Below are 54985 nucleotides of genomic sequence, written 5' to 3'. Positions count from 1 at the left end.
CCCGCTCTGATCAACGCCATCAGCTCATGCGCTTCTGCTGTGGTAAACCACAGTGAGCCGATGTAATGAAGCTGGGTACACATGAACGGGTGAGGATCGATCGGAATAGGTCCGCTTACGCCGCCGATCTGTACGATCTTTCCTCCCGACGTGACGGCGTTCATAGCCGAAACAGAAAGCTCTGCTGGAGCTTTCGCGCCAAGCGTATCAACTACCGCGTGAACTCCTCCCGGAGCCATGTCACGAATGCTTGCGTGCAAGTCGGTACTCGTGATCTGTAGGGAGCGAATGCGTTTTGGGGCCAATTGGCGAAGTCGTTCGAGTGCAGTCCTATCTCGCGCTGCCACGATGATATCCGTCACGCCCATCGCTAATGCGGCAAGCGTGGCTCCGATACCCAAGGTTCCTGAAGCCCCCAGTACTAGCAAGCTCTGACCGGGCGTGAGTTCAAGCTTTTTCAACGCAGAGTAAGCTGTGCCCAAGTATCCAAGGCGTGTGGCAACCTCGAATGGCAGTTCGTCAGCCAAGGTGATCAGGTTACGCGCAGGCGCTCGAAGATACTGGGCGTACCCGGCATGGCGATACTCGCGAAATACCTCACTCGAAGATGGGCTGAATCCGAAATAGCCCATGAAGGTGTAGCTAGCGCACCGCGTCGGAAGGCCAGCCAGACACTGCTTACAGTTGCCGCAACTCAGTCCTGGATTGATATACACCCGGTCACCTTCTTTGAAATCTTTCACAGAGCGGCCAACCGATACCACAGTACCTGCGGCATCCAACCCGAACACAGCAGGCAGCTCCGGCAGAGGTAGGAACGGGTACCACTCAGGAAAATTTGTGACGACGTTACGCAGATTTGGGATAACACCGCAGGCGGCAGTTTTGATCAGGACATCATGCTCACCAACATCTGGAAGCGGAATTTCGTCCACGGTAAATTTGCCACCAACTTCGTGTAGGCGAGCAGCCAACATCGTACCTGGCATGAAGCAAACCCTCTTTTTTTCGTTGTCAGGGCTGTGAGGCTCTTGAAAGCCGTTGAGGTATGACCGGCACATCGGCCACAGCTCCAATTATCCGCTCGGCTTCGAACGTGGCTATCCAGGCCCAGTAGCCGCTATCCAGATAGCGAAATTATTTGGTATCGCTCGATGAGGCTTGTGGTGCGGCCGGACTTTGAGCCAACTGACGCAGCCAGAGAATAGCCGCGTCAGCATCATCCCTCGGATGCCAAGCCATCATGAGTTGGAGAGGCTCGCTTTCAAATGGCAACTCAAACGTCTCGATGGCATCGTTCTGGGACTGAGTGAGCATGCGAGGCATCGTACAGACCAAGTCCGTCGACATCAGAATCCCTGGAACCATCCCAGCGGTCGGCACGGTAAGGTAGATCTTTCGGCTCATGCCAGCGGAGCGCAAATACTCATCCATATACCCCCTAAAGCTCTCCCGCTCAGGCGATACGACAAGATGATTGAGTTCACAGTACCCATCCAGGGTAAGAGGCTCACTTCCACGAGGGTGCCCTTTGCGCTGCGCCATGACGAACTCATCGGTCCTAAGTGCCGTGCATCTCATCCCCAGAGGAACGCCGCGGCTAGAGTCGATCAGCAGATCGAAAACACCTTCCTCCATCTGCCTTCCTATGAGCCCAGGATCAACGGCATTGAGAGACACCTGAATTTGGGTACCAGCGTGCTTGGCGATCGATGCAATCAACGGCTCACAAATGGTGCTTAAGGCGGTATCACAGGCGGCTATCCGGAAGACTCTCTTGTCGTTCCAAGGATCGAATCCCAACTCACTTTGAATGACTGAACCGAGAGTCATCAGGGCTGCACGTAGAGGTCCCCGCAGCGCCAATGCCCGGGCGGTGGGTGTCATGCTCCGGCCTTTTTGAATCGGGACCAACAGCGGATCGCCCATCAGCTCGCGCAAGCGCGAAAGCTGTGCAGACATCGCGGGCTGGCTGATCGCCGCAGCCTTGAACTCTGTATTCCAGGCCTTATCGAAGCCATGGGTGGTTTAGATGTGCTCATCAACAACGCCGGTGTATCGGGCCCCACCGCTCCCGTTGAGCAACTTGACCCCGATGAGTGGGACAAGGTCATGCAGATAAATTTGAATGGTACCTTCAACGTTACGCGCCTGGCCGTTCCTGCGCTCAAGCGTTCATCTCACCCCTCCATCATTAACATGTCTTCTGTCGCTGGACGACTTGGCTACCCAGATCGCTCCCCTTACTCGACCAGCAAATGGGGATTGATTGGTTTCACCAAGAGCCTTTCACGTGAACTCGGCGGGTATGGGATTCGTGTTAACGCCATTCTGCCCGGAGCTGTCGAAGGGGAACGCTTTGAGAACGTGCTCAAAGGCAGGGCCAATCTCAGCGGCAACTCCGTGGAGGAAGAACGTAGCAAGGCGCTTTCTGTTCAATCCCTCCAACGCCTGGTGGACCCGAAGGACATTGCAGAACTAGCAGCCTTCCTAGCATCGGACGCAGGCAAGTCCATCTCTGGACAGCTGTTGCCAATCGACAACGACATGCAGCAGACGATGTGAGGTACGACCATGAGCATGCGTGAAAAACTGATTGGAACATGGGTTCTCGAAACCTACACAGAATACCCAGTGGACGGATCTGCCCCTGTATATCCCTTCGGTGAACATCCTGAAGGATTCATAATCTACTCGGCAGATGGCTATATGTCGGCTCAGTTGAGCATGCCGAATCGAGCATCGTTTTCATCAGGTGACTGGTTCGAGGGTACTGATGCGGAGTACCGCTCTCAAGGCCTGTCGTACATCTCCTACAGCGGCCCCTTTGATGTAGACGAACACTCGGGTGAGCTCACCCACACCATCGCAGTCTCGATGTTCCCGAATTGGATAGGCCAAGTGCAGCCGCGAACCGTGAAGCTTGTAGGAGATACGTTGGAACTGGGTAATACCAGTCAATATCGGTCGTTAGGACGTGCGGTGAATGCACGGATCCTCTGGAGTCGAGCAAGTCGCATTCTTGGCTGAAGCGCTGAAATACGATTTGGGGTGCACCCTTCCTTTGTCAGGTACGGCTTCGCTTGCACTTCCGGCCTGACGAGGAATTGACTCTGGTGGTTCAGGGATAGGTCGCGTTGTATGGTGCGTTAAGGCGCGACCTTCGAATTTGACTGACACGCCTGTCAGCTCGTGTATCCTTACAGCTGAGGGCTGCAACTGCGCATCTGTCGGGACTGGGTACCAGCAAAAGCCCCCCCGCAACTTTGGCAGCAGAGGAAGCTGGTTTCTCTGAGGTAGTGACGACGGGCATAGCCGGTCGGATTCTGAACCCAAGGTCGCAAGGCTGGGAGCTAAAGGATCGCTGCGACTACCCCTCAAAATTTTCTCGACCCTCGGGACACCAGCGGCGTCCCATTCGCGTCTAGTTTTTTAGGACGATTACATCACCGAAGAAAACCCAGTTCGGGTGGTCGACGTTTTCGTCGATGAACTCGACCTGGGAGCACTCGGCTTCGAGGGTGTCGATCCGGCTGCAACGGGTCGTCCGGCCTACCATCCAGCAATCCTGCTGAAAATCTACATCTATGGCTACCTCAACCGGATTCAGTCCAGCTGCCGGCTTGAGCGCGACGCAGAGCGCAATGTCGAGCTGATGTGGCTAACGGGCCGGTTGGCTCCCGACTTCAAAACGATTGCCGACTTTCGCCGGGACAAGCAAAGCCATTCGCAGCGTGTGCCGGCAATTCGTAGTGCTGTGCCGCAACCTCAATCTTTTGTCCCAGTCGATCATTACCATCGACGGCAGCAAATTCAAAGCCGTAAATATCCGCGACCGCAACTTTACCCAGGGCAAGATGAAGGCGCGAATGCAGCACATCGAGCAGAGCATTGACCGCTATCTTGCGGCGATGGATTCGGCAGATCGGGCAGCGCCCGAGGTCGCCGAGGCAAGCAAGCAGCCGCAGGTGGCATTGCGTTGATCAACGCAACCGGTAGCCTGGGAGGCTTGGTTGGATCTTACGCTGTCGGCTGGCTCAAGGATGTTACTGGGTCGTTTACCGCCGGGTTGATCGGCATGGCGTCTATGCTGTGCTTGGCTAACGTGCTGACCGTTGTTCTCAGTCTGATGGTCAAGCAAAAAGCCTAGGCAGTGAGTTGGGTGTAAGGGAGCAGGCCCATCAAGTGAGCCTGCCACTTTTCACATGTAGAGAAGATCACCCTCATTCTCCCGCCAAGCGTCCAGGTGTCTTTTCAGAGTGCATAAGGAATCCTCATGGTCTGGGAACCGGGCCGGATTGATCGCATCGCAGCGTACCTGGGCTTCGTCAAGACCAATGAAATCTTCAACCGCCTCCCGACTGAACATTTTATGTACCTTGGTAACTCGATCCCTTACCGAATGGCTTTTTCCAGTGCTCATCATGGCCGAGACGATCTTTGCAAAGTCCTCGTCGTCCTTGATGGCTTCTGCCATCCAACGTCGAGGCTCTTCATTGCTCTTCGCGTAATCCCTCCAGCGATACAACAGCGATACAAGGTCGTCCTCTGCCATCAGCGCGACGTCGGCTGCAGCGTGGGCTCTGATGATTTTCACCCAGAGCGCCTTCATCGCCTCTACGGTTCCTTCATCTAGTGCGGGATCAAATTTATCCCTATCACCAGGCTTGTTATCTGCGGGATCGCTTAAGTGGATAAGGAGGTCCTCGGATTTCGTCCGGATGGGTGCTTCAGAGCCAACCTCAACAGATTGATGCACTGTAGGTTGCTTAGGGGAACCTGCACTGTTGCGGGCGGACCACCACGCTCTCAGACGAGCGATCTTGCCTGTCACTGCCTGGACTGCCGGATAGTTGCGTAGGTGCGCTCGCACCAACGCGACCTCTCGGAAACAGTGGGACTGCGCCCCACACAATGACTTGCTCCTTCAACTCCAGTGCTCCGACACATAGCATCCATCCATTCAGCTTCCGAAATGATCCGGCCATGCTAGCCGATCGCTGACATGGCCGTTGGCTTGTATCGCTTGCCTTAAGGCCAAACCGAAATCACGATTTTTAGCTACCGCCGAATCACCAGTGACGGTTCTCCTATAAACGTCATGCCTCGCTGTTTGCCAGGTGACTTACCGAAGAAATAAGTTGACACAGGCTGAAAGTGGCGATCCATCAACATGCTAACCAATTGCACCGTTCTGCGTACCGATTTGGCACTTGCTTGACGGTTTGCGCGGACTGGTGGACAGCACCGTAATATAATGGGCCTCGTTGCATCGCATTATTTGCGCTGGTTCCGTGCATCATCTATGACGAATGGCGGGTTATGCTTTGCAGCGAAAGGGCGTGCCTTACCGGGATCGAAAGCGCGGATGCCAGCATACTGAACAGTAATGGGCGATTGATTGGGTGCATTACAATCGGTGCAATTCAATCATGAATAATCACAGCGAAGGTTATGGGTAGGTGGTACAGATGGCCAAATGGATATCGCGGATACAAAAAAACCGCCTGGACGGGCGGTTTCTCTGTGCGATCCGAATGGATGTTCGTTTCGCGGTTCGCTGACAGCATCAACAAGGTCGATAGTATCCAGCGTGGTGCCGCTGCGCAATACGCCGCGATAAGCGTACATATTGCAGGGAGCGCTCCGGCAAAACCGCCGAAACACCTTGGATCCTCTAGAAAGGCTGCTTGGTAAAAAATTTGCTGAACGTAAACACACACGAAAACACACGAACACGACGGGAATAATCATTATTTTTCAACGAACAGGTGAATACGCTTGATCGGCACCAGTTGCACCTGTCAAGGGAATTCTGCGAAAAATCTTGACATTGAAAAATAAAAATGTGCTCCACGCAAAAGTACTTTTTTGTGTCAGTCGATAAGTGGTATGAAAGAACACGGGCAGGGGGACTGCCCTCAAACGCCTCTTGACCGCGTCTGGACAACGCGCCGGAAATCGAGAGGGCCGATAGACATCCCGGTTCGCTGCCAGCATCAACATCTGATCAGTGAAACCGTTGCGCAGTCCGGCAAGCGCAACGGCCCGGGGCTCCTTACTGGGGGTTACCATGAAAACTAAGCTGAAACCCGTGGTCGAGGTCGTCAACGTGGCTGATTTCATTGCCAAGTTGGCGAATGTTTACCGGGCCTGGGCCTGGTTCCGCGATCACATCGACCTCTAAGCAATACCGATTCACAACCCCGCCACATGGCGGGGTTTTTCTTGCGCAACTTGACGCGCAACAAGATTTCGCAAGCATTGCTCGGCAATGCTCATCAGCAGTCGACCGTCATTCGACAACCAAAAGGAGTTAGTTCGTTGATTCTGTATAAGTACTACGATGCAGCTGGCGGCCGCGCGGCCCTAAGAAGCCGTCGACTGGGATTTCGCACTCCGTCGAAATTTAATGATCCCTTTGAGTTGACCGCGCTATCCAACGGCGATGGGCCGCTATCGAAGATGGACACCCTTCGCAATCAGATTGTGCAGTTAAAGGACCAGGTGGTCATTCTCAGCCTGACCCGTAGCCCCCTCAATCCCCTCATGTGGGCCCATTACGGCAGAGAACATACCGGCGTGGTCATAGCTTATGACGTAAGCGGTCCCTTCCTGAGCTCGCAGGAATACAACCTCATTCCTGCAGATATTGGCGACGTCATCTACACACACACCAAATCCCCGTTCAAGATGACGCCGGAAACCATGAGCACGTTGGGCCGGGTCCACCGACAAGGCTTTGGAGCACCGGCTACACAGACCTTCGAGCAACAAGCCCTGGCAAGGCGTTTGTTCCTGACAAAGCACGCCAGCTGGGTATATGAAGAAGAGGTGCGCGTCGTAAAAATTGCAGACAGCCTTTTCGAAGAAACCCACGTGTTCCAGGCCGACCGCCTTCGTGCGTACGATACAGGTAATCCCCTACCTCAAGGACTGCACCTCTATAAAAAAGAGGTTCCGATCACTGCCGTTTACCTGGGGGTAAAAAATACGCTTGCTAGCGACCCTGTTGCACGCCGAGAACTGGAAAGTCTTGACTGCCCGATCCATCAGCTTGGAGTCGATGACGCATCCTGGAACCTAGCAACGAGCCAACTGCTTTTTTGAGGCATTCGTCGCCCTCGAAGTTGAGATTAGGCCGGCGTGAGAAGTGAACGTGAAACCCTGGGGAGAAAGCGGTGCGTGAGCGAGTCGCTGAATGGAAGCGCGTTTTCGAATCTGAAGAAAACGCCATCACCAAGGCGTTAAATCAAATGGCGTGGGACATCGCAGCGTACTCATGCGTTGTAGAAATGGTGCGCCAAGCCCCGACGGTCGGCGGCGAAAAGCAGCTCAATGCGCTGGTAATGGATATGCTAGCGAACGGATTCTGGGCTGGAACAATGCAGGGTGTTCGAAGACTTGTCGAGGTCGAGCCTATCCGCGGCCCGAAAAGCGTGTGCTCTATAGGGGGTCTTATCGCCGACGTCCGAGCGGCACGAGGGAAGCTTACACGGCTGGTCTATGTCAGGGATATTGCGGGCCTGGAGTACAACTACCATCGCACACATGCAGCGTATAACACCTTCGTCAATGAGCAACTGCAACATGGAAGACGATCCTACTGGGTACCAATAAAGTACCACTACGAGCTCTCGATCAAGCGGCACGAGGAGTTCGACTGGCTAAGTGGAGTGAGCGCCGGCGCTTCAACGCCAGACGATCTGATTCGGATCGAGATATTCGACATGCTGGAGGCCCGCCTCGATCGACTTTCATCCGTTATAGAACATGTAAACGTGGATATCGCCCATGCTGCCACCGAGGCAAGTCGACAGGGGCGCATCTTAGAGCGGTGGGGGCTGGCGGACGCTAAGCAAACCTTGCGTGAAATTGCAGAAATTGCGCAGTTGGTGGGCTCCTGGTTCTGCTACAGCGGCGCTGGCACTGTTTTGCCTGCCGCCAATTTCGATCAGTTCGCTCATTTGGACAGCCCATTATTCCAAGTTGACCGTGCCAAACTGCAGGAGATATGGACGGACTTTGATCGCGAAGCACAATCATGGCACCGAGTCGACCCCACAGAGTGGATGCAGACCCAATAGCATGAAGGCGCTTGGTCAACCTCGCTAGGAAACCAGACCATGGAAACCTCGCTCAGACTGTCGACGTCGCGCCCGTTAGCTCATTGCCCGCAGCTTTGCCAAAACAATGGATGAGTGATTGAGGTGGTCAGGGCCCTTATGCGTCCTTTGCGCCATATCCGGCATGGCACTTGGGGCATTCCCACTGACCGACAAATCGGAATTCGCTAGCCAAGTGGGTCAAGCGCATCTTGCGCTCATCGCTGTCCCAGCAGGCCGTGCAAAAGCGACCGGCCTCGCCTTCAAACGTCGAAATCTCGAGCTCGAACGGGCCAACTTGGAGTGTCAGCGTAGGCGATGCCGCAGGCAAAACTGGAAGACTGTTTGATTAACGAGTAGGGCACTTAATGCTCCGAATGCAAACGATAAAGTACCTTCGCAAAGCCGTGCGTGCTTCGAGCAGCGGGATCAGGATAGTAATAAGCCCTTCCATCCTGGAGAGTGAACCTTACAGCTCCTTCCAGTTGGTTCTGCGCGATCTCTGCAAGAGCATTCATTTCCCATCCCTTCCCTCCTCTTAACCAGCCAGGAGAAACGAGCTGAAGGGATTCCAACAACATCCCCTCCTGACCCGACTCAATCCACGTGATGAGGGATGGTAAAGAATCGATAAATACCGTAGTGCGGGTATCAAAGCCCTCATCACATGTCACCACAGTGGCATGGAACCACGGTGACATTTGAGGCTTCAGCATGACGTGCCACCCACGCTGCCCTGGCTCAAGAAGTGCTGCCAGACCTTTGACCTCCGCCCTGCTGTCGGAAACGAACATAACAATGCCTCAAAATGAACAGTATACTGTGTAGCGATATACTGTTCAAAACGGCTTCATCGTTCCTTTTGCGGATTGAGCAAATGGAACTGAAAAAAGCTTTCGGAAAGGTGTTTCGCTGGTTCCGGAAAGAGCGCGCAATCAGCCAGGATGATTTATCCGAGGTTTCCGGTCGAACCTACATCAGCTCACTCGAACGTGGTATGTATTCTCCGACGATTGAAAAGCTCGACGCCTTGGCGCCGATGCTGAACATTCATCCAATCACCCTGCTGGTATGCACTTACGCCGAAAGAGAGGGGGTCTCGACCGAGCTCTTGCTAAAGCGGGTGCAGGAAGAGATCAATCTATCGGAAGCGCCTTGGAAAATCTCCAACTCACAATGATCGCCGCATGCCGCTGGGCTTGTAGGGCTCAAGTGCAGAGAGCGACGCGCCTGAAACCTTCCAACCGCAATTCATTTTGAGCAATTCGGTACCAGGCATCCGGCCGAACCGCCTGTCGCATTCCCAGCTCTAGACAGAAAAGCGTTAGGTCTCATAACGTCCTGAGCCTAATGGCATTTTTTTGATGTAACGGTTAACGAAGCTCCGGAACTTATGGATTGAACCCGTCTAGCGATGCCCTGATAAATGGGATCGAGTCACTCTCGGCAATGATGGGCGTAACCGTGGTACCGGTGTGCTTTTCATAAGCCGCCCTAGCTATGGGTTCCAGCTGATGACCCCTGGCTCGAATACGATCGACGTAGGGGTTTGGCGGCGGGGGAGGCCCGATGCCCAGGCGGAGTCTGAAAAGCTCATATGAACTGCGGAATTTTGACGTGCCCATGATCTGGGGCGCCTCGCTAGCTCCGATTCCCTCACGACGCCATGCAAACCAAGCAGCGGAGTTTTGCTGAGCAGCTGGACCCGTGATGATGCGCATTGCCATATCGCAATCTCCTCTAAAAGTGACCTGCACCGGAACAGTGGAAGGCCTGATAACGGGAGATGCGTAACGTTCTTGCAGAAACTAGATGCCTTGGACTGGCGTCAGTGAGAGGGGGATTTAAGTAAGGAAGGTCTGAGGAGAAGGGACTGGAGCAATGGTGCTAACCTTGAAGACCGGCTGCTAGGCAGCCGGTAGCGTACAACAGCGGTGTTACTCGCCGATCCTCATCGTGCGGGGAAGGCCCAGCATGGCGTTCTGCATACGGAGATCATTCAGCGAGATCGAGGGGTCTGAAGTCGCTGCAGCTGAACTGGCGCAACCCCGGCCGGTTAAGCAAACCGTGTGAATCACCAGGTTCGTCCCCGCGAGCTTGTCGACGTTCTGGCCGCTGGTGGTCTGTGCTGCATCGGATGCTGCGGTTAGGCCTGAGGCGACGTTGTTCCCAACCATCCCAGAGTCGGTGCAATTGTTCAGCAGTGAGCAGGTCGCGAGGGATACAGCCAGAGAGGCACCCGTGGCAACAGCATTGCCCACTGCTGTGTGAGCTTCCTTGTACTGTGAGGCTGGGCCCGCATAGACCTCGCTGATTGTGTACGTGACCTTGGCATCACCCGCAGTCTGGTTGTAGCCAGCTTTCTTGAGAGCGTCATTCACATACGCTGTCATGTCACCAAGGGCGGCGTCCTCGGTCACGGCCTTGACAGGCACACCCTCTACCAGGCGCCCGTTGATCTGTGCTGCTTGAACGCGCACCGGGCCTTTCTCAACGGTGATTGGCTTCGCTGCACAACCAGGTAAGGCGATGATGACGCAGGTGGCAGCTAATGCCGCGATTGCTTTATGGATCACGTGAGCCTCAGGGGGTTGAATAACATGTAACTATAATACTGATGGGTGGCCATGGAGGCTAGTGGCAAAATGCTCATGCAGATGGGGCCGGGGCTGCCGGCGGCGCAAATAGCCATCTGCGTTAGTTGCGAATCGCTGCACCGCTAGTCGTCTCAACGAGCTGCAGGAGGGGGATCGGCTAAAATTTCTGGTAGTGCGGAGAGGTAGAGTAGGCCATGAACAATAACGTCTTCCACAGCGCCACCATCAGGGGTCAGCTTTTCGAGGCCTCAATGATTTACGAAGGCCCCTGGATTTCATTAATCACCCCACGGTCGGCCGTCCATGATGGTGTGCACCTCGGGGTGTGCAACATCGTTCAGTTCGATCCTACTAGCTATAGGTGCCATGGGTTTGGGTGGTACATCGTCAAATATCGCAGTGAAGCTCGGGTATTTCTCAGGGGGTTCACTATTGACGATGCCCGTGCCTTATCGGATGAGTTCGGGATCAAGTTGCTGGACCACGGGGGCTGGGACAGTCGAACGCTTTTTTATCGCAGCAAGGCTTGGGAGGGATTGAGAGCCTGGGTGAGATCGCATCCGAGAATTGCGAAGCGTTATGCAGCTGGTACTAACCCTTACCTTTCAGATTGGTATCTCAGAGCTACTAGCGAAGAAATGGTGCCATTGCCGCTAGGGTAGAGCCAAGATGGTAGTGGCGTGTGCGATCCTCATCTCGTGGCCCCGGCTCCCAGCCGCTCGCCCCCTCACATGTTTTTACCGAGGTTGCAATGGACAAATCGGAAATGAGCAGGCTTTTGGAGCTTCAAGTGCAAGAGAAGCTGAGGGATGGCTATTCAATAACCACCTATGCGATGGACGCAGCTGGTCGGGATCGTGTGAGGTGTGGGATGAAGACCAAAGGTCATTCCCTTCCCAACGAGAATCATGCGGCGGAGGACTGGCAGGAGTACATCGGCAAACTGGAGACGGGGGCGTACAAATCGGTAGTGAGGACAAAAGTGATCGAGACGGGCGACTCTCCAAACATCGATCAGTCTGCCGGCGGCAGTGGTACGGTGGGTCTGTGGAAGGCCCGACGTCACTGAGACAGTGGAGGCTAATACGCCTCTAGACGTAAGGGCTAACAAAGGCGCCCGCGGCGAAAAAAAACTGGGCCTTTGATATACAAAGAGCCCAGTCCTGGTAACCACAGCTGCCGCGGCGCTGTAGGTGGAGAATCCACCGTTACCAAGACTGAGCTCACCTCTTTATCGCCATTAGGATAGTCGACAGCAGTACGACGTCCTGCTTGGCTAGCTTGCGAATCCCCACCAGTTGCACCTGGCTGCTATGTGAAGGACATACGTCCGGGGAAGTCATTTGCGCTGCTCACGTAGTGGTGAGCGACCTGAGGGATAACCGCTTCGACCTAATCGTCCAGCTGTGTTGTCAGTTCCTGGGAGAAGCCCGGACTCGACTATTGTCTGATCTCAAAACTGGCGGTGCATCACCGAGTCGAGAACACAGAGGCAAACACAGGGGATGCATTAGGGAGCGGAGATATCAGGCGGTATGTGGGTAGTGCGCTAACCCGTTACCGTGTTGCTGACTACAAAGGAGGCTTCGCGACCTCGGACCTGACTGGCTTCTCCAGTGGGAGTATCCGTTAACTTTGCCTCAGGTAATGTTCAACATGGGCTGATAAACACCATTTCTATACCAAAAAAAACCGGCCCTGAGGCCGGTCATGTAATTTGGTGCGGGTGGTCACGTGCCCCGTTTAGTCACGGTGGTGGACGCCATGAGGTCGAAGATGAACTGGGATTTCACAGTGAAAACCGGAACCGCGATGAAGGCTGCAAGCACAACGGCTAGCACGAGCGGATGCCCGATGCTGAGCAGAAGCAAGACGGACATGATCTTCAAGGTGGTGCGCAAGATGCACTGCCAGATGGATAGGTTGCCGTTGAGCGAGATCGTCCTGACACGGAACAACAGCTTGCCGGCCGTCGTGCCACGCCAAGTCCTGGTCAGTGTCGCTTCGTAGATCAACCACACCAAAGGCAACAGAACAAGGAAGTAAGGTGCCAGGCTGAGTGCTGCCCCCTCAGTCCAGCTCAGGCCGGGGGTAGCAACGTCGAATGGGCCCGACGTATCGACATGGGCATTATGAGCCATGACTAAAGCCAGTAGTGCTAGCGATCCACCCAGTACCAGCGATACCAAAACAAAATCTGTCGTGGTTGCCGCTATGCGCTGAGCGACGTTCAGCAGTTTGGAGCCAATTTTCATCGTTCACCTGATTGCTTGTGGAGGACTAGAACATGTTGCCCATCGCATCGAGTGCTGCCATTTGCGAGTTTGTGGGTTCGGCCGTGGTCGGATCTTGAGAGTCATGCGATGGGCTGGCCTCATCAAGGGCACCTGCGCTTGAGAGCAGCTGCGGCTGTTGGTCGATCAACGAGTCCCGAGCATCCATACCGTAGTCAGGTGGGGTGGCGACAGGGACAGACAGTGCATGAGCCTCGACAGCACCTGTGTGCAAGGGAGCACCACTCTGGGTGCCCACCGGCTCAGGTTGCAGGGGAGGGCGAACCTCCTCGACAACCAGGGCCGGCTCCATCGGTTCAGCGGGAGCTAGGGGCCCTGAGGGCGGCGCGACTGCCGGAGCTTTTACAGCCCCTGGTTTTGCGGTGATCTCTCGCTGCCGTGGTACCCGTTTCTTTCGGCTCGGTGGAGCTGCACTTTCACGCTTGGATTGGCGGCCCGTCGCAATCATTCCCCCCGGGCCAGCAAGAGCGTTATTCAGAGCTTCGTCTAGGGTGCCGGCCTCACTGTGGCTCAAAAACCACTGATAAAAGACTCCCCTGATAAGAGGCGTGTCTTTACCGTATGGCAGTTCGGACATGAACTCCAGCAAACCTGGGCAAACGTCTTCTGGGATATTCAGATTTATTTTGCGCTCAGTTTCATTAGGGTCATATACACGAATTAACTTAGCCATTTACAGCAGACACCCTTTTTGCATTCGCGTTTACGATGCTCCGGATGATTTGTCCAAGGGCATAGCGAGCAAAACCGTCAGCAACAGCCCAGCGAGGATTTTTTACAAGAATGCTGTGTTGCCATACATCTTTGGCGCGAGCATAGATCGCCTCGGCGCTTCCACCCGCAACTAAAATCCCATTGAGGGAACGAGCATCATCGGAAAACAACGAGTTACCTTTAGAGATAACCTCCTGAACCACATGCTGTTGAGCTTCGGTCACTTGCTCTTGAATGTTTACCTCCTGACCGTACTGGAAAAGACATTTGGTGCTGAACGATTCCTCACACTCCACCAGGCTTGCTTGAATCTCGCGCTTGCCTAGGATGCGGCGCAACTGCTCTGCAGCAGCACTCATTCCTGCGCAGGAGTCAGCGCCCCGTTCAATATATTGACCTTCCCTCATCAAAAGAAAGTCAGTCGAGTAATGCCCACCCTCGATGACGCCATAGGATTTAGGCCTTCCGTTAGCACCATTGATCAGATTTTCAATGGGCATGCCCGACTGATCAAGGATGTAGTCGCAGTAAGCGCCCATTGGCTGAGGAAGTGCTTTCAACTCGACAGTTTTAGGGAGTGCTTTCCGAGTGCGCTCGACCAGACTGTCCTTACGAGAGCCGAACAACTTAGACGGGGTACCGATAATTACAAATGCCTCCTCAATACCTTGAACTCCCTTAGCACGTAACCTGGTGAAAGCCGACTGAATAAGCGCCAGGTATTCAGCGGTATCCGTCCAGTTGTCGTTCAACCCGATAGAGGAGGTGAGGTTGCCCTGGAGGCGAGCGGTATCGCCAGTGAAGTATGCCTTGCCATCGACAATTTCGGTCTCGGCCTGGGCGCGAGCCGCAGTCGTCGGGTCGGTGAGTTCGACAGCTGGAACCGCCAGAGTGGGGTACATGATATCCGTTCGTTTGCCGTCGTGGTAAGCGACGACTTTAATGGCACTACGACCCGCATCCAAACCGATTGCTACGCGACCTTTCATGAAAAAAACCTATATAAACCAGTGACTTAGAAGGGTTAACGATGCGCACTGTGCAGTGTGCAGTGCCTACAGTGCAGTGCGATGTAGCTACTGTGCTGTATGCATTGATGTGAGTCTAAGATACATAACACGTATTGACAATACTGGATGGTGACAAAGAAAATTCGCCGGAACGCGCCCCCTCGGCGCGGCTATACACAACCCCCCGGCGAACGCTTAAACAATGGCTATACACAACCCCCCCTCCATCGACGATTTCGAAGAGCTTCGGCGCAAAGGCAAGGAGTCGGTCGACACCGCTGTCGACTACCTGATTCGCATCGATCAGCTCCTGGTCCGCATGGGTGAATTGCTCTACGTCATGCAGCCGTTCCAGACGGGGCGCATAGGGATCGACTTCAACCAGCACCGGGGCCAATCGCGACCATTCGTGCGGGTCTATCGAAAGCTCAAGGCCGGCAAGGGGAAATGGATGTCCACGAACGTGAGCCACAAAGGCCTCACGAAGAGAGTGAAGCGAGCCCGAGAATTCGAGCCCAATCACAAGCTTGTTCTGAGCCTGTGCGAAAGGGTTTCCAAACTCTTTGACCTCAGAGCCGAAATGCACGAGCGGGTACGAAATATGAGCCATGGCGTAAAGCTGACGCTCAAGGCCAGAGAAGATGATCTGGCATCTCTTGAGTCTCTGGTGGGCAGCATGCTGGACCAGGTGGAAACGAAGTTCGAAGGAGAGATCGACGTGGATGAGTAATCGCTAATCAGTTTCGCGAAGGCCTTGTCGATCAACGTCGGCAGGGCTTTTTTTTCGTGGCTGAGGGCGACCAGAAACTATTCGGTGACAGGCCAAGTATGAACCGGGCTATGGGCAAAGCGGACTAGAAGCGAACCGGTGTTACGCGATGTGTGACTCTGCGGCTTTGGCGAAGCTAACTAGAAGCTGACCGGTGTTATGCGCAGTGGGATCCTGCGGCTTCGGTAAAGCGGACAAGAAGCCTACCGGTGATTTGGCGAAGTGTTATCCGGGCTCTTGCTGAGCGTAGTGTGATCCGGCCGCTGAGAATTGCTTTTGCATTCGGTGGTGAGCTGACTTTTATCTGGGCCTGGCGGTGTTTGAACCGAACTGCCTCGCGCCCGCTCCCTTAATCTAATTTAATTCTCTTAATTCATTTTCTCTTATTCCGGTTGCACCATCGGCCTCATTCTGGCGCCGGCACTTGTGTCGGATTCTCTTTTTCCGCTGCTCGTTGTGCCACCCCTCGTTTTGCAAGTTTGGTTTGGGTGCCTGTCGTGGGGCTGGCCGTTGTGGATCTGCCAGTTCTTTCTGTGCCGCTTGTGCCTCTGCACCCGCCGGCTCCCTTCTGCTGATGACGTATTGGGTTCATTCTTCTTCTGTGGATTCTCTTTTCTCTCTTCTCTTCTTCATCTCCATTATTTCACTGCGACTTCTACGTCGTCTGCTGTGCGTGAGAGCATGAGTGGTGGGATCCTATTGTTCTCGCACCAGTTCTAGATGTTGAATTGTGCCATCGCTAGTTTGGGGTTTCGTTGTTGCGCTGCCGCATTGGCATTTCATTGTGCTGGCGCTTGTTCTGCTGCCGCAGGTTTGGCGCTTTTTCTCCTGCCGACAGCATAACCATTTGTGCCTTTCGCTACGCACCTCGGCCGGCGCTCAACCGTCAGTCCCTGCGGGTTGCGTCAAGCGAAACAGGCCACCGGCAGTCGGTGGCGACCCCAAGAAGGATCTGACGGGGGAGGAGAGCGACGGGCTGAGAAGGATGCGACGGGGGGAGGAGAGAGGCTGGCTGTGCAGGGGCTCGATGCTGGTCCTGCAGCTGGCCTCCGATGATCGGTCGCGGTCGGTGGTGGGCGGTGTGAGACCTGTTGCTGCGGTTTGCGATCCTGGCGTGGCCGGCAGAGTGCGATGCCCGGCGGCCGGTGGTGGGTGAAGCTGGATCTGTGCTGGCGGTGCTCGATCCGGCTCGCAGCGTGTGATGCTTGGCTGGCGGTGGGTGGTATGTGACCTGCCTGGCGAGGCCGACCCTGCTGCTCTCCTGGTGCCGCTTGTGACCGGGCAGGCGGGTATTGACGATTGGCTGGCAGTAGTCAGCACCTGGTGCCGAGTGGTGGTGCTTGGTCGGATTCGTCTCAGCTCAGGGTGCTTGGAGCCGCTTTTCTCTGTTCGGTGTCTCGTGGGTGGGAAGCACTTCATTGCCTCCATGATTCTCAGCTCATTGCATGCGTGCATGCCCCTAGGCGATTGCGGCCCGGGGTATCTCTGCCAGCGAGCGCCTCCCTTTTGGTTGCTGGGCGGCGTATCGGCGCCGACGGGGCCGGCTTTTATGGCTGCGCTTAAGCATAAATGGTTGTGCTGCGGCTTTCCGCTTTTGTCTCTCCTAGGGCATAAATGGTTGTGCTGGCGGCCAACGCTTTTCTCGCTACAGAGTCATAAATGGTTGTGCCTGTATTCGTAACACGTAACTATAATTTGCCTTGCATCCATACAAATCTATAGGTATTGTGGAGCCATAAATGGTTGTGCCAAGGAGCCACCGAGATGAACAAGTCCTTTGTGATGAAGCAGGTTGGGAAGGGGGCCGGGTCGATCGCTCTGGCTGCTGCAGCTTGTCTGTTTGCTGCATACGTTCGACAGGCCTTTGGTGGCTGGGCCTTCGCCGGCTCGTTACTCCTGGTGATCGCAGCCAGCATTCCGATGGTCCTGTTCTTCAACCTGTTTGCTGACCCAAACGTGAAGTTCAGCAAGAAGGAACGGCTGATGGATCAGGAAGACCCTCACTGCATCTTCAATGACAGCCTCAACATGTTCCGCAAAGACGACGATTGATTCACCACTCGCACCTCAAGGAGGCCGGCAATGGCCGCGAAAGCTTTCACCCCAAACAAAGACCAGGCTGTTGCCCTGGGCAGTACCGCCAAGCGCTTGCTGATCCGCGCCAAGGCGGGTGCTGGTAAGACCTCGCTGCTCATCAAGCACGCCCTGCAGTTCCCAACCCAGCGCCTGCTGTATGTGACCTTTGGAAAGGCCAACAAGGAGGACGCAGCTGCTCGCTTCCCTGACAACGTGACCACCAAGACCAGTCATGGGCTTGCTTGGGAAGTCGGTGGCCAGTTCAAGAAGGTTGGCAAGCAGGATGATCTCCACCCATCCCACCTGGCCAAGCAGTACGGCATCCCAATGGCGTTCGCTCGCCACCTCTACGTCACTCTGCACAACTACATGGTCTCTGCAGACCGGGAGATCCTGGCAGCGCATGTGCCGGCACAGATCGTTGGCGATGACCGTGAGAAAACAGCGGAGTGGGCGAAGGTTGTTTGGGAAGACCTGCAGCGCTTGCGCCAATGGTCTCGCGGGTGCGGCGATAGCCAAGCCGAGCGTGCTGAGTTCCTGGAAACCACTCATCTGCGAATGCCGCACGACGGCTACCTGAAACTGTGGAGCCTGGGTGACCCTGACCTGAGCCACCGTTACGACCAGATCCTTCTGGACGAGTACCAGGACACCAATCCTGTCTTTGCTGCGGTGATCCTGCGGCAGAACTGCCCGCTGCGCTTGGCCGGTGACGACTTCCAGGCAATCTTCGGTTTCCGTGGTGCCTACAACACCTTCGAACCGTCGCAGTTCGACCAGGTCGTATCGCTGAGCGAGAGCCACCGTTATGGCGCCGGCATCGCCGAGCTGGCCACCATGCTCTTGCGTGAGTTCGCCGGCGAGCAGGATCCAGTGCGCAGTTCACGCCATGAGCTGACTACCCGTTTTGCCGTCGACCGCACCAAGCCTTACGCGATCATCGGGCGCACCAATGCGAAGCTGTTCGCCAGTGCTGTCCAGCTGCTGGAAGGCCAGCGTCTTCACTTCGTGGGTGGCGTCAACGAGTACCCGTTCGACAAGCTCGTTGAAGTGCACCACCTGCGCGCCAACACGGGTGTCCGTCTGCGCGATCCTTTGCTCAGTGCGTTCCGCTCTCTCCAAGATCTGGAGGCTTATGCCAACGACACCGATGACAAAGAGATCCACGCCCTCATCAGTGTTGCCAAGCAGTATGGCGATCAAATCCCGAGCCTGGTACAGCGCATCAAGGATGCTTGCGTCAGCGACATCAACGACGCGACCGTCATTCTTTGTACTGCCCACCGCTCGAAAGGTTTGGAGTTTCCGCAGGTGGTTCTGCTGAGCGACTTCCTCAACCTGATCACCGATGCCGGCCTGCCGCTGGTGCTGGATACCCCAGAGCTGCGCCAAGAGCTCCACCTGCTGTACGTGGCGCTGACCCGTGCGATGGAATCCATTGAGGTGAATGAGCAGATCCAGGCAGTTTTGCGTTACTGCGAGACCGCTGGGGTGGTGGGTGAAGCGGTGGAACCTGTCGCGAAGCACACCGAACAAGTGGGGGGCCTATCGCTGGTTGTTAGCCCTGAACAAGAGGCCGAGACCTTTGCTGCGATCACCGGCGTGGGGGCGCTTTCCAAAGTGGCTGAGCTGGTCGGCGCCGATGCTGCCCTGCTGTTCGAGGGCGATCAGGTTGAGTCGCGCATCGAGCTGGCCATCCTGCGTCATGCGGCCCTGACTGCGGCGGCGATCGCGGGCGTAGTGGGTGTCTCCGTATCCCAGGCGGCCGATACCGTTGCGTCGATGGTGCGCCAGGGTCGCCTGCATGGTGGCCTGTTCATCGGTTGCCCAGATATCACCGGGCGCCTGGTCAGTGACCTGCACCTGGAAGTGGCCTGATGCACTACCTACTGATCGTTGCAGGGGGCGAACATGGCTGACGATTTCATCCGGATCTTCTACCGCCGGGAAGCGGGCGGAAAATCCAAGAAATCATCCGTTTCCATTGACCCGCTGATGTTCGAGATTTTCGTCAAGATCAAGGGGAGCATCGGTGAGGCCCGGGACACCCTGAGGGAATGGGCGAAGGCTGCGGATACCGAGCGTACCGATGCGAACTACCGCATGGGGAACTCTCGAATTGTGCAGCAGCGGATGTCCCAGGAAATCCTGGACATGGTCAATGAAGGCATGGCCGCTCGGGCGGTGAAAGAGACGGAAGCCGCGGGCGAGGGGAAAGGCCGGGGTTCTCGACGGGGCAAGCGGGTGGTGGGTGTCCAACCCTCGCATCAGCTGCCGGCGGTCACCGGGCATCTCTCGGAGGATCACGTCTAGCGGCGTTGCTGGCGCTCATGATCGTGCCAGGCGGGGCAGGCTTCGAATGGTTCGTTTGTGTGATTGGTCAAGTCGGCGCGCATGATTGCAGGACGGTGACTTGCTTTGGCTACGGGAGGTTTGGAGAGAGGTGTTGCACGACACGAGCGTGTCGCTAAGGGAGGATGACTCACCCTAACGGTTCCACGCCCAACGAGCAATACCCAGGGCAGGTTTGTTGATCGGCGGAGGCGCGTGCTCCTCCCGAGCTGGAAGCGAAATCACATTTACTTGACCAACATCACAGGCGGACTACACGCCATTTTTTAGCCAGTGTGCGTATTGGTACGCGTAAAGAATCTATTTAGGAGTAGGTATGTCAATTCTCAACAGCATGGATGGAGTGCTTGTTCCCGCGCTGGTGATCTGCGCCTTTGCGTATTTCGCCATTGCGATGCTGAAGCGCCGCAAAGGCTACTCGACCAAGCATTACCAGTGCATCCCCCTGCTCACCGAGCGCGAGCAGGACTTCTTCTGGCGGCTCAAGGAGGCGGTACGCGACGACCTGGTCATCGCGCCCCAGGTGGTCTTCGGCGCCTTCATCAAGGTGAAAGCCACCGCCATGACCGACAAGAACCACGCACGGCATATGGTCGCCCACAACCGCTGCGACTTCCTGCTCTGCGACAAGCAGCTCAAGCCGGTAGCGCTGGTCGAGGTCGACGACTCCACGCACAACAGCGGCAAGGCCAAGGCAAAGGACCGGCGTCGCGACGAGCTGATGAAGGCCGTCGGGGTCACCGTGCATCGGTACCGCGGGATGCCGTCGGCCAGAGACATTCGCAAGGACCTGAAGCTGTAGAGCTCAGGACCTCTCATCCACAATTAGAACTCAGAAGGTGATCACCATGAGTGACTTCGATTCATCCAGCGAATACTTCGCTCGCGCAGAAGCTTCGGCCGGCGAAGGAAAGCTGACTTTCCGGGGGCTGTTCCTCGCGTTGCTAGGGCTGTATGTCATTGCTGCGGCAATCAGCATCGGCGTCTTGACTTTCAAAGTACCGGTCAGTGCTGAGGATCTACAGCATGCATCCTGGCTGGTGCACGCCCCCTACTTGCTCCCCTTTATCTCCGGCGCATTGTTGATCATAGGCTTCGCACTCGTGCTTCAGTTGATTAGCCCGATGACCCTGAGCTTCGGTGTGCTCATGATCAGCTTTATCGGCGCCGTTTCCACTGAACCGAGTGTCTCACTGCGCAGTGCTGTTCTGGCTGGGGAAGCGAAAATCGGCTGTTACGATTACAGCTTGCTCGCCTGTACCGAGATGCTGGGGTTACCCAGTCGCGCAGCCAACCTAGATCAGCCGGCCCAGCCGAGTGTCCACCAATTCATCCCTGTCCAAGCGATGGCCTTCGTTCGAGCTCCGTTCGATGTGTTCAAAGCGGATGAACTCAACCAGATGCTCGATACACAGCGCCTGGAAGTGAAAGGTGAGATGCGCAAGGGCCTGAAAACTCAGCCCGACACCCTCCCCACATCCGAAGCGACGAGCTCAACAGGTGAGCATCATGAGTGACCACGATTCTTCCAATGACTACTTCGATCACACGCCGGGGACGGCAGGCGAGGGATCACTGATCTTCGCGAGCGTCTTCATGGCTGCGGTGGTGGGGTACGTCGTGTTTGCGGCAATCAGCACCGCCGTCCTGAACTTCAAGGCTCCCGTGAGCGCCGAGGACCTGCACCTCGCTTCCTGGTTGGTGGTTCCGCCATCGCTGTCGTTCATCTGCGCATTTTTCAGCTTCATGTGCATCATGGGTGGCGCCCTGCAAACCTTCAGAGGCAGCTCTTTGGGACTGTTCCTCATCATGATTGGTGTGCTTGCTATGCCCACCATCTTCCCCAGCGTCTCGTTCCGCAGCGCCGTGCTGGCAAGCGAGGCGAAGGTCGGCTGTTACGACTACACGAGCCTTGCCTGCACCAAGATGCTTGGCCTCCCCAGCAGCGCGACATCCGATCAGTCGAGCAAAGTTGAACGCAAGACATCGGCGCCGATCGAGGTGATGGCTTTCCTGCGAGCACCTTTCGATGTGTACAAAGCGGACCAGCTCAACCGAATGCTCGATGCCCAGCGCCAGGAGCTGAAAGAAGAGATCCGCAAGGGCTTGCACAGCCAGGAAAACACGCCCCCTACATCCCTAGTCACTAACCCAGCAGGTGAGCATTATGAGTAACCAGGAATCCTCCAGTGAATACGTCGACCCTGCGCCAGGGACGGCCGCCAAGGGGCCTCTGATCATCGCAAGCCTGCTACTGGCCGTGCCGGTGCTGTTCGTCGTGTTTGCCGTGATCAGCGCAGCCGTTCTGAACTTCAAGGCTCCTGTGAGCCCCGAGGACCTGAAACATGCCTCGTGGTTGGTAACTCCTCCAACCCTCTCGTTCTTTTTGTCCGGTGTCAGCGTCTTCGCGTTCGTCATCGGCGCCTTTCGCGCATTTATGGGCAGTGCCTTCGGCCTGGTACTGATCATGGCTGGGATTGTGAGTGGTACCACTATCTTCCCGAGCGTCTCTTTCCGCAGCGCTGTTCTGGCAGGTGAGGCGAAGGTGGGCTGCTACGACTACACGAGCAGCGCCTGCACCAAGATGCTGGGCCTTCCCGACGCCGCGGCCTCTGAGCAGTCGAGCAAAGTCGAAGGCAAGACATTGGCGGCGATCGAGGTGCTGGCGTTTGTCCGGGCTCCGTTCGATGTGTTCAAAGCGGATCAGCTCAACCAAATGCTCGATGCGCAGCGCACCGAACTGAAGAAGCAGTTGGACGCTTACGCCGAGTAGTCGGTGAAGTCTCGGGGTGGCCGGTGCCGACCACCTCCGAATCTAAGGCTCCACCGAACAAGGGGTGGAGCTCTAATAGTTAACTGGATGCGCTGAGCACCAGCCATAAGGAATCGAGATATGAAATCGCTGTTCGGGATCGTTTTTGGTTGGTTTGCAGGGGTTGCGCTCGCGGGGGCAATGATTGGTATCGTCGGCCTGTTCGATGCCGGGGTTGAACACTTAGGGTTCACTGAAGCCACAGCCAGGTACTACATCCTTAGCCTGATGCTGTGTATCACCATGCTGGTAATGTCCAAACCTGCGCGACGTCAGTGGAAGTTCATGGGGCTGTTCGGTGTGGCCCTATTCTTGATCATGGGAACAGGACTGACCCAGGTAATCGAACCGGTACCTGCAGGTGACCAGGTTGAGCAGATCCGAGCTCAGCTGGATGCCTTGGGCGTCCTCGGGGCTAAGGCTGTCATGTACCTAGCGCCAGGAGGTCTGGTGTTGTTCTACACCTTGATGGCTTACATGGGGATGCGGGAAGAGCAGGCGAAGAAGCGGGTTTACCTGACCGACTAACGGATTGACGGCGGCCCAGCTGTTTTAGGCAGCCAAACACACAGAACAGAAGGGAGTTAGGCGATGCATAAGCCTGGGTTGGACGCAACGAGTGGTGTTGACCGAAGCATGGTTTACAGGGGGCTGGGCGCAATCTGCGTGGCCCTGGGGTTTTTTTGTATCGGCCCCATGGTGATCGATCAGCAGCTGGTGAACATCGCTCTGAACATGTCGCCAGAGAAGACCGCTGTGATTATGCTGTCGGCGGCCGGTGTGGTGCTGTTCCAGAGGGGATTCGCCGGTTTCATCGTGTTGATGCTGGGATTCCTGGTTGCTGGGGCGGCGTGTGAGCGGTTCTACGCTCAGGATGCGGTTACGACGATGGCGGTGGTAGGTTTTCCGTTCCTCATGCTTGGGGTCGGCGTGCTCATCTTCAACCCTGCTCACTGAGCTTCGCACAACCCAAAGCCCGCCGCGCATCGGCGGGCTTTGTTGTTTGAGGCAGCGGGGGTGGCTATGGGTTTCTACGGGCAGCGAACCGTTGAACCCACTTCTCGGATCTATCTAGGCGGTCAAGAAGGTCTTTCTTGGGTTTGCAGTCTTGATACCCGACTGAAACGGTCTGCCTGACTACCGCTAGCTCTGCCAGGACGTCTGCTGCTCCTCTGATGGGGGTAGGGGAAGGTGAGTAGTAGTCCTGGCGCATCTGCTTGTCGGGAAGCTCTGCATCTTCGTACTCTTCCTCGAACCATTTGTTTAGGGTCATGCGGACATCGAGAAGCCCTGACGCAGAGTTAAATATCATTGAGAACGGGAGATTCTCCAAGATAGGGCCGACTTGTATGTGCTTATCCAGGTCCATGCGGCGAGCCGGCCGCCATCGCGAGTGAAATCCTGGCTCACCGGGACCACAAGGCACAGCTCCATCCTGCTCAATCCCTTGCGGGGGCGGCATTATCCTCGCACGCTTCTTTTTTCCACTGAGCGCTCTCGCTGGACTGATGAATTGGCTGTTGTATGCCTCAGTGTTGTATGTCCACTTCTCAGCTTGTAACCGGACTTCGAGGGCCTGGAGCTTAATGGCCGTACGCGCAATTAGACAGGCTGAGACCGAGTGGAGGCGTGGGACGTTGCCGGCCGAGTAGACCCCTCGCCATTTAATCCCAACTGTATGAAACTCGTGCTCTTCAGCCCAGTCGATCTCTTCACGGGTTAAAGGCGGATATGGCTCATCCAGAATGACAATGCACTTCGACTCATCGTCGTACCAGGTAGACTTGTGATCCGCTTTCTTTGAGAGATTCAGGCTTGTGCCATAGGTTTCGTTCGCAAATGGGGCTCGGAAACCTGTCGCAGCTATGAAATTTAGAGCGCGTGCGGCTTGTTGCGCCATCCTCAGACCTTCGTGCTCGCTATAAGCATCCCCCCTGAGCTCCAGATGGTCAGGGGCTTCCAATCGAAAACCGTATAGGTAGGCTGTCCTTTCTAGGGCGCTTCCTGGGACGATGTCTTTCAGGGGAAGCGGCAGCAGGAATGACAGGGTGGTCCGCCCCGATCGAAGTTCAGGTCCACGTTTGAAGGGTTCTGGGCTCTCGCCGTGTTCTTTCCAGTAGAAAGAGACAAAAGCCTGGTGCAGTTTCTGTGCGGTACCTAAAACTGACTGGGCATGCCGGAGGTTCTGGAAGCCAGCCTTTTGCGCAGCTTTATCAAGGGCAGCATGATGAGGAATGCTCTTCTCTTGCTTGATTAATTTAGCTACGCGCTTGATACGCGCAACGGTGGTAGGTCGAGTGTGTTCGGTTGCCACGATATCTCTCCGGCCCTACTTGTTGCTGCGTCACCCGTCCACCGCTATGCATCAGGGCCAAAGTTATGGTCCGAATCTTGAGTAGCTGGCAGTGCTGCTCGTGCAGCTTCGCGATGACGGGTAGCTGGCGTCTGCTGGGCGCCATGGGAGATTGTAAGCTGCGTTCTGTGTGTGTGACTAGACCAAACACACAGACGGACCACGCACTACAGGCCGGCAATCACCTATAAAAGAAATCACCTCACGCGACGTATAGGTACGTGTGGTGAATTAGATTTGCCATTATGATGTAGGTCTGAAGGCGGCCCTCGGTATCCCAGGGCCTCATGTAGCGATCCTCAGCGGATCCAGGGGAGGGGGCATGGCCAAACAAGATGAGATGACGAATCGATCCATCGCGATCCTGATCAATCTGTCTGCGGGCTTGGATGAAGCCGGCATCGAGTGCGGCGATGAGCGCGTACCGCTCACCGCACACCTGCGCCTGGCCGCCGCCGCCGGCGCCGCCTCGTTATCCCAGCGAGCCAAGCGGTCGACGCCGTTCTCGAACCAGACGAATAGTCCGCATGTGAAGTTGGTCAAGACCGCTGCTAACTGGCTTGACCAGCTGAAGGTGGTCAAAGGGTTCCACGGAGACGTCTCGGCTGCCGAGTTTCTCGGTGTCAGCCAGACCCAGTTCTCCCGCTGGCGTACCGGCAAGGACCTCCTGGACAACTACCACGCCTGGCAGATCGCAGCAGCGTTGAATGTGAACCCGATGGTGGTGATCGGCAGCGTTGGTTTCCACCACTCTCGCGACACTGATCGCACCAGGTGGTTGGCCATGCTTTCAACGGTCCTTGATTCGGAGCTTCCTGCGGTACCTGCGCTGACGCCGTCGGCGCCAGCCCGGGCAACTGAGCAGGTGCAGCAACAGCAACAGCAACAGGCACCTGCGCCTAGCAGTACTGGCGCTGAGTCGACCGCCCAAGGCAGCAAATGGACAGACGAGGAAGATCAGCGGCTCGTTGCGAGCTACCGTGACGGCTCGGCGATCGACGTTCTGGCTACGGCTCACAGGCGCACTCCCAAGGCCATTTTGCTGCGACTGAGCAACACGCACCGCTTGATACCGGCTGAGCAGCTCGCAAGCTTGTGTGAGCTCTACGGGGTGAACCTGAACAGTCCTGGGAACGGGCGCAAGACCGAACAGAGAAAGGGCTCCCCGCGGCAGAGAAGGGGGAAGGCCAAGGAACATGCTCCAACGGTGTTCCTTTGAGTGATCTGGTGCCTGAGATCAGCTGCTGGCGCTAGGAGTACAAATGTACTCCTATCGTGCAGGTGGCACTTTGGCGACTCGACCAAATGTGCCACGCGGATCACCAGAAACTAACGATGGCACATTTCGAATGGCGCCAGCCCAGTGTTTACAGGTTGGAAATGGCGGTTCCGCAACAAACACTAGCGATGGCACATATCGGCGCCATCGGGACAACTAGCACAACAGAGGTGGCCATGAACAAACCCCAACTCCCAGAAGCACCACCCCGGCGAACGCTGCTGCAGCGGCTCTTCGGCGCTTGAATTGGGCAGAACTTGATTAAGGTCTGGGTGACAGAGACAGGTAGTTACGCCTTTGGCCAGGTGGTTACCGAGACGAAGGTGAAACTCGGTCGATACACGGTGCTGCAGTGGAAAACATACAGAACGCCTGATCTTGATCGAGAAGAATAGGGGCCAGCGCTATAGCCGGCCTTTGCTCGGCACTGGGGATCCCCCTCTTGTTCAGTGTGCCTTGCTGGTCTGGGCTTCGTTATCTGCGGGTGTTCCCCATATCGAGTTGACCAGTGAACGCGATGGCGCTGTCGGCCTCGCACCTACTCAATCCTGCTACTGACAGAAGTCAGCAACGGAGATCATTGATGCGCACACCCAACGAACAGGATTCACCCAAACTGATGGCCAGGTCGATCGAGCTGATCACCGACCGAGACGAGAAGTTCTCTGAAGTCGTTACCAGCATGGGCAGCTACGGCAACAAGTCCTTCCAGGAGGCCTTCAAAGCACAGTACCCCGAGGACTGGGCGACGATCGAGCGAAGCTACTCGTTGTCCGGGCTCCACTACGGCGAGGAGGGACGGTTTGTCGATGGGGAATGGACCTTGATTGCGATCGAGCCTTCACCATCTGCGCTGCTGGACGCGCAGTACTGCGACTACCTGCGGAACCCACCCTTTTAGCGATCGGTTGGCATGCACTGCACTCTGGCCTTGGATGCTGCCCGGCCGCATGAACGCTACACCCACTCCGGCCATGCTTGGCCGGAGTTTTTCGTTGCTGAACCTACCAATCAATTGGAGTGACCTGACGATGCCAAGAGGCTTTACATCAATTCATTTTCACGGTGGGCCTAAAAATGGCGAAGTGCAGGAGGACGTTCCCTGTTCAAGCTTGGGGGACTCTGTGAGCGTTCCGAGCGGGAGCGGATACACGGATGAGCCAGGCGGGGTTGTAGGTGTCTTCGTAGATGCATTCGAGCTGCCCGACAACTGGATGATTTCCAGCTCATTCAAATACGTCAAGCGGAAGCCAGTTACAGGTTGCTCTGGGGCGCATTACGACTTTCAGGAGAGGACGCTTGTGGAACGTTGTCGCGCTACTACCAAGTCGAATACGTGGTGCAGAAACGTAGCCATGCAGGGGAAGAAAACCTGTAGAGCTCACGCCAAAAGCCAAAATCTAAAAGACAAATACTGAAAGGGCGCGGCCAGAGAGTTGTTCTATAGTTTAATAATCTCTTGATAAAGATTGTCCTATAGTTTAACTTCGGTGCCCGGTAAGTAAGAAAGCCAGTGAAGCTCCAATCCAACTGGCGGGCACCACACAACTCTTCTAGGACGGCTGCATGCTGATCAAAAAAATCCTCACACACTTCCACTTCTGCTGCGGCTTGGGCGGTGGTGCCAAAGGCTTCAACGAGGCGAAGCCCATCGTCGGCAACATGCAGGCTGAATGGGAGTGCCTGGGCGGCGTCGACGTTGATCCGGCCGGCCTTGCCGACTTCAAGCGTTTGACCGGCGTGGAGGGCACGCAGTTGGATCTCTTCACCCGCGAGCAGTACATCAGGTTCCACGGCAAGGAACCGCCAGCCGGGTGGAGGGAAGCAACCACAGAAGACATCCGCCGTGCAGCACAGAACCGCCGGCCCGACACCGTCTTCATCAGCTCCCCGTGCAAGGGCGCCAGCGGACTGCTGTCGGAGAAGATGAGTGCGACCCCCAAGTACCAGGCCTTGAACGAGCTCACCCTGCGTTGCATCTGGCTGATGGCGGAGACCTGGCGCGACGACCCTGTGCCGATGCTGGTATTCGAGAACGTCCCGCGTCTGGCCAACCGCGGCCGGCACCTGCTGGACCAGATCGGCGCCCTGCTAAGCCACTATGGGTACGCTGTCGCCGAAACCACCCATGACTGCGGGGTGATCGGCGGCTTGGCTCAAAGCCGCAAGCGTTTCCTGTTGGTGGCTCGCCATGTCGAGAAGGTCCCGCCGTTCCTGTACGAGCCTGAGAAGAAGAGCCTGCGCGCTGTAGGCGAAATCCTCAGCCGCATGCCTCTTGCCGGCGACATCGAGCGAGCCGGACCAATGCACCGAGTGCCAGCTCTGCAGTGGAAGACCTGGGTCCGCCTGGCTTTGGTCGAGGCGGGGAAAGACTGGCGCAGTCTCAACAACCTGGCGATCCAAGATGGGTATCTGCGTGACCTGGTCATCGTCCCAGGATATCGAGCTGGATACATGGGGGTGCATGGCTGGAACGAAAGTATGGGCACGGTGGCTGGACGATCGAACCCAACAAACGGGGCGTTCTCTGTGGCTGACCCGCGTGCCCGGGCCGGCGCCTTGCAGTATCAGCAGTACGGTGTTCGCCGATGGCAAGACACCAGCGGCGCCATCATTGGCGTCAAGAGCCCAGGGCAAGGCACATTCAGTGTCGCTGATCCCCGAGCGGCCAAGATGCGCAGAAATGGCGAACCCTACCTGCCTGGCGGGCACTACGGCGTGGTGCCGTTGCAGGGCGCCTCGGCCGGTCAGTATGACGACGCCCGGTGGGACATTGCCGACACCCAGCTCCCAGGCGCTGACGAGAAGCTCACCTGCATCATCGAATCGCTCGACGGGACCTGGCACCGGCCCTTCACGACCTTGGAGCTGGCGGCGATCCAGAGCCTTGTCGAGCCAGAGGAGCAACTGGAATTGGACGGGTTGAGCGATCAGGCCTGGCGCGAACGAATTGGCAACGCAGTTCCCCCGAAGGCAGCGAAAGCCATCGGTCATGTGATGGGCACTACGTTGCTGCTGGCCGCACAAGGGGAGACCTTCATGCTGAGCAGCATGCCCATCTGGGTGCGGCCAGTCGCAGTAGGCCTGAGCGTATCTCAGCTGGCGGCACAATGATCATGGTCGGCCTACTGCTCCGGTGTAACCGCGGCCTAGGCGCCATCTCAGCCGGTGCACAGCGTGCTGAAGACCCTTTAGAGACCGCCGATACAGTGCTGCCACTGATCGGCAAAACCGATGCTGGGTGCGCCTGGCGTCATCACTACGACGTGAAGATCACGTCATCAAAATGAGATGTAGAAATGGATGACAGAAATAACGGCCTTCTGATCGAAGGCTTCGTGCAGGGTTCCTATGACCGCATGTTCGGTGCCGGCAAGGTGGAGGTTCGCCACAACCCGCTTACCAGCTGGTCTCAGGCAACCATCTCCAACAGTCAAAGCAACTTCCAGGACACTCACCGCGAGGTGAAGCGCACCTTCGAAGGCTTGCAGCACACGCTCTACAAGGAAGGCGGCAACGATGAGCTTCTGACCGAGCTTTCTGCTGTCGAGGACCGTCTGACCAGCGCTACGACCGTCGACGAACTGGGCACTGCGATCGTCGAGTCGCGGCCAGTGCTTGACCAGGTGTTTGGCCGGTAAGGCAGCCGCTTGAGGCCCTGGACAGCGTTCAGGGCTTCTCACTGATCAGTGCACGCATGAGCCACCTCACATGCTTGGCCGAAGGCATCGAGACAGAGGCACTTCGTCCACGAGGTAGAACAGGAATCCCGCATGGCAACCTTGAACATCCCATCTGATAAATCCCACTCCGCGCTCGAACACCTCGCCGACCATTTGCAAAGCGGTCGAAACGATTCCGCTACCCGCATTGCTGCTGCAAGAGCGCTTGGCATCGCAGGTGGGGAAGAGGCGCTTGACGCGCTGATGAATTTTCTCCGTGGACACAGCATGGCACCGGTGGAAGTTAGGTCAGCTGCAATGTTGGCAGTCGGCCAAGTGATCAGCACAGCAGGTAAATCGGCCGGGGGACCTGAGGGGCCCTAGCTGCCCCTGCCTTGGCTTCCCCTGGTGCAGCCCTTGGTCGCTGAACGCTGGATACTCCAAGGTCGCATTAGTAATGCGAAATCTCGCACCAATGGTTGTCGTATAGTTCAATCTTTGTTGATTTAGATTGTCCTATAGTTTAATATTGTGGCTCAGTCATTCAACGGACCCGCTGCCCGCCATGAGCCGCTTCAAGTTCCTCGGAATCAACGACGACAAATCTCACTGTGAATGCTGCGGCAAGCAGGGCCTTAAGCGCGTGGTTTGGATTGAGGACTGCGAGACCAACGAGATTCGCCACTTCGGCACAACATGCGCCATGGCGCCGGCGAAGGGGTTCACGCTCGATCTTGAGATCAAGGCGGAGATGCGCCGGCTGGATGAGGTGCAAAAGTCTCGCTTTGCCCGGGCGTACCAAGCGTACCGGCAAAAGGGTGGCCGTTGTGTGGCCAACCCGGATAAGCCCGGTTACTTCATTCACGCAGATCCAGTTCTTTGGAAGGACTGTCTGGCGGCGGCGTAGGGGAGAGATCATGACCAACACTGAACGCCTGATTGAAGGGTACAAGCAGTGCAAGGCCCAAGGGACCACTATGCGTTTCTCAACTGGCCGCTACACCGGCAATGGCACTTCGGTTGTCGAGGCCCTGCGCCGTCGTGGCTACACCGTGAACCGGCTGGGCAGCTCGTACTACGAAGTAGCAGATGGCCCAGCCTAACTCCACCGGCCCGGTTCGCTGGCCACCTACTCACGATTGCCCTGGAGGGTTCTCATGCTCGAAACCGTCGCTGTCGCCCCCGATTGGTCGGTTCAGGGTATGGGCGCCAGCTACAAGGGCACTCACACCTTCGGCTTGAACGTTGAGCGTGAGGAGCCACCCGAGGACATCGAGATGCGCGCACGAGCTCGCGCCCGGCAGCTGGTCGCCGATTGCGGCTGTTCAGGTAAGCCGTCTGCAGGATATCCGCGATCGCGCCCCAGTCTCGGACGTGTAGGTCGCCGACGTGCGCCCCTCCGCACGCTATGCCCAGTCTCCGAGCTGGGCCGAGCCCATAGAAAGACAATCATCAATGACCTGCTGGCGCAGTTGCCGCCAGAGGTCGCACGCCTGCAGGAGGCAAAAGCATGAGCATCACTAAGATCACCGAATGCCGCGAGTGCGGTAGCAAGTCCCTGACTTGGCAGACTCACAACAAGAACATCAGCGATGCACAGCACGGCCGTCTGCGCACCAGCGACATTCGTTGCCAGCTGATTTTGGGCTGTGATCAGTGCTCGGAAACCTTGGCCATCATGAGCGCCGACCAGGTAGCGGCATGGCTCACAGAACAAGGACAGGAACAGGGTGTTCAGCACCAGGGCAGCGATGCCATCCCAACGGCCGCCAGCGCTGGCGAGGTTGAAGAGTCGCTGCTGTGGCTTGACGACTTTGTTGCGCGCTGCAATGGAGATGACCGCGGCTCCTGCGCTGCTGTCGAGACTCTGCGTGCTGCCCTTTCCGCCAAGGCGCAGGCCAACAAGGTCAGCGCCGTTGCCTTGCGTGAGGCGATGGAGAACCTCGCTATCAGCGCTTCTGTGGCCGACCACCCACCGGTGCTCCTGCCAGCGTCCGTGCGCCAGCATCCGCTTGTGATGCTGGGCGGTGTGTGCGTGCGGGTTACCTACTCCGGACTCAAGTGGTATCACGAGCAGCTGATGGATGACCGCTGGGAGGCGCTGGCCGTGGACGAATTCGAATCGCTGTTGGTGGAGGCCCTGGCGAAGGCATGAAACAGATCACACCTGCAGAAACTCTCGTTGTCGGGTCTACGCCGTTCCCCGGGGCCCAGATAAAGCCCTGAAATAGGCACATGTGCCTACCGCCGTACACGCCGCATGGTAGGCACATGTGCCTATAAACGATTCTGCACCCCGGTCCCGCTCATCAAAATGGAAAGGCTACACATGGCCCCGACTCGCCGCAAACCCCGTAATAAACCGACTCAGCTGCAGACCGGTATTCTCCTCGCTGCTGCGGATCTCTCGCGTTACATCTACGACAGAGGCGATGCTGCTGCGTTGCTGAAGCGGCAAGGCTTAGACGATGCAAACTGCTCTGGTCTGGATGAGATGGACAAGGAAGAGTTGCGGATCCTGCGCGATGACTATGGGCTCGCGAGTCTGCGTGGCCTGGATTGAATGCCTTCCTCATTCTGAAACATACATCACCACTTCACTAGTTCGAGGACGCCACAAATGGCGCAGTACGACACCGAGCGAGGTTGCCCAAAATGCGGTGGCCATGAGGGGTACCAGTTCGACCTGGTTGAAAAGCACATTATGGGCGCTGGATGGGGCGAGCCACCGGTGTCTCTCGACAGCGGCATCATCGTCAGCCGAAGCATGGTGAAGTGCGGTGATTGCGGGCACCGGTTCCGCCTGGACACATTGCGTGCGCTTGGCGCCATCGGCGGAGAGGTGGAGGAGGGCGAGGGGGAATAGCCATACTCGGTCTACAGGTGCGCTTGTGCACCGGCAGTCACGATGTGAAACACGCATCCCCAGCCATCGAGCTGGGTCGATGCCGTGGAAGCGGCGCGGATTTCGCGTGCGCAGCAGGGGTAGGAAGATCATGCCGTTGACCTGGAACGTTGCTTATTACTCGGGGATGTCCAGCACTCAGGACCTGAGGGCTGCAGTTGATGAGGGCGTCCCAGTAGGTGTTGTTGCCACACTGCTGGACACCCTTAAACTCCTTCGGACGCTTCCACGTCATTTAGATGCAGGCGGCGCCGTGTTCATTGACTCGGGGGCCTTTTCTGCATTTCAGAAGGGCGAGCTCGTGAGCTGGGAGAAAGTGTTTTTCGCCTACGAATGCGTGCTGGGGCGGACGGACTACCCCGGGGCGCTGAGTATCGTGGCACCAGATGTCATCGGTGACCAGTCGGCAACCCTCGACTTGTGGGCTGTGCACGTAGAGCGAGTTCGCACATGGATCACGGCCGGCGCTCGTGTGATCATTCCCCTGCAGTGTGGAGAGCTGTCTGCCGGTGAGATGTTGGCGCATGCAAAGCGGATTTTTCAGACCGACCAGTTCTGCGCGGGCATTCCATCCAACCTGGCGGCAATGACTGCTGAGGATTGTGCAACCCTGCACCATCACGACTTTCACCTGCTGGGGCGTGTGGTGATCAACGCCGAATTGGGCGATAAACTGCGCGCACTGCTGGCCAACAATCCCGATGCTATCTACACGGCAGATGCAAACTGGCTGCGGTCCCGCATCAAGCAAATCAGCCTCGCGGCTAATGAATTGCGGCAAGCGCCTTCGGACAATCTTTTTGAGTCCTCGCGAACTCGTGCCGTACGAGCGATCCTGCGCCAGGATCCGTATCACCAGCAACCCGGCCCCTCGGGCGCCCGCTACTCGGAACTGACTTATGGCACATAACACTGGAACCGCTCAGTGCTCGCACTGTGGGGCTGAGTATCGACTGGTCACAGAACACAATCGCGATATGCAGCGGCTCTGCAGGGCCTGGCTCAGCCGCCACGAGCGGCGGTGTGCAACCAGGACGCCGGAGCAGCGTCGGGCCTGGGCTCAGAAGTACGTAGGGAAGGATTTCACAGAAAGCAGCTTGACGGTCAACCTGGAACATCCTGGGTTTAAAGAGATCCAGCCGGGTCATGCAGTTTTGGGCGACGCTCCACTTCCTCTCAGCCCATCTGCGGGATTGCACTGACTGCTACTTGGCCAGCCTGCCGGGCAGATTCGTTCTCCCTCCTGTTGAAGGTGCGGGTTGATCGCCGCTCTGGCAGAGTGTTGCTGGGCGAACACTCATTCTGTCAGTGGCGATAGCAGCGCATCAGCTTTCGCAGCCATTGTGCCAGTTAAACCACCTGCCCTTTCCATAGGAGCTGTGAAGTGAAGTCCGTCGATGTTGTGAGCAAGGCTTGGACAGATACATACGAAGAGATTGCTGCTAAGGCCCAGCTTGTGCGGGATGTGCTGGAGCAGCGCAACGTGAGGCTGCGGTCCGGCAGCGCACTTTCGCAACTGCTTAGCCAGGCCGACAAGCTGAGCCTGGCGTGGGCAGAGCAAGTGAAGCCAGATGACCGGGTGGTCTGGGAAGCGGCGTTCGTGAACCGTCTGGCTGATGCGGTCACCAACTTGCCTGAAGAGCCAGGAATTCAAGAGGCGCTCAAGCGTATGGCCGGCAGCGTCATGCAGCCGGATGATCGGAACACCTCCCAAGGGAAGGACGCTCTCTGGGAGCTGGTGCTGCTGTCCGACTTGAAGAGCCGAGGGTTAGCAGCCAAAGCTGCAGAACCCGATATCCTGGTTGACTTCGGCATGGGCGACTACCCGATCGCTTGTAAGAAGATCTGGTCTGAGAGCGGAGTTGAGAAGCGTGTTAGCCATGCTGCCAAACAACTGGCGCCGTTCAACAATGGCGGGGTCATCGCTCTCAATCTGGACGATTTGGTCCCCGTCGGGAAAGCTGTGAGCGTTCCCACCAAGGAGCTTGCAAAGGCTGTTCTGACCAAGTTCAACTTGGACTTCATTGAGCGTCATCGAGACGTGCTGCAAGATGCTGTCATGAGCGGCAAGTGCGATGGTTTCTTCATCTCGACGACCGCCTTTGCTGTCCTGGCGGAGGAGGAGACATCGGCCTACCTCGCTACGCAAGGTTCTTTGTGGCACCTCGGAGATTCGTCGCCAGAGTCCTGCGAGCGCTTCCTTGCATTTGGTCACACGCAGGGCATGTAACCAGGAGCCTGCAGAACCACGAAGCGCCGGAAAATCCTGGGAGTGACAGTCAACACAGTGCTGTCGAGTAGCCTCGCTAAGGTCGAAAAGATGCGAGAGGATTGACAGCCGCTTCGAAAAATCAGACATTGCGATTTCTGAGGACGCAAGTCTGTTTCGTTGAGCGCGGTCAGTCCTCTTGGGATTGGTCGCGTTTTCCTACATTTTTGGGGTCTCCTTTTCTGCTCATTGGTCATGACTCTCATGACTGATCAGAATCTCAAGCAACCGGCTTGCCCGCCGACCCTCTCAGCATTTCCGGCATATCATCAAATCCCTTCCTCAACGCATGCTATCCGATCATTCTTCAGCTGTAGCTCTTATACTGATCTGTGGATTTAGAGAATTAAAACTGTCGCAAAGAGGCCCAGTTTCCGTGGCCTTCAGCCCGATTCGGAGTAAACGCAAAACTGTCGCGAGCCCCCAAAACCGTTGACTCGGACAAATGCGCCAGAGAATAAAAACTGTCTAGCCCAGTAATGACGGGCCTTACAGCCACCTCTGAGATTTCAGGAGTGGATGTCCTGCCCGCTATTCGGGTTGAACCCAGCAGCCCGGGCTCTCACTGTCGAAGAAATCGACGTCAACTGGCCCCAGGTCATCCTGAATGATTTGGTAAGCCATGTTGCAATAAGGCTGATATCCCCGAAAGACTGAGACGGCTACGCGCTCAATGCCCGTCCCCTTCATTCGCTTGAGCAAATGCCTGTCGTGCTCCCCCAAGCCCCAACCGAACAGTGTCAGTGTCTTCCGGGGCGCCGTAAGCACCTCTCGATAGACAGTCGACAGGTAGTAGCTATTTTGAATCGAAGCTACCTTCTGACGCATGGTTCCTTCACTGACAAACAGCGGTACCACACGCTCGTTTTTCCACTCCTGAAGAATGGCTTCCAGCAAGCCGCCGCCCAATGCGCGGATCTTGAACTCTTCCTCTATGTTGTTGCGGCATAAAGCTAAGCTGCCATGGGGGTAGAACACCAACGTATTCACTCGCTCCTTGTACAGCTTCCGGAATCGACGCCAGTCGTCATCGAATACCCCGCCATCGACGAAGCAGTCTTTGAACATATGGCCGTCCGGGATGTTGAGACCATAGGCCACCGTCCAGTAAACCAGCAGGTCATAGTTTAGCGACAAGACCGTGTCGAACTCCTTCAGATACCGGTACATGTTCGGCAGATGATCGGTGATCTGGTGATATTCAGGGTGAACATCCCGCACTGCCTGGATCAGGCAATCCCGGACGCGCACGTAGGCTTCGTGGGTACGCTGATCTGGGATCTCCAACGATTTGTTGACGTTGGATGCTTGCCAGACGACCCGCAGAATTAGCTCAAAATCTTCTGTCTCAAAAAACTCGAACAGACGCGCCACGTCGTTCTGGAGCAGCTCATTTTCCCTGACATGTTCTAGCAGTGAGCGGTACGCAAAACTCTGCGACACAGCGATACTCGCGCCGTTGCCCAACAAGATGGTACCGCGCTGATAATGCTGAGCTATTTCTGCCCATGGCTTTACGGGGTATGGCATAGAGGCCACCTTCGAGTTGTGATCGCAGGATCATATCTCTGATGGTTCCATCGAGTCTTCTAGGCCGCCGACGTGTCTTCGCAACACGCTAGCTCAGATTCAAGCCCTGGTGACGAAACGCTCAGCGGCCGCTCAAATGGACCCTTCAAAATGGACCTCATGTTCTAACGCGGCATCGGGATTTGGGATAAGAAGCTTGTAGGAGCCTCAGGCCGACAACCCTCGCCACCGAAATCAAACCGCCAATATCCCACGTCATGCCACGCACCGAGTTTGAACCCGACCTGCGAAAACGTACCGATGTGCTGAAAGCCGAGTCGCTCATGGAGACCCACGCTTCCTTCGTTCGGTAAAGAAATACCCGCGTATGCAGAACGATATCCTAGCTGCTTCAGAACCGGCAGGAGAACGTCATAAAGCTGCCGGCCAATCCCACTCCGACGCTGCCCCTCTGCAACGTAGACGGTCACATCTACCGCCCACCGATATGCCGCTCGCGCTCGATGCTGGCTAGCATAGGCATAACCGACCACCCGACCTTGCTGCACAGCCACAAAATATGGATAGGTATGAAGCGTCGTCTCGATACGCTGGCGCATTTCTTCCGCGCTCGGCGCTACCTCTTCAAACGAGATGGCAGTGTGGAGCACAATCGGAGCGTAGATAGCCTGTATGGCTGCAGCGTCTTCTGGACCAGCAATACGAATCTCGATTCCGCTATGCATCCGGCTGCTCCAAGCTGTTCAGGTATTCCACTACTTCGTTTACGGTGCTGCGCGCGGTACGGGTGACGCCGATCAGCGTCGCCGAGGCCAGGGCGGTCCAGTCGCCATATCCGACCAGCCAGAGGCGCGGCTCGCGAATAGAGCGCGACCCGTCAACCTCGACCTTACCGCTGTCATCCAGCACGTCCAAGTCCCGCAAGTGATCCAGAGCCGGCCGGAAACCGGTACACCAGATCACCGCATCGACCTGGGTTTTCTCACCATTGGGCCAGACGACCCCGTCAGGCGTGAATGAGACAAAAGGCCTTACAGACCGTAGGGCTCCTCGCTCGCGGGCCCGGACCACCGGGGGCACCATGACTATATCGCCAAGCCCGCCGACCGGTACGTTGATAACACGGCCCTCCTGTTGAGCCTTGAGGCGCTCGGTAGCCCGCTCGAACAGCACCCGGCCATCGACATCATCAGGCAGAAACGCCGGCTCCTCCGTGGTTACCCACGTTGCGTCGGCGACCTCGGACAGCTCCGCATAGATTTGCGCCCCCGAGTTGCCACCACCAACGACCAGCACGCGCTTTCCTTGGAAAGCCTCTGGTGACTGATAATGGGCGGAGTGAATTTGCTGCCCCCCGTACAGCTCTATCCCCGGATAAACCGGAACATAGGGTTTGCTCCAAGTCCCCGTTGCGCTGATGACGGCACGGGCTTCCCAGTCGCGGTCCTTCGAGCGAACACGAAGGCCACGCCCGGTTCGCTCCACCGCCGTAACGCTGACGGGGCGAACGATAGGAAACCCGTAGCGCGCCTCGTACTGCTCCAGATAGCTGACCACGTGATCCCTATCGGGATTACCTTCGGTGACTAGCGGCATCGGCCAGCCCGCGATCGAGCTCCATGCTGAGGGTGAGAATAGCGTCAGCGAGTCCCAGCCATGGCGCCACGCCCCGCCCGCAGCCTCTTCGGCGTCGAGCAGCAGAAACGACAACTTGGCCCGCTTGAGAAAATAGGCCACCGTAAGCGCGGACTGCCCGCCGCCAATCACGATGACATCGAGTAGTTCGCCGTCGGTGGCCATGGTCTCTCCTGTCTGGCTGGAGCGCTCAGTCTTCGCCGAATTGGTTGATGTAGTTGATGTGCGCAGGCTTCTGAATCGCCCGTGGGCGAAGCTCCTGCACCCAAGCGATCGCCTCGCGACGCGGCATTCCGGATTCGATCAGCAGACGGGCAGCGAACAGCCCGGTGCGACCGGAGCCGCCCTTGCAGTGGATGGCCAGGGCCTTGTTGGAAGCGAGCAAATCGTCTAACTGGTGGCGAATCTCCCCCAACCGAGCCTCGAAGGTTTGATCAGGAGCCTGATCATCCTCGATCGGCAACTGGTACCACTCCAACCCATACTGCCTGGCCGCGACGCCAAGCTCACCAACGCCGTTTTCCTGAAGCTCTGTATCCGACATCAGGGTAACCAGCGCCACGGCGCCAGCCTGCTTCAGCGTCTTCAGGCTTTCAGCAAGATCGCTGGCCTGGGTGCCCGGGCAGGGTGTGAAAATTAGCGCTCCTGGGGCATGGGGCAGCGATTTCATCGAGTAGGGATGTGACATGCTCATGACCTCAAATGGACCGCAGATTGACTCGCTTGGACAGCTCTTCCGCCGACTCCTTGCGCTCGGAGTAGCGATCCACCAGGTAATCCTGGCGGTCGCGCAATAGCAGCGTGAACTTGGTCAGTTCTTCCATCACATCAACCAGCCGGTCATAGAAGGAAGAAGGTTTCATGCGCCCGGCATCATCGAACTCCAGGAAGGCTTTTGGAACCGACGACTGGTTAGGGATAGTGAACATGCGCATCCAACGGCCCAGCACGCGCAATTGGTTCACCACGTTGAACGACTGCGAGCCACCACAAACCTGCATCACCGCTAATGTCTTGCCCTGGGTCGGACGTACGGCGCCCATGGCCAAAGGTACCCAGTCGATCTGCGCCTTAAAGACTGCGCTCATAGAACCGTGACGCTCGGGCGAGCACCACACCTGGCCCTCGGACCATTGCATCAGCTCGCGGAGTTCCAGCACCTTCTCGTGGGAGTCCGGAGCGTCATCCGGGAGCGGCAGGCCGGAAGGGTCGAAGATACGGGTTTCGGCGCCGAACTCTTCCAGCAGGCGCGCAGCTTCCTGGACCATCAAGCGGCTGAATGAGCGTTCGCGGGTCGATCCGTACAGCAGCAGGATGCGTGGTTTATGCGTGGAGGGATCCTTCGGCTCCAGACGCTCCAGCGACGGCAGATCGATCAGTTCTGGCTGGATATTTGGCAGGTGGTCGTTCATTTCAGTCTCCATTGATCCAGGGCCTACAGCGCGCCGATGCGAGCAAGTTCGGCTTTCAGTTCGTCCTGGCTCAGTTGCGAGAAGGGCAGCGCAATGAAAGCGCGCACGCGCTCATCGATCTTCGCAAGTGTGGTCTGGAAGGCTTGTTCGATTTCCGCCTCACTGCCGGTAACCGCCGAAGGGTCGGCCAGGCCCCAGTGGGCTTTGAGCGATGGACCGAAGAAGATCGGACAGGCTTCGCCGGCAGCTCGATCGCACACGGTGACGACTATGTCGGGAGGAGAGCTCTCGAAGACATCCGAGGCCTTGCTTGAAAGACCAGCGGTGGGGATACCGGCGGCTTCCAAGGTCTTCAGCGCCCGCTCATTGACCTTGCCGCTTGGGAAGCTACCCGAGCTCACAGCTTCCATACCCTCGGGGGCCAGATGATTGAACAGCGCCTCGGACAGGATGCTGCGGCAGCTGTTGTGGGTGCACATGAACAAGACTTTCATCAGATATCTCCGGTTCAAAAGCTCAGGCGTATGGCCAATGCGGCCAAGGTGGCAAGCAGGATCGGCAGCGTCAGGACGATACCGGTGCGGAAGTAGTAACCCCAGGTGATAACGATGTTTTTGCGGGCCAGCACGTGCAGCCACAGCAAGGTGGCCAGGCTGCCGATTGGGGTGATTTTCGGACCGAGGTCACAGCCGATGACGTTGGCGTAGATCATGGCCTCACGCACGATGCCAGTGGCCTCGGCGGAATGGATCGACAAAGCTCCTACCAGTACAGTGGGCATGTTGTTCATGACCGACGACAGGCCAGCGGCGAGCAGCCCCGTCCCGAGGGATGCGCCCCAGACCCCGTAGCCGGTGAAGACATTGAGGATCTGCGTCAGGTAGTCGGTGAGGCCGGCATTACGCAGGCCATAGACCACCAGGTACATGCCAAGCGAGAACACCACGACCTGCCAAGGCGCGTCCTTGAGCACCTTGCGGGTTGAGATCACGTGCCCATGCGCAGCGATCAGGTAGAGGATCAGCGCACAGGCAGCAGCGATGGCGCTGATCGGAACGCCCAGCGGCTCGATGGCGAAGAAGCCGACCAGCAACAGCGCAAGCACCCACCAGCCGGCAACGAACGTCGCCTTGTCGCGGATAGCGGCTTCGGGAGCCTTCAGTTGGTCGAGTTCATAGGTTCGCGGCAGGTCCTTGCGGAAGAACCACAGCAGCATTCCCAGCGTGGCGGCGATACTGACCAGGTTCACCGGCACCATGATCGAGGCGTACTCGCTGAAACCGATGCCAAAGTAGTCGGCGGAAACGATGTTCACCAGGTTGGACACCACCAGCGGCAGGCTCGCGGTATCGGCGATAAAACCTGCTGCCATGACAAATGCCAACGTCGCCGCCGGGGAAAAACGCAGGGCAAGCAGCATGGCGATAACGATCGGCGTCAGGATCAGCGCTGCGCCATCATTGGCGAATAACGCCGACACTGCTGCTCCCAGGAGAATGATGAAAGCGAACAGCTTGCGGGTACTGCCGTTGCCCCAGCGGGCCACATGCAACGCTGCCCATTCGAAGAAACCCGCCTCATCCAGCAAAAGGCTGATGATGATGACAGCGATAAACGTTGCGGTGGCGTTCCATACTATCTGCCACACCACTGGGATATCAGACAGATTCACTACGCCCGCCAGTAGCGCCACGACCGCCCCTAGACCAGCGCTCCAGCCCACCCCCAGACCCTTTGGCTGCCAGATCACCAGAACGATCGTTGCGAGAAAAATCAAAAATGCGATGAACATGGCTCAACTCAGTCAGCGAAGTGAAAATCAAGCACAAGCAGCAGGGCTTTGTGGACGCTCGCCCATTTCAGCAAGGCGCACAGCATCGGCGCTTAGCCACTGGGCGTTTGCATCGACAACACTCTTGAGCATCATCTGCACCCATTCTGGCAAGGACGGATTGAGGCGGTAATACACCCATTGTCCCTGCCGCCGGTCCATGAGGATTCCGGCTTCTCGCAATTGAGCAAGATGCCGAGAAATCTTCGGCTGGCTGAGGTCGAGTGCGCAGGTCAACTCACATACGCATAGCTCGCCTTCACTGGCGATCAGCAAGGTCATCCGGGCTCGTGTTTCGTCAGCGAGACATTTAAAAACGATGGGGGGGGTTAGGGTTTCCCGCATTTGACCTCCTGGGGAACGCAGCACGGGCGGCTCATATCTGGAGGCTCGAATATATGACCATTCAGATATACGGTAAAGCAGATATTAATTCACTGACCAGATGACCGAGTCACAGTAGGAGGCAAAATCCAGGGTTCGCGCCCTTATCCGGATATTGATTCCCTTCCCATCGAGTCCACGATGAACCACCCTGAGATGTCTCTCCGATTGCTTGGTGCCGATCAGATCCAGGGGTTGGATGAGTATCTTTCCGCAGCCGGCTTGCCTACCCCGGACCTTCTGCAGCACGACCGCATGTTCTATTCCTTTCACCGTGGAGAAACGGAACTGGGATATGGGGCATCGAAGGATGGCCAGGCTCGTCTAATTCGTTCGCTGGTTGTGGATCCTGGGAAAGAGGATCCGGGGTCGGTACCTTGCTGCTTAGAGCACTTGAACGCATAGCCGAAGCCGACGGGGCTTAAAGCCTCTGCGGACCACAATTGCGCCCGATTTATTCGAGGCTCGGGGATATGAGCGCAGAGAGCGATCCCTAGCCCCTAGGGTGATTTCCAACTCCGCAGAGTTTGAAAAGCTCTGTCCCGTGTCGGCTTTACCTTAGGCACCCGCAAACTGTCTATGAGGGAATAGCGCTGTCAACCCAGCACAGCCTTACAAAGATGTAATGCCTGGATCACATGGATGACAGCTACCGGGCCTTAGGCTGCAGTCATGTTTTCATGGAGTAATTGAAATGATCAAAGCCAAATGCATCGCCGGCCTACTTCTCTTAATCGCCTCCTCATCCGCTTTTTCCGAAGGAGGTTCTGATCGTTTGCACGGAAAAATGATTCAGGCGAATGAGCAGGCTATGCGTGCATACGCAGCGGCCAATGGAAAAAAGCCACCTGAGGTGATCCATTATCGCTATGGAATGAAGCTGGACGTGGCGAGAGTCATCAGCAGGACTTCGACCAACGGCAGCTGCGACGTGATGCCGGCACAGATGAATTACGAGGACTCAACAGGAGAGCTGAAAATCCTTGAATATCGCACTGCCGGAATTAACTGCAGGGGTCAAAACTGACCGAAGCACAGGTTAATTCTTGAAGTCAGCTGATCACCAGTAGCGCCAGCTGATCGGCCGCCAGGGGGCTTGTGATCGACCGACCGAGGTCTTCCCTAAGTACTTTGCAAAAGAACGACGGTCGGTCGAAATTAATTAGGCAGCCATTGCTTCGCAGGATTGTGCGCAGGCCAAACAGGCTTGTGCGCAATGCTGACAGTGGTCTGCCGTGTGCTTACTGCACTCCTCCCCGCAGGCGCGGCAAATCCTGGCGCACAACGCACAAAATTCCTTGGCGAGCATGCTTTCTCGTGCCATCAAGGTAGCCGCCAGCCTGCACATATCTGCGCAATCCCTGTCCAACTTGATGCAGTCAGCCATCATTTTTACGTCCTGCTCTTGCAGGCAGGCTGACGCGCAGCCTTCACAGGCCAGCGCACAGCGCAGGCATTCCGAGATGCATTCATCAAAGCTACTGTTCATGATCATATCTCCGGTATCGGGTCGATGTGATGCCAGTGCACCGTCTCATGACGGTATGTAGCGTTCGACCTGAGGGGTTCCTGAAGATTGATTACATTTCTGTAAGCTTGTCCGAATCATCTCAGTATGAAGGCGTGCCCGATCATTCAAGGCTTTTCAATCACTGCTTCTGGATGCTCACGATTTTCGCGGAGCTTCCCTCCATGCGGAACCCAAATTTCACCTTGTCGCCTACGTTCAAGCCCTTCAGCTGTGCAGGCTCAGATTGGAAGCCCATGGTCATCGCCGGCCATTTGAGCTCTGCTACCGGGCCGTGCGCTAAGGTGATTTTCCCGCTTTGAAGATCCAGCGCCTTTATTGTCCCCTCAGCATGCGCAGTGGGAGCCGCCTGGCTCCCTTGGCCCCCCTCGGCGGAGGCTGGCATTTTCTTCATGTCCATACCATCCATGTCCTGGGCATGCACACTGGTGGCAAAAGCGGTGACCAGGCCTGCGATGACAATTAGCTTTTTCATTGGATTTCTCCTGAGAGGTTGGGGGTAGTTACAGCAAGTTCGCGGCGACGGATCAGCCAGTACGCCGCAGGGATTACAAAAAGGGAAAGCAAGGGGGCGGTGAGCATGCCGCCCACCATGGGAACCGCGATGCGGCTCATGACCTCGCTGCCGGTACCGCTGCTCCAGAGGATGGGCAGCAAGCCTGCAACGATGACCGCCACAGTCATTGCCTTGGGCCTGATGCGTTGCACCGCGCCCTCACGGATCGCGTCGAGCAGCGCTGTTCGTGTGGTTTCGCCTTTGGCTTGACGCTCAGCCCAAGCGTTATTCAGGTAGATGAGCATGATCACTCCGAACTCCGCCGCTACGCCGGCCAGGGCAATGAAACCAACGCCTGTGGCCACCGACAGGTTGTAGCCCAGCAGGTACAGCAGCCAAACGCCTCCGGTCAGCGCGAACGGTAGTGTGCCCATGATGAGCAACGCCTCACCGAGGCGCCCAAAGGTCAGGTAGAGCAGCACGAAGATGATGGCCAGCGTCGCCGGCACCACCCAGGCCAGACGGGCATTCGCCCGCTCCAGGTATTCGAACTGGCCGGAGTAGCTCAAGCTCATGCCTGGATCGAGCTTCACCTCGCTGTTGATCGCCTGACGAAGGTCTGCCACAACAGACGATAGATCCCGGCCGCGCACATCGATGTACACCCAACCCGAGGGGCGAGCATTCTCGCTCTTAAGCATGGGCGGGCCATCAGCGATACGTATGCGGGCCACGCTGCCGAGCGTCAGCTGACCGCCCTGCGAGGTGTAGATCGGCAGCTGACGCAACGCCTCCACGGAATCACGCCATTCGCGTGGATAGCGCACGCTGATGGGATAGCGGGCCAAGCCTTCAACCGTTTCTCCAATGGTTTCGCCACCAATGGCGCCAGCCACGAGGGCCTGTACGTCGGTGATGTTCAGACCGTAACGGGCAGCGGCATGGCGATCGATATCCAGATCAATGTAGCGGCCACCAGTCAAACGCTCCGCCAGCGCCGAAGTCACTCCAGGAACCTTTTTCGCTGCCCGCTCCACAGCGAGGGTAGCCCGGTCTATCTGGTCTAGGTCGCTGCCGGCCACCTTGACGCCTATTGGGCTCTTGATACCGGTGGCCAGCATATCGATGCGGTTGCGGATGGGCGGGATCCAGATGTTGGTCAGCCCAGGCACACGCACAGTGCGATCAAGCTCCTCGATGAGCTTCTCCGTGGTCATTCCTGGACGCCACTCACTCTTGGGCTTGAGCCGAACGATGGTCTCGAACATCTCCAGCGGTGCCGGGTCGGTAGCGGACTCGGCGCGGCCGGCTTTACCAAAGACACTGGCCACCTCGGGAACAGTTCGAATCAGACGATCCGTTCGCTGCAACAGCTCTGAAGCTTTCTGCGCCGAGAGTCCAGGCAAGGCTGAAGGCATGTAAAGCAGATCACCTTCATCGAGCGGAGGAAGGAACTCGCCCCCAAGATGATTCAAGGGCCACAGACTGCTGAGCAGGATGAGCAATGCTCCAGCGAGGGTAACCAGAGGCCGGCGCAGGACGACCTCTAATGCCGGACGGTACAGCCGGATGAGGCCCCGGTTGAGCGGGTTGCGCTGTTCCGCAGGCAGTGGCCCTCTGATCCAGTACCCCATCAGCACCGGAATCAGGGTCACCGATAGCGCAGCCGCCGCTGCCATTGCGTAGGTCTTGGTAAAGGCCAGGGGTGCGAAGAGACGCCCTTCCTGGGCTTGCAGCGTGAACACCGGGATGAACGATAGCGTGATGATCATCAGGCTGAAGAATAGTGCCGGTCCTACCTCGACGGCCGCCTCTGTCATTACCCTCCAATGCGCTTCGCCTCGCAAGGGTTGACCAGGATGCCGGGCATGCCAAGCCTCAACACGTTTGTGGGCGTTCTCGATCATGACCACGGCAGCGTCCACCATTGCACCGATGGCAATAGCGATTCCGCCAAGGGACATGATGTTGGCATTGATACCCTGATGACGCATGACAATCAGCGCAATCAAGATTCCCACGGGAAGCGACACGATAGCCACCAACGACGAGCGCAGGTGCCAGAGAAACGCTGCGCATACCAACGCCACTACTACGAATTCCTCGATCAGCTTGTGACTGAGGTTCTCCACGGCACGGTCGATCAACTGGCTGCGGTCGTAGACGGTGACAAGCTCCACCCCGGCTGGCAGGCCTTTCTTCAGGGTTTCTAGCTTGGCCTTGACGTGCCCGATGGCCTCACGAGCATTCTTCCCGCTGCGCAGGATCACCACCCCTCCTACGGCTTCGCCGAGGCCGTCCAGTTCGCCTATGCCTCTGCGGGCTTCCGGACCTATCTGCACCGTAGCGACGTCGCCTAATGTCACCGGCACGCCCTTGGTAGCCAGTCGCAGCGGTATCGCTCTGAAATCATCCAGCGATCGCAGGTAGCCGGCCGCACGTACCATGAACTCCGCTTCGCCCTGCTCCAGTACACCGCCACCGGTCTCCTGGTTGGCCTTGCCTATAGCCTCAACCACCTCAGCCTGGGTGATACCGAGGCTGGCCATGCGCAGCGGATCGAGGACGACTTGGTACTGCTTGACCATACCGCCGATGGTGGCTACCTCAGCGACATCCGGCAGGGTCTTGAGCTCATAGCGCAGGAACCAGTCCTGCAGGCTGCGCAGTTGCGACAGGTCATGGCCGCCGTTGCGATCGACCAACGCATACTGATAAATCCAGCCCACTCCGGTGGCATCCGGGCCCAGTACCGGCTTGGCTGCCTCAGGTAATCGCGATTGCGCCTGGCTCAGGTACTCAAGCACCCGTGAGCGCGCCCAATACAGATCGGTGCCGTCCTCGAACAGCACGTAGACGAAGCTGTCACCGAAGGCGGAGAAACCGCGTACCGTTTTGGCCCCCGGAACCGAGAGCATGGTTGTGGTCAGCGGATAGGTCACCTGATTCTCAACGATTTGGGGAGCCTGGCCTGGGTAGGACGTGCGGATGATCACCTGCACGTCCGACAGGTCGGGCAAGGCGTCGATTGGCAGGCTACGCACCGAGACGAAGCCCCATGCCACCAGAAACAGCGTGGCGAGGAGCACCAGCACACGGTTGCCTACCGACCAGCGGATCAGTTTGGCAATCATGGTTGGCCCTCCACCACGTTGATCTGCTCAACTACCATGCCCTCGTCGCGTTCGCGTATGCCAAAGCGAATCTGCGCACCGACCTTGAGGCCATCAAGGAGAGACTGATCAACCACAGGAAAGGTCATGGTCATCCCTGGCATGCCCAGGGTGATGAAAGGACCGTGGGCAACGGTGAGCTGGGTGCCGTCTATCTGCACGACACGGCCATCCGCTTCATGCAGGGCTGGCCCCGCATTAGGCTGACTATCCTGCGCCGTCGCCGCCTCGATGCCTTTCAAATTAGCGTCGGAGTCCAACAGGAATTGCCCGGACGCGACGATGCGCTGTCCTGGCTGAAGGCCCTGCAACACCGCAACTTTCCCTCTGCTCTCCTGGCCCAACACGACTTCCACCGGCCGGAAGCGACCACCGTCTTCAGCCAGCATCAACAGGTCTCGCTTGCCGGTGCGGATGACCGCCTCGGCAGGCACCAAGAGGCTTTGCTCGGAAGACTCGCCGGGATGGAGAGCCACTTGAGCGGTCATCCCAGGACGAAGCCGTCCATCCGGGTTGGGCAACTCGATACGCAGGCGCAACGTGCGGCTCTGCAAATCGGCATCGGCGAGCAACGCGGTCAACTTGCCCGGTATGGGATCGCCTGGGAACGCTGGCAATTGCGCCCGCACAGGCTGGCCTTCGCGAAGACCTTGAGCCTGGGCTTCCGGCACAGCCGCTTCCAGCCAGACGTTGGCCACTCCATTGATCCTCGCCAAGGTAGCCCCCGGCGTCAACGTCATTCCGGGTCGCAAATCGAGAACCTGGATGACTCCGGCCGTGGGTGCGGAGAGTGTGACCGAGAGCTGCACCTTCCCAGTGCTCGCGACCCGGTTGATCAGGTCGGCCGGCATGCCGGCGAGCACAAGCCGCTGTCGTGCCGCCGCCGTCAGCTGCGTGTCGCCGGAATGCCGCAGCGCCAGGTATTCCTCCTGCAAACCAGCCCACTCCGGGGTTAGCACATCGGCTAGAGGAGCCCCTTTGGCAACGATGTCGCCCGTCGCTCGACCATAGACGCGCTCGACGTAGCCGCCAGTCCGGGCCTGCAATACGCTGAAGTCGCGTTCGTCGAACGTTAGAACGCCGCTCACACTCAGGGTCCGTTCTAGCCGGCCAGCCGTCACCGTCGCCAATCGAATCCCAAGGTTTTGCTGGAGCCCAGCCGAGACCTGAACCGCAGGCTGCTCCTCGCCAGCCGTGTCATCCGAATACTTGGGCACGAGCGGCATGTCCATGAACGGCGATTTTCCGGGCGCCGGGAAGTGCTGCTGGGGATACATCGGGTCATACCAGTACAGCGCTTTTTTTTCCTCACCTACTGGCTGGGATGAGGAATACGCACCTCTTCCACCTAGCCAGAAGCCCGCGCCTATCCCAATAGCAAGGGCAGCAGCCACGAGCAAACCAATCGACCTATTCCTCATGCCCGCACCTCTCCATAAACGAAATGCAGACGCGCTGCTGTTGCCGCCAACTGTCCTTGCAGGTCCACATCCTGTAGCAGCGCTTCCACACGCTGCCGGCGTGCCGACAGCACTTCACTCAACGGCGAATTACCGGCGCGGTAGTCCGCCAGAGCGAGGCGTACCCGGTCCTCGGCCAGGGGCAAAAGTGTTTCGCGACTGCGCCGTACAGCCCGTTGCAAGCGTTGGTACTCGGCAAGGTCTGTTTCAAGCTGAGCTTGATGCTCGCGCAGGGCAGCGTCCTGCTCATTTTCCAATTGGCGAACTTGTGCGCGTCGTGCCGCAATCATTGGGTCTTGCCGGGAGCTGGTGAACAACGGCAACTGGAAGCTGACTTGCAGGCTGACCATGTTGCTGAAGTCCGGACCACGGCGCTGATAATCCACCCCCCAGGACCAATCCGATTTCTTTTCCGCCTGAGCCTGGTGTACCTGGGCTTGAGCCTCGCGTGTCATGGCGTTGTAGGTATTGAGCTCCGGATGGGCATGGACGGAGTGCAAGTATTCAGCTGCATCTACAGGCCAGACAGGGAACGTCGGCGCGCCCACTTCGGCGTCCTGCCCAATCCAGCGCTTCAGCGCGGCTCGCGCCTGAGCTGACTGACTCAACAGAACGTCTTTCTGCTCGTCCAACTGTGCCAATTCCTGTTTGGGAGCCAACGTATCGGCCGTTGAGCCTGCGCCTCCGGCCAGGCTGGCCCGCACCGTGGAAGCCAGCAGCTGGTTTTCTTTGTAGAAGGCGTCGAACTGTTCAAGCTTTCGCTGCACGGTGTATGCAGCCACCCAAGCCTGTGCGGTTGCCGCCCGAACTTTCAGCCGTTCGAACAGCGCCTCGGCATCGGCTCGCTCGACCGTGGCCTGCGCTGTCTCTATGCGAGCTTTGCGTTTGTCCCGGTTCGGTACTTCTTGGGACAGGCCAACCACCTGCATGGTCATGAAGTCTCTGTTCATGCTCCAGCGGTCGGTGCCTTCAATCGGCAGGTTCTGTACCCCGAGATTCAGGCGCGGATCGGGTAGTTCGCCCGCTGGAATGACTGCGCTGCGCGCAGCTGATGCCTGCTCCTGGCGGGCCTGTAGAGAGGGAGCGTTGCGTTCAGCCAGTTGCAGCGCCTCATCCAGCGACAGCGTTGCAGCCTGTGCCGAGACAGCCGGCAGCAGTATGAACAGGACGGCCGTGGTTATCCGTCCCTGAAAACGTTGGGGAGTCATGAAAATGATTCCTCGAAAGATCAGCGCCCAGGCGCGTGCCATCGCCCCGCTGCTAGGCGGAACGACGGTGTGAAATTAAGAGGGAATCAGACGCGGGGAGGCCGCCATGGATCGGGGGGAGAGCCTGTCGCTATGCCTACCGCGTAGGTATCGGCAGGTCGTGGCTTGGCAAAGGTCAGCCCAGGCGTCAGGAAGCTGAGCTGCACTGTGCTAGCAGTCCTGCACTCCTGGCCGACCTTGCAGGATTTGGCGTGATCGCCGGCCTTGCCCAGGTCTTGGTCCTGGCAGCAGTCATGATCCATACCCGCCATCATTTCCATGCCCATGGTCTGCATTGGGCAAGGTTCAGTCGCCGAATCGATGCCCGCCATCCCGTTAAGCGGAAGCGCCACGATAAGCATCAGGATGGTGAGCAGTCGAATGAACCGATTCATGATGGGCGAGTATAGATTACCGGGATGAGTTCAGCATTAAGGGGTTGGGGCTGCACTAACCCACCGCTTAGAGGCTGGGAGACTGATGAAGAAGGTTGTGACACCCTCCGCTGAAGTACACCAGATTCGTCCGCTATGAGCCTCGATGATAGAGCGGGTTATCGACAGACCCAGGCCTGCATTGCTTGGGCCGCCTTCGCGCCTGGCTGGATCGGCTCGATAGAATCGGTCGAAGATCTTGCCAATGTGCTGGGAATCGATGATTACCCCGCTGTTACGCACGGAAAGCGTCACGCTTTCAGGCGTCTGCTCGATTCGCACTGATATCTCGTTACCTTCCGGGGTGTAGCGCAACGCGTTGGATAGAAGGTTGGAAAGCGCTCGGTCAATCATCAGGCGATCGCCACGAACCTTACCCTGCCCGTGTAGGGTCAGCTGGATGCCTTGATCCTCAGCCAGGAACTGGTAGTACTCGAACAGCTTGGAAACGAGGTCGGAGAGCTCCACATCAATCTGCTCAGGGACGATCAGACCGTTATCCGCCTTGGCGAGGAACAGCATGTCGTCGATCATGCGCGACATACGCTTGAGGTCTTCCAGGTTCGAATAGAGGTTCTCCTCATAGGCATCCAGGTCACGCTTCTTGGTGAGCACCACTTCAGTATGGGTCAGAAGGTTGCTGACTGGCGTTCTCAACTCGTGAGCGATATCGGCAGAGAAGTTGGACAACCGAACGAATGCATCCTCCAACCGTCCCAGCATCCCGTTGAAAGACAGGATGAGCTCCTGAAGCTCTAGCGGCACGGGCTCCAGGGGAATGCGCTCGCGGAGCGATCTTGCCGACATCCCGGTGGCCACTTTGGTGATTTGCCCAACAGGCCGAAGCCCACTCTTGGCCACGACCCAACCCAAGCCTGCGCTTACAATCGCGCTGATCACCAGGCCAATTCCGAACCACCATTGCAGGGTGACAAAGAAATGGGCGTGAGTGGTGACATCGAGCATCAGCACGGCCGTCACCGGTTCCGGCTCGCCTGCAATGGTCAGCTGGGCGGTAATGCCGCGAAAGTTCTGCGATTCATCCTGCCATTCCCAGACCGCACCCCGGTGCGCCTGCTCGAACCGCTGGGGAATTTGGGAGGCTTTGGGGTCTGAAAACAGGACCGTACCGTCAGCCTTGGTGATTTTCGCCGACAAATCCTGATGTGCGCCGAGCAATGCCCGCAGCTGCTGCTCCTGATCGTGGAGCCCGCCTCGCGCTGCTGAGATGGACAGGATATGACGCGTTGACTCCAGCTTTTCGGAAAGCGCCTGCTCATCCAGCATCCGGAAATGGTGCTGGCTGAGCCCGTAGAAAGCCACCCCGGCAACCACCAGGACAGCAGTCACTGCGAACATGAACATCAGGGTCAGTCGCTTGACGAGCGATGATTGCGGGCGCATCACTCGGGCACATCCATCATGTAGCCCATGCCTCGGGCGGTATGGATGAGCTTTGGCGCGAAGTCGTCATCTATTTTGGCCCGCAGTCGGCGAATCGCTACCTCAATCACGTTGGTGTCACTGTCGAAGTTCATGTCCCAGACCTGAGAAGCGATCAGCGACTTGGGGAGCACCTCGCCGCGTCGGCGCATGAGCAGCTCCAGCAGGGAAAACTCCTTTGCGGTAAGGTCGATCCGCTTGCCGTTTCGCGTAGCTCGACGCTTGAGCAGGTCTACCTCAAGGTCTGCCATCTTCATGGTGGTTTGAGCAGCACCACCGTTGCCTCTGCGCAACAACGTGCGAACCCGAGCCAGCAGCTCCGAGAACGCAAAGGGCTTCACCAGGTAGTCATCAGCGCCCAGTTCCAAACCTTTCACGCGGTCGTCTACGCCGTCTCGGGCCGTCAAGAAAAGAACCGGCACATCCTGACCCGCCGCACGGATCTTGCGCAGGACATCCCAGCCATCGAGCCCCGGCATCATCACGTCGAGTATCAGCAAGTCATACGCTTCGCTCTGTGCCTGTTGCAGGGCGTCAGTGCCTGTCATCACCCGGTCAACGGTGAAGCCAGCTTCTGTCAGACCTTGCTGGAGGTAGACACCGGTTTTTGGCTCATCTTCGGCTACGAGTAATTTCATCTGCTCTCATCCACGCGGGGTGCATCTCCAGTTTGCAGGAAAAAAGACGCCCAACCAGAAGCTGACGGAAAAGTAATGTCGAGATCAGTTTTCTGACAGCACCGCGAAGCTAACTTGACCCTGTACCTGACGCCATGAGGCGCAGAACCCACTGAGGATCTCCAGATGAACATGGTCAAAGCAATTGTGATGGTCGTTACCTTCGGCATGGCAGGCATCGCCCTGGCAGAGGGCGGCGCGGACCGGACCTTTGCGCGGATGGAAGCGGCTCGCCAAAGCTCCATGCAGGCATTCCAAGTTGCGCAGGAGAAGAAAGAGCAGGCGCCAGTTGCCGCCCAGTCCAGCAAGCATGCCGGCCACGAAAGCTGCTGATCCCAGCTTACAGAAATGTAATCACCCCGGAATCTGAACTATGGCAGTTTCAGACTACGGCCTCTCATCAGCCTCGCGCAGTGACGAAAGTCTACGAGACTGGTGAGAGCTCCAATGAACCCAAGGGCTGCCCCATCGAGCAGCCTGGATATCAGCGATCTACCTGACTGGACGCAACGGCATGCAAAGCAAAACCACGAGACGATCTTTCGTCAAAGGCCTGGCCGCTACCGGACTTCTGGGTGGGCTCGGCATGTGGCGCGCGCCGGTCTGGGCCGTGACCAGCCCTGGCCAACCGAACGTGCTGAGCGGCACGGACTTCGATCTGTATATCGGCGAACTCCCCGTCAATATCACGGGTGCAGCTCGCACGGCCATGGCCATCAACGGTTCGGTGCCAGGGCCGATCCTGCGATGGCGCGAAGGCGACACCGTGACACTGCGCGTACGCAACCGGCTGAAACAAGACACCTCCATTCACTGGCACGGCATCATCCTGCCCGCCAACATGGACGGTGTGCCGGGCTTGAGCTTCCACGGCATCGCTCCCGATGGCATGTACGAATACAAGTTCAAGGTCCACCAGAACGGCACCTACTGGTATCACAGCCACTCAGGCTTCCAGGAACAGTCCGGGGTCTATGGGGCGTTGGTGATCGATGCCAAGGATCCGGAGCCGTTTGTGTACGACCGTGATTACGTCGTCATGCTCAGCGATTGGACGGATGAAGACCCGGCGCGGGTGCTCTCCAAACTCAAGAAGCAATCTGACTACTACAACTTCCACAAGCGCACTGTTAGCGACTTCGTTGACGATGTGAGCGAGAAAGGCTGGTCGGCCGCTGTAGCGGATCGGAAGATGTGGGCTGAAATGAAGATGAGCCCCACCGACCTCGCTGACGTGAGCGGGTATACCTACACCTACCTCATGAACGGCCAGGCTCCGAACGGCAACTGGACGGGTATCTTCAAGCCCGGCGAGAAGATCCGCCTGCGCTTTATCAACGGCTCGGCCATGACCTATTTCGATGTCCGGATTCCTGGGCTCAAGATGACGGTTGTGGCTGCCGACGGCCAGTACGTCAAACCCGTATCGGTCGATGAGTTCCGGATCGCCGTTGCCGAAACCTACGATGTCATCGTCGAACCTGAAAACGAGCAGGCCTATACAATCTTCGCGCAATCCATGGACCGTACCGGGTACTCCCGAGGCACCCTGGCAGTTCGTGAAGGCTTGCAAGCGCCCGTGCCGGAGGTAGATCCACGCCCGATCATCGCCATGAGCGATATGGGCATGGACCACGGCAGCATGGGCGGAATGGATCACGGCGGCATGGCTGGCATGGACCAGGGGAACATGGCCGGGATGGATCACAGCAAGATGGCTGGGATGGACCATGGCAGCATGGCCGGCATGGACCACAGCAAGATGGCTGGAATGGACCATAGCAGCATGGCCGGCATGGACCACAGCAAGATGGCTGGAATGGACCATAGCAACATGGCCGGCATGGATCACAGCACGATGGCTGGGATGAGTCATGAGGGCATGGCCGGCATGAGCGGTGCAATGCAGAGCCATCCGGCTTCCGAGACAAACAACCCGTTGGTCGATATGCAGACCATGTCGCCGACCCCGAAGCTGAACGATCCGGGAATTGGCCTGCGCAACAACGGGCGCCGAGTGCTGACCTACGCCGATTTGCGGAGCACCTTCATCGATCCCGATGGTCGAGAGCCTGGACGCACAATCGAACTGCACCTTACCGGCCACATGGAGAAGTTCGCGTGGTCGTTCGACGGTATCAAATTCTCTGATGCTGAACCGCTGCGGTTGAAATATGGCGAGCGTCTTCGCATCACCTTGGTCAACGACACCATGATGACTCACCCCATCCATCTCCACGGTATGTGGAGTGATCTGGAGGACGAGAACGGCAACTTCATGGTTCGCAAGCACACCATCGACATGCCACCTGGCTCAAAACGAAGCTATCGCGTCACCGCAGATGCCTTGGGACGTTGGGCCTATCACTGTCACCTACTGTTCCACATGGAAATGGGCATGTTCCGAGAAGTCCGTGTGGACGAATGAGCTGGAGATTTGAGATGAGCAAACCAATGAAACGAAGCGCCTTTTTCCTCTCTGCTGCGATGGTCGGCATGTTGGCTGTTTATGCCCCGTCGTCGTGGTCCAGCGACAAC

The 54985-nt window shown here is 57.3% G+C and carries 59 protein-coding genes and 1 pseudogene (2 of these 60 cut by a window edge); 34 read left to right on the top strand and 26 right to left on the bottom strand.

The genetic code is table 11. The annotated features are described in order from the left end of the window. A protein-coding gene (locus ACE4QZ_RS00570) for an alcohol dehydrogenase catalytic domain-containing protein (protein ID WP_368972385.1) crosses the window boundary here: on the bottom strand, positions 1-1061 show its 5' portion. It extends 121 nt beyond the left edge of the window; 1061 of the gene's 1182 nt are visible here — the first part of the coding sequence; the start codon lies at positions 1059-1061; the stop codon falls past the left edge of the window. Between the two features lie 76 nt (positions 1062-1137). Then, the gene (locus ACE4QZ_RS00565) at positions 1138-1962 is read right to left on the bottom strand and encodes a LysR substrate-binding domain-containing protein (protein ID WP_023383551.1); all 825 of its coding nucleotides are present in this window, start codon (positions 1960-1962) and stop codon (positions 1138-1140) included. On the opposite strand from ACE4QZ_RS00565, the gene ACE4QZ_RS00560 reads away from it, so the two are divergent. The 4 genes and pseudogenes from ACE4QZ_RS00560 (at position 1900) to ACE4QZ_RS00545 (ending at position 4150) form a co-directional block, all read left to right on the top strand. Then, positions 1900-2565, top strand: a complete 666-nt coding sequence (locus tag ACE4QZ_RS00560) for an SDR family oxidoreductase (protein WP_084212975.1) — start codon at positions 1900-1902, stop codon at positions 2563-2565. The two genes, ACE4QZ_RS00565 and ACE4QZ_RS00560, sit on opposite strands and share 63 nt — an antisense overlap. A 9-nt stretch (positions 2566-2574) precedes the next feature. Then, entirely contained in the window at positions 2575-3030 is a 456-nt protein-coding gene (locus tag ACE4QZ_RS00555) for a lipocalin-like domain-containing protein (RefSeq protein ID WP_023383553.1), read from the top strand. 406 nt (positions 3031-3436) lie between these two features. Further along, positions 3437-3959 (top strand): annotated as a pseudogene (locus ACE4QZ_RS00550) (transposase); the annotation flags it as partial. A gap of 20 nt (positions 3960-3979) precedes the next feature. Beyond that, positions 3980-4150 carry a hypothetical protein gene (locus ACE4QZ_RS00545; protein WP_023383555.1) on the top strand — a complete coding sequence of 57 codons (171 nt, stop codon included), beginning with the start codon at positions 3980-3982 and terminating at the stop codon, positions 4148-4150. A gap of 51 nt (positions 4151-4201) precedes the next feature. On the opposite strand, the gene ACE4QZ_RS00540 is transcribed toward ACE4QZ_RS00545, so the two are convergent. Next, the gene (locus ACE4QZ_RS00540) at positions 4202-4834 is read right to left on the bottom strand and encodes a hypothetical protein (protein ID WP_148299952.1); all 633 of its coding nucleotides are present in this window, start codon (positions 4832-4834) and stop codon (positions 4202-4204) included. Positions 4835-6228: 1394 nt separating this feature from the next. On the opposite strand from ACE4QZ_RS00540, the gene ACE4QZ_RS00535 reads away from it, so the two are divergent. Both ACE4QZ_RS00535 and ACE4QZ_RS00530 read left to right on the top strand, forming a co-directional pair. Beyond that, positions 6229-7110: a DUF2971 domain-containing protein gene (locus ACE4QZ_RS00535; RefSeq protein ID WP_158491106.1), complete on the top strand. Its 882-nt coding sequence runs from the start codon at positions 6229-6231 to the stop codon at positions 7108-7110. A gap of 71 nt (positions 7111-7181) precedes the next feature. Continuing rightward, complete coding sequence (locus tag ACE4QZ_RS00530) at positions 7182-8087, top strand: hypothetical protein (RefSeq protein ID WP_148299953.1); 906 nt, start codon at positions 7182-7184, stop codon at positions 8085-8087. Positions 8088-8470: 383 nt separating this feature from the next. On the opposite strand, the gene ACE4QZ_RS00525 is transcribed toward ACE4QZ_RS00530, so the two are convergent. After that, entirely contained in the window at positions 8471-8899 is a 429-nt protein-coding gene (locus ACE4QZ_RS00525; protein ID WP_023383559.1) for a hypothetical protein, read from the bottom strand. Between the two features lie 83 nt (positions 8900-8982). On the opposite strand from ACE4QZ_RS00525, the gene ACE4QZ_RS00520 reads away from it, so the two are divergent. Further along, entirely contained in the window at positions 8983-9285 is a 303-nt protein-coding gene (locus tag ACE4QZ_RS00520) for a helix-turn-helix domain-containing protein (protein WP_041925812.1), read from the top strand. 211 nt (positions 9286-9496) lie between these two features. On the opposite strand, the gene ACE4QZ_RS00515 is transcribed toward ACE4QZ_RS00520, so the two are convergent. Together ACE4QZ_RS00515 and ACE4QZ_RS00510 are read right to left on the bottom strand one after the other, a co-directional pair. Continuing rightward, on the bottom strand, positions 9497-9826 hold the full coding sequence (locus tag ACE4QZ_RS00515) for a lambda-exonuclease family protein (RefSeq protein WP_238546576.1): 330 nt from the start codon (positions 9824-9826) through the stop codon (positions 9497-9499). A 216-nt stretch (positions 9827-10042) separates the two neighbouring features. After that, a complete protein-coding gene (locus ACE4QZ_RS00510) occupies positions 10043-10681 on the bottom strand; it encodes a hypothetical protein (protein WP_023383562.1) in 639 nt (212 codons plus the stop codon). Between the two features lie 772 nt (positions 10682-11453). Here ACE4QZ_RS00510 and ACE4QZ_RS00505 point away from each other — a divergent pair. Beyond that, positions 11454-11771 carry a hypothetical protein gene (locus ACE4QZ_RS00505; RefSeq protein WP_023383564.1) on the top strand — a complete coding sequence of 106 codons (318 nt, stop codon included), beginning with the start codon at positions 11454-11456 and terminating at the stop codon, positions 11769-11771. A 661-nt stretch (positions 11772-12432) separates the two neighbouring features. On the opposite strand, the gene ACE4QZ_RS00500 is transcribed toward ACE4QZ_RS00505, so the two are convergent. Genes ACE4QZ_RS00500 through ACE4QZ_RS00490 form a run of 3 tightly spaced genes read right to left on the bottom strand, consistent with a single transcriptional unit; the run spans position 12433 to position 14699 of the window. After that, positions 12433-12957, bottom strand: coding sequence for an RDD family protein (locus ACE4QZ_RS00500; protein WP_023383565.1), 525 nt, complete (start codon positions 12955-12957; stop codon positions 12433-12435). Between the two features lie 25 nt (positions 12958-12982). Then, positions 12983-13669 carry a hypothetical protein gene (locus ACE4QZ_RS00495; protein WP_041925781.1) on the bottom strand — a complete coding sequence of 229 codons (687 nt, stop codon included), beginning with the start codon at positions 13667-13669 and terminating at the stop codon, positions 12983-12985. Continuing rightward, positions 13662-14699 (bottom strand): ParM/StbA family protein, encoded by a 1038-nt coding sequence (locus tag ACE4QZ_RS00490; protein ID WP_023383567.1) that lies wholly within the window; start codon positions 14697-14699, stop codon positions 13662-13664. The genes ACE4QZ_RS00495 and ACE4QZ_RS00490 overlap by 8 nt, the downstream gene beginning before the upstream one ends. Before the next feature lie 223 nt (positions 14700-14922). On the opposite strand from ACE4QZ_RS00490, the gene ACE4QZ_RS00485 reads away from it, so the two are divergent. The 10 genes from ACE4QZ_RS00485 to ACE4QZ_RS00440 all read left to right on the top strand — a co-directional run bounded on the left by ACE4QZ_RS00485 (position 14923) and on the right by ACE4QZ_RS00440 (position 23686). Beyond that, a complete protein-coding gene (locus ACE4QZ_RS00485) occupies positions 14923-15450 on the top strand; it encodes a hypothetical protein (RefSeq protein ID WP_023383568.1) in 528 nt (175 codons plus the stop codon). A 1803-nt stretch (positions 15451-17253) separates the two neighbouring features. Further along, positions 17254-17541, top strand: a complete 288-nt coding sequence (locus ACE4QZ_RS00480) for a hypothetical protein (protein ID WP_023383569.1) — start codon at positions 17254-17256, stop codon at positions 17539-17541. 30 nt (positions 17542-17571) lie between these two features. Beyond that, a complete protein-coding gene (locus ACE4QZ_RS00475) occupies positions 17572-19443 on the top strand; it encodes a UvrD-helicase domain-containing protein (protein WP_023383570.1) in 1872 nt (623 codons plus the stop codon). 33 nt (positions 19444-19476) lie between these two features. Then, positions 19477-19878 carry a hypothetical protein gene (locus ACE4QZ_RS00470; RefSeq protein ID WP_023383571.1) on the top strand — a complete coding sequence of 134 codons (402 nt, stop codon included), beginning with the start codon at positions 19477-19479 and terminating at the stop codon, positions 19876-19878. A 355-nt stretch (positions 19879-20233) separates the two neighbouring features. Beyond that, the gene (locus ACE4QZ_RS00465) at positions 20234-20719 is read left to right on the top strand and encodes a DUF2726 domain-containing protein (protein ID WP_023383572.1); all 486 of its coding nucleotides are present in this window, start codon (positions 20234-20236) and stop codon (positions 20717-20719) included. A 46-nt stretch (positions 20720-20765) separates the two neighbouring features. Next, the gene (locus ACE4QZ_RS00460) at positions 20766-21434 is read left to right on the top strand and encodes a hypothetical protein (RefSeq protein WP_023383573.1); all 669 of its coding nucleotides are present in this window, start codon (positions 20766-20768) and stop codon (positions 21432-21434) included. Continuing rightward, positions 21427-22092 carry a hypothetical protein gene (locus ACE4QZ_RS00455; protein WP_023383574.1) on the top strand — a complete coding sequence of 222 codons (666 nt, stop codon included), beginning with the start codon at positions 21427-21429 and terminating at the stop codon, positions 22090-22092. Before ACE4QZ_RS00460 ends, ACE4QZ_RS00455 begins: the two co-directional genes overlap by 8 nt. Further along, entirely contained in the window at positions 22085-22690 is a 606-nt protein-coding gene (locus ACE4QZ_RS00450) for a hypothetical protein (protein WP_054893892.1), read from the top strand. The genes ACE4QZ_RS00455 and ACE4QZ_RS00450 overlap by 8 nt, the downstream gene beginning before the upstream one ends. A 120-nt stretch (positions 22691-22810) precedes the next feature. Further along, positions 22811-23257, top strand: coding sequence for a hypothetical protein (locus ACE4QZ_RS00445; RefSeq protein ID WP_373939484.1), 447 nt, complete (start codon positions 22811-22813; stop codon positions 23255-23257). Between the two features lie 63 nt (positions 23258-23320). Continuing rightward, a complete protein-coding gene (locus ACE4QZ_RS00440) occupies positions 23321-23686 on the top strand; it encodes a hypothetical protein (RefSeq protein WP_373939485.1) in 366 nt (121 codons plus the stop codon). A 64-nt stretch (positions 23687-23750) separates the two neighbouring features. Here ACE4QZ_RS00440 and ACE4QZ_RS00435 read toward each other — a convergent pair whose 3' ends face one another. Continuing rightward, positions 23751-25043 carry a DUF5623 domain-containing protein gene (locus ACE4QZ_RS00435; protein WP_373939486.1) on the bottom strand — a complete coding sequence of 431 codons (1293 nt, stop codon included), beginning with the start codon at positions 25041-25043 and terminating at the stop codon, positions 23751-23753. A 361-nt stretch (positions 25044-25404) separates the two neighbouring features. Between ACE4QZ_RS00435 and ACE4QZ_RS00430 the strand changes: the two genes are divergently transcribed. The 12 genes from ACE4QZ_RS00430 to ACE4QZ_RS00375 all read left to right on the top strand — a co-directional run bounded on the left by ACE4QZ_RS00430 (position 25405) and on the right by ACE4QZ_RS00375 (position 35158). Then, positions 25405-26301: a hypothetical protein gene (locus tag ACE4QZ_RS00430; RefSeq protein ID WP_023383579.1), complete on the top strand. Its 897-nt coding sequence runs from the start codon at positions 25405-25407 to the stop codon at positions 26299-26301. Positions 26302-26944: 643 nt separating this feature from the next. Then, positions 26945-27262 (top strand): hypothetical protein, encoded by a 318-nt coding sequence (locus tag ACE4QZ_RS00425; protein WP_023383581.1) that lies wholly within the window; start codon positions 26945-26947, stop codon positions 27260-27262. A gap of 665 nt (positions 27263-27927) precedes the next feature. Further along, positions 27928-29475: a DNA cytosine methyltransferase gene (locus ACE4QZ_RS00420; protein WP_410480282.1), complete on the top strand. Its 1548-nt coding sequence runs from the start codon at positions 27928-27930 to the stop codon at positions 29473-29475. A gap of 185 nt (positions 29476-29660) precedes the next feature. After that, complete coding sequence (locus ACE4QZ_RS00415; RefSeq protein WP_143494516.1) at positions 29661-30002, top strand: hypothetical protein; 342 nt, start codon at positions 29661-29663, stop codon at positions 30000-30002. Between the two features lie 132 nt (positions 30003-30134). Continuing rightward, positions 30135-30407, top strand: coding sequence for a HEAT repeat domain-containing protein (locus tag ACE4QZ_RS00410; protein WP_181718337.1), 273 nt, complete (start codon positions 30135-30137; stop codon positions 30405-30407). 181 nt (positions 30408-30588) lie between these two features. Then, a complete protein-coding gene (locus ACE4QZ_RS00405) occupies positions 30589-30930 on the top strand; it encodes a hypothetical protein (protein ID WP_181718338.1) in 342 nt (113 codons plus the stop codon). 10 nt (positions 30931-30940) lie between these two features. Beyond that, positions 30941-31126, top strand: a complete 186-nt coding sequence (locus ACE4QZ_RS00400; protein ID WP_181718339.1) for a hypothetical protein — start codon at positions 30941-30943, stop codon at positions 31124-31126. A 407-nt stretch (positions 31127-31533) separates the two neighbouring features. Continuing rightward, positions 31534-32178 carry a hypothetical protein gene (locus tag ACE4QZ_RS00395; protein ID WP_181718341.1) on the top strand — a complete coding sequence of 215 codons (645 nt, stop codon included), beginning with the start codon at positions 31534-31536 and terminating at the stop codon, positions 32176-32178. Positions 32179-32352: 174 nt separating this feature from the next. Beyond that, complete coding sequence (locus ACE4QZ_RS00390; RefSeq protein ID WP_143494527.1) at positions 32353-32586, top strand: hypothetical protein; 234 nt, start codon at positions 32353-32355, stop codon at positions 32584-32586. A gap of 57 nt (positions 32587-32643) precedes the next feature. After that, a complete protein-coding gene (locus ACE4QZ_RS00385) occupies positions 32644-32889 on the top strand; it encodes a hypothetical protein (protein ID WP_143494529.1) in 246 nt (81 codons plus the stop codon). Between the two features lie 130 nt (positions 32890-33019). Next, positions 33020-33838, top strand: a complete 819-nt coding sequence (locus tag ACE4QZ_RS00380; protein ID WP_258557509.1) for a hypothetical protein — start codon at positions 33020-33022, stop codon at positions 33836-33838. A gap of 474 nt (positions 33839-34312) precedes the next feature. After that, a complete protein-coding gene (locus tag ACE4QZ_RS00375) occupies positions 34313-35158 on the top strand; it encodes a hypothetical protein (RefSeq protein ID WP_060495097.1) in 846 nt (281 codons plus the stop codon). Positions 35159-35728: 570 nt separating this feature from the next. On the opposite strand, the gene ACE4QZ_RS00370 is transcribed toward ACE4QZ_RS00375, so the two are convergent. The 8 genes from ACE4QZ_RS00370 to ACE4QZ_RS00335 form a co-directional block, all read right to left on the bottom strand. Further along, on the bottom strand, positions 35729-36727 hold the full coding sequence (locus ACE4QZ_RS00370; RefSeq protein WP_060519736.1) for a DUF4917 family protein: 999 nt from the start codon (positions 36725-36727) through the stop codon (positions 35729-35731). Positions 36728-36891: 164 nt separating this feature from the next. Further along, positions 36892-37452, bottom strand: coding sequence for an arsinothricin resistance N-acetyltransferase ArsN1 family B (locus tag ACE4QZ_RS00365; RefSeq protein ID WP_060519738.1), 561 nt, complete (start codon positions 37450-37452; stop codon positions 36892-36894). Next, positions 37445-38527 (bottom strand): ArsO family NAD(P)H-dependent flavin-containing monooxygenase, encoded by a 1083-nt coding sequence (locus ACE4QZ_RS00360; RefSeq protein ID WP_101195987.1) that lies wholly within the window; start codon positions 38525-38527, stop codon positions 37445-37447. The genes ACE4QZ_RS00365 and ACE4QZ_RS00360 overlap by 8 nt, the downstream gene beginning before the upstream one ends. Before the next feature lie 25 nt (positions 38528-38552). After that, on the bottom strand, positions 38553-39056 hold the full coding sequence (locus ACE4QZ_RS00355) for a cyclin-dependent kinase inhibitor 3 family protein (protein ID WP_082422063.1): 504 nt from the start codon (positions 39054-39056) through the stop codon (positions 38553-38555). 4 nt (positions 39057-39060) lie between these two features. Then, on the bottom strand, positions 39061-39774 hold the full coding sequence (gene arsH, locus ACE4QZ_RS00350; RefSeq protein WP_060519744.1) for an arsenical resistance protein ArsH: 714 nt from the start codon (positions 39772-39774) through the stop codon (positions 39061-39063). Positions 39775-39797: 23 nt separating this feature from the next. Next, positions 39798-40268 carry an arsenate reductase ArsC gene (locus tag ACE4QZ_RS00345; RefSeq protein ID WP_031314387.1) on the bottom strand — a complete coding sequence of 157 codons (471 nt, stop codon included), beginning with the start codon at positions 40266-40268 and terminating at the stop codon, positions 39798-39800. Positions 40269-40282: 14 nt separating this feature from the next. Then, complete coding sequence (locus ACE4QZ_RS00340) at positions 40283-41566, bottom strand: arsenic transporter (protein WP_060519746.1); 1284 nt, start codon at positions 41564-41566, stop codon at positions 40283-40285. Between the two features lie 27 nt (positions 41567-41593). Next, a complete protein-coding gene (locus ACE4QZ_RS00335; RefSeq protein WP_060519748.1) occupies positions 41594-41950 on the bottom strand; it encodes a metalloregulator ArsR/SmtB family transcription factor in 357 nt (118 codons plus the stop codon). Between the two features lie 733 nt (positions 41951-42683). Here ACE4QZ_RS00335 and ACE4QZ_RS00330 point away from each other — a divergent pair. Continuing rightward, on the top strand, positions 42684-43016 hold the full coding sequence (locus tag ACE4QZ_RS00330; RefSeq protein ID WP_039614978.1) for a DUF2790 domain-containing protein: 333 nt from the start codon (positions 42684-42686) through the stop codon (positions 43014-43016). 135 nt (positions 43017-43151) lie between these two features. Here ACE4QZ_RS00330 and ACE4QZ_RS00325 read toward each other — a convergent pair whose 3' ends face one another. The 8 genes from ACE4QZ_RS00325 to ACE4QZ_RS00290 form a co-directional block, all read right to left on the bottom strand. After that, the gene (locus ACE4QZ_RS00325; RefSeq protein ID WP_101195988.1) at positions 43152-43478 is read right to left on the bottom strand and encodes a four-helix bundle copper-binding protein; all 327 of its coding nucleotides are present in this window, start codon (positions 43476-43478) and stop codon (positions 43152-43154) included. 160 nt (positions 43479-43638) lie between these two features. Continuing rightward, on the bottom strand, positions 43639-43992 hold the full coding sequence (locus ACE4QZ_RS00320) for a copper-binding protein (RefSeq protein ID WP_060519755.1): 354 nt from the start codon (positions 43990-43992) through the stop codon (positions 43639-43641). Further along, a complete protein-coding gene (locus ACE4QZ_RS00315) occupies positions 43989-47147 on the bottom strand; it encodes an efflux RND transporter permease subunit (protein WP_060519757.1) in 3159 nt (1052 codons plus the stop codon). Before ACE4QZ_RS00315 ends, ACE4QZ_RS00320 begins: the two co-directional genes overlap by 4 nt. Next, a complete protein-coding gene (locus tag ACE4QZ_RS00310) occupies positions 47144-48607 on the bottom strand; it encodes an efflux RND transporter periplasmic adaptor subunit (protein WP_101195989.1) in 1464 nt (487 codons plus the stop codon). Before ACE4QZ_RS00310 ends, ACE4QZ_RS00315 begins: the two co-directional genes overlap by 4 nt. Further along, positions 48604-49854: a TolC family protein gene (locus ACE4QZ_RS00305; protein WP_060519761.1), complete on the bottom strand. Its 1251-nt coding sequence runs from the start codon at positions 49852-49854 to the stop codon at positions 48604-48606. The genes ACE4QZ_RS00310 and ACE4QZ_RS00305 overlap by 4 nt, the downstream gene beginning before the upstream one ends. An 86-nt stretch (positions 49855-49940) precedes the next feature. Then, positions 49941-50288 (bottom strand): hypothetical protein, encoded by a 348-nt coding sequence (locus ACE4QZ_RS00300; RefSeq protein WP_060519763.1) that lies wholly within the window; start codon positions 50286-50288, stop codon positions 49941-49943. Positions 50289-50324: 36 nt separating this feature from the next. After that, positions 50325-51731: a heavy metal sensor histidine kinase gene (locus ACE4QZ_RS00295; RefSeq protein WP_060519764.1), complete on the bottom strand. Its 1407-nt coding sequence runs from the start codon at positions 51729-51731 to the stop codon at positions 50325-50327. Further along, positions 51731-52408, bottom strand: coding sequence for a heavy metal response regulator transcription factor (locus ACE4QZ_RS00290; RefSeq protein WP_060519766.1), 678 nt, complete (start codon positions 52406-52408; stop codon positions 51731-51733). The genes ACE4QZ_RS00295 and ACE4QZ_RS00290 overlap by 1 nt, the downstream gene beginning before the upstream one ends. 165 nt (positions 52409-52573) lie before the next feature. Between ACE4QZ_RS00290 and ACE4QZ_RS00285 the strand changes: the two genes are divergently transcribed. From ACE4QZ_RS00285 to ACE4QZ_RS00275, 3 genes are all read left to right on the top strand, one after another. After that, positions 52574-52780, top strand: coding sequence for a co-regulatory protein PtrA N-terminal domain-containing protein (locus ACE4QZ_RS00285; RefSeq protein ID WP_060519770.1), 207 nt, complete (start codon positions 52574-52576; stop codon positions 52778-52780). Between the two features lie 181 nt (positions 52781-52961). After that, positions 52962-54875: a copper resistance system multicopper oxidase gene (locus ACE4QZ_RS00280; protein WP_060519772.1), complete on the top strand. Its 1914-nt coding sequence runs from the start codon at positions 52962-52964 to the stop codon at positions 54873-54875. A 14-nt stretch (positions 54876-54889) separates the two neighbouring features. Beyond that, positions 54890-54985, top strand: partial view of a hypothetical protein gene (locus tag ACE4QZ_RS00275; protein WP_019470286.1) — the 5' end (the start) only. 228 nt of this gene lie beyond the right edge of the window; only the first 96 of its 324 coding nucleotides appear in the window; it begins with the start codon at positions 54890-54892; its stop codon lies beyond the right edge, outside the window.

Origin of the sequence: Pseudomonas sp. DCA-1, from assembly GCF_046523955.1 — a bacterium.
GTDB lineage: Bacteria > Pseudomonadota > Gammaproteobacteria > Pseudomonadales > Pseudomonadaceae > Aquipseudomonas > Aquipseudomonas putida_Y.
This window is presented reverse-complemented; position numbering and strand designations above follow the sequence as displayed.

Excerpts from the sequence above, each read along its gene's own strand:
- ACE4QZ_RS00370 (WP_060519736.1), bottom strand. The coding sequence starts at position 36,727 with ATGCCATACCCCGTAAAGCCATGGGCAGAAATAGCTCAGCATTATCAG.
- ACE4QZ_RS00455 (WP_023383574.1), top strand. The coding sequence starts at position 21,427 with ATGAGTGACCACGATTCTTCCAATGACTACTTCGATCACACGCCGGGG.
- ACE4QZ_RS00335 (WP_060519748.1), bottom strand. The coding sequence starts at position 41,950 with ATGCGGGAAACCCTAACCCCCCCCATCGTTTTTAAATGTCTCGCTGAC.
- ACE4QZ_RS00415 (WP_143494516.1), top strand. The coding sequence starts at position 29,661 with ATGGATGACAGAAATAACGGCCTTCTGATCGAAGGCTTCGTGCAGGGT.
- ACE4QZ_RS00470 (WP_023383571.1), top strand. The coding sequence starts at position 19,477 with ATGGCTGACGATTTCATCCGGATCTTCTACCGCCGGGAAGCGGGCGGA.
- ACE4QZ_RS00410 (WP_181718337.1), top strand. The coding sequence starts at position 30,135 with ATGGCAACCTTGAACATCCCATCTGATAAATCCCACTCCGCGCTCGAA.
- ACE4QZ_RS00445 (WP_373939484.1), top strand. The coding sequence starts at position 22,811 with ATGAAATCGCTGTTCGGGATCGTTTTTGGTTGGTTTGCAGGGGTTGCG.
- ACE4QZ_RS00405 (WP_181718338.1), top strand. The coding sequence starts at position 30,589 with ATGAGCCGCTTCAAGTTCCTCGGAATCAACGACGACAAATCTCACTGT.
- ACE4QZ_RS00345 (WP_031314387.1), bottom strand. The coding sequence starts at position 40,268 with ATGAAAGTCTTGTTCATGTGCACCCACAACAGCTGCCGCAGCATCCTG.
- ACE4QZ_RS00355 (WP_082422063.1), bottom strand. The coding sequence starts at position 39,056 with ATGAGCATGTCACATCCCTACTCGATGAAATCGCTGCCCCATGCCCCA.
- ACE4QZ_RS00450 (WP_054893892.1), top strand. The coding sequence starts at position 22,085 with ATGAGTAACCAGGAATCCTCCAGTGAATACGTCGACCCTGCGCCAGGG.
- ACE4QZ_RS00475 (WP_023383570.1), top strand. The coding sequence starts at position 17,572 with ATGGCCGCGAAAGCTTTCACCCCAAACAAAGACCAGGCTGTTGCCCTG.
- ACE4QZ_RS00390 (WP_143494527.1), top strand. The coding sequence starts at position 32,353 with ATGGCCCCGACTCGCCGCAAACCCCGTAATAAACCGACTCAGCTGCAG.
- ACE4QZ_RS00290 (WP_060519766.1), bottom strand. The coding sequence starts at position 52,408 with ATGAAATTACTCGTAGCCGAAGATGAGCCAAAAACCGGTGTCTACCTC.
- ACE4QZ_RS00460 (WP_023383573.1), top strand. The coding sequence starts at position 20,766 with ATGAGTGACTTCGATTCATCCAGCGAATACTTCGCTCGCGCAGAAGCT.
- ACE4QZ_RS00465 (WP_023383572.1), top strand. The coding sequence starts at position 20,234 with ATGTCAATTCTCAACAGCATGGATGGAGTGCTTGTTCCCGCGCTGGTG.
- ACE4QZ_RS00525 (WP_023383559.1), bottom strand. The coding sequence starts at position 8,899 with ATGTTCGTTTCCGACAGCAGGGCGGAGGTCAAAGGTCTGGCAGCACTT.
- ACE4QZ_RS00485 (WP_023383568.1), top strand. The coding sequence starts at position 14,923 with ATGGCTATACACAACCCCCCCTCCATCGACGATTTCGAAGAGCTTCGG.
- ACE4QZ_RS00285 (WP_060519770.1), top strand. The coding sequence starts at position 52,574 with ATGAACATGGTCAAAGCAATTGTGATGGTCGTTACCTTCGGCATGGCA.
- ACE4QZ_RS00555 (WP_023383553.1), top strand. The coding sequence starts at position 2,575 with ATGAGCATGCGTGAAAAACTGATTGGAACATGGGTTCTCGAAACCTAC.
- arsH (WP_060519744.1), bottom strand. The coding sequence starts at position 39,774 with ATGAACGACCACCTGCCAAATATCCAGCCAGAACTGATCGATCTGCCG.
- ACE4QZ_RS00380 (WP_258557509.1), top strand. The coding sequence starts at position 33,020 with ATGCCGTTGACCTGGAACGTTGCTTATTACTCGGGGATGTCCAGCACT.
- ACE4QZ_RS00490 (WP_023383567.1), bottom strand. The coding sequence starts at position 14,699 with ATGAAAGGTCGCGTAGCAATCGGTTTGGATGCGGGTCGTAGTGCCATT.
- ACE4QZ_RS00360 (WP_101195987.1), bottom strand. The coding sequence starts at position 38,527 with ATGGCCACCGACGGCGAACTACTCGATGTCATCGTGATTGGCGGCGGG.
- ACE4QZ_RS00340 (WP_060519746.1), bottom strand. The coding sequence starts at position 41,566 with ATGTTCATCGCATTTTTGATTTTTCTCGCAACGATCGTTCTGGTGATC.
- ACE4QZ_RS00500 (WP_023383565.1), bottom strand. The coding sequence starts at position 12,957 with ATGAAAATTGGCTCCAAACTGCTGAACGTCGCTCAGCGCATAGCGGCA.
- ACE4QZ_RS00515 (WP_238546576.1), bottom strand. The coding sequence starts at position 9,826 with ATGCGCATCATCACGGGTCCAGCTGCTCAGCAAAACTCCGCTGCTTGG.
- ACE4QZ_RS00480 (WP_023383569.1), top strand. The coding sequence starts at position 17,254 with ATGAACAAGTCCTTTGTGATGAAGCAGGTTGGGAAGGGGGCCGGGTCG.
- ACE4QZ_RS00425 (WP_023383581.1), top strand. The coding sequence starts at position 26,945 with ATGCGCACACCCAACGAACAGGATTCACCCAAACTGATGGCCAGGTCG.
- ACE4QZ_RS00565 (WP_023383551.1), bottom strand. The coding sequence starts at position 1,962 with ATGTCTGCACAGCTTTCGCGCTTGCGCGAGCTGATGGGCGATCCGCTG.
- ACE4QZ_RS00325 (WP_101195988.1), bottom strand. The coding sequence starts at position 43,478 with ATGAACAGTAGCTTTGATGAATGCATCTCGGAATGCCTGCGCTGTGCG.
- ACE4QZ_RS00400 (WP_181718339.1), top strand. The coding sequence starts at position 30,941 with ATGACCAACACTGAACGCCTGATTGAAGGGTACAAGCAGTGCAAGGCC.
- ACE4QZ_RS00385 (WP_143494529.1), top strand. The coding sequence starts at position 32,644 with ATGGCGCAGTACGACACCGAGCGAGGTTGCCCAAAATGCGGTGGCCAT.
- ACE4QZ_RS00395 (WP_181718341.1), top strand. The coding sequence starts at position 31,534 with ATGAGCATCACTAAGATCACCGAATGCCGCGAGTGCGGTAGCAAGTCC.
- ACE4QZ_RS00440 (WP_373939485.1), top strand. The coding sequence starts at position 23,321 with ATGCATAAGCCTGGGTTGGACGCAACGAGTGGTGTTGACCGAAGCATG.
- ACE4QZ_RS00520 (WP_041925812.1), top strand. The coding sequence starts at position 8,983 with ATGGAACTGAAAAAAGCTTTCGGAAAGGTGTTTCGCTGGTTCCGGAAA.
- ACE4QZ_RS00305 (WP_060519761.1), bottom strand. The coding sequence starts at position 49,854 with ATGACTCCCCAACGTTTTCAGGGACGGATAACCACGGCCGTCCTGTTC.
- ACE4QZ_RS00320 (WP_060519755.1), bottom strand. The coding sequence starts at position 43,992 with ATGAAAAAGCTAATTGTCATCGCAGGCCTGGTCACCGCTTTTGCCACC.
- ACE4QZ_RS00505 (WP_023383564.1), top strand. The coding sequence starts at position 11,454 with ATGGACAAATCGGAAATGAGCAGGCTTTTGGAGCTTCAAGTGCAAGAG.
- ACE4QZ_RS00430 (WP_023383579.1), top strand. The coding sequence starts at position 25,405 with ATGGCCAAACAAGATGAGATGACGAATCGATCCATCGCGATCCTGATC.
- ACE4QZ_RS00280 (WP_060519772.1), top strand. The coding sequence starts at position 52,962 with ATGCAAAGCAAAACCACGAGACGATCTTTCGTCAAAGGCCTGGCCGCT.
- ACE4QZ_RS00330 (WP_039614978.1), top strand. The coding sequence starts at position 42,684 with ATGATCAAAGCCAAATGCATCGCCGGCCTACTTCTCTTAATCGCCTCC.
- ACE4QZ_RS00315 (WP_060519757.1), bottom strand. The coding sequence starts at position 47,147 with ATGATTGCCAAACTGATCCGCTGGTCGGTAGGCAACCGTGTGCTGGTG.
- ACE4QZ_RS00300 (WP_060519763.1), bottom strand. The coding sequence starts at position 50,288 with ATGAATCGGTTCATTCGACTGCTCACCATCCTGATGCTTATCGTGGCG.
- ACE4QZ_RS00310 (WP_101195989.1), bottom strand. The coding sequence starts at position 48,607 with ATGAGGAATAGGTCGATTGGTTTGCTCGTGGCTGCTGCCCTTGCTATT.
- ACE4QZ_RS00420 (WP_410480282.1), top strand. The coding sequence starts at position 27,928 with ATGCTGATCAAAAAAATCCTCACACACTTCCACTTCTGCTGCGGCTTG.
- ACE4QZ_RS00295 (WP_060519764.1), bottom strand. The coding sequence starts at position 51,731 with ATGCGCCCGCAATCATCGCTCGTCAAGCGACTGACCCTGATGTTCATG.
- ACE4QZ_RS00495 (WP_041925781.1), bottom strand. The coding sequence starts at position 13,669 with ATGGCTAAGTTAATTCGTGTATATGACCCTAATGAAACTGAGCGCAAA.
- ACE4QZ_RS00365 (WP_060519738.1), bottom strand. The coding sequence starts at position 37,452 with ATGCATAGCGGAATCGAGATTCGTATTGCTGGTCCAGAAGACGCTGCA.